This is a genomic window from Myxococcus hansupus (genome assembly GCF_000280925.3).
GTDB classification, from domain to species: Bacteria; Myxococcota; Myxococcia; order Myxococcales; family Myxococcaceae; genus Myxococcus; species Myxococcus hansupus.
Map to the genome: position 1 here is coordinate 1886801 of NZ_CP012109.1, position 53200 is coordinate 1940000.

Here is a 53200-nt window from a genome sequence, read left to right on the forward strand (position 1 = left end):
CGAAGCCGCAGGCGAAGCACGTCCGCTCAGGTTTCTGGGAAGAGGCGACGCCGACAGTCGAGGGCGCAGCCTCCCAACTGGGCGCCGCGCTGGCGGCGGGCAGCGGCATCCCCGGCTCCCAGACGAGCTCACATTGCAACTCGGCAAGAGGCTCCAGGGGGCCGTCGACCACGGCGGCGATGAAGGCTGTAGGGAGGGTGGCTGCCGCGTGGCGCTTCACCGTCATGCGGTCGAGTCCGGGGGAGACCCGGGGCCCGAATCCCACGGAGAAGGTGACGCTCATGCCTCCGGACATCACGGAGTTGAGCAGCGAGTCGCCCAGGTCGATTCCCATGGAGACCTCGCTCGACGCGGCCTTCATGTCGCTTTCCTTGGGAATCTCCAGGGTATCGAAGAGCTTCCACGCGGGCCGTATGCGCCCGGCCTTGGGGTGGAGTTGGGCGTCCACCTCGACGTGAACCTCATCGAACTCGGGTGGCAGCTCCAAGGGAATCCGCCAGCGCACCACGCGGCCTCCCGCGAGCGAGGGAAGGGGAAACTGCCCGAGCATCCGCTGCGCGGAGCCCTCCTTTTGCCTCCCCATCACCAGGACGGACGATGGGGTGGCGGCGGGAGGCTCGAAGGCGCTCTGAAGCCACAGGACGGCGGTGGCCTGCCCCAGGGAATTGCGCGTCACGGGCTCCACATGCAGGTGGAGGGCGCCGAACTCACGGGGCGGGCGCCCGACGTGGTCGAGGACGTCTGCGTAGAAGTCATCCATGCTCACGCATCTTCGTGGAGAAGCGTGGCGGCGCGCCAGTCAGGCGCGCCGTCTGGGCTTACCGGGGCGTGTTGATGACCGTCAGCCGCTGCGGCTCCGGCGTGCCCCAATTGTTCGGCGTGTTCCCCGACATCGCAATCCCGTCGAGCGTCACGTTGCTGTCGAAGAAGTAGAGGGCCCCGCCCTCCGGCGCCCGGTTGTTGCGGAACTCGCCGCCGCGGAACGTCCAGTGATTGCTGGCCGGAAGGTGCGCCGTGTTGACCGCGCCGCCCACGCCTCCAAATTGGGTGCGCGGGCCCGTGCACTCGTTGTCGTGGAAGACGTTTCCGGCGGCGACGCCCCCGCTGGTCGGCGCAATCAGCATGATCGCGCCTCCGAACGCGGGCGCCTTGTTGAAGCGGAACGTGTTGTTGTTCAGGTTGACGTTCGACCGGGAGCCAATCCAGAGCGCGCCGCCAGCGTTCTCGGAGTAGGAGCCCTCATCACCCGCGCCGTTTTCGCCGCCGACCTTGTTGCCGTACTCGAAGATGCAGCGCTCGAGGAAGTCGGCCCCACCATCCGAGGTCGCCGCCAGCCGCATGCCGGCCCAGCCCGTGGTGGGGTTGGCGGCGGTGAAGACGATGGGGCGCTCCGCGGTGCCCTGAGCGGTGATGCGTCCGAGGACGGCGAGCTTGAAGTGCCCCGTGAAAACAAGGCGGACGCCGGGCTCGAGGGTGAGTCGGTTGCCTTCGGGGACCGTCACGTCGCCCGTCACCAGGTAGGGCGAGCCGGAGGCCGGCAGCGTCCGTGTCGTGATGTCCCCGGAGAGATTCGTTCCTCCGGTCGTGGTCACGACGACGGTGGCGTTCGCGGTGGTGCTGCCGTGGTCGTTGGTCGCCGTGAGGGTGTACGTCGTCGTCGCATCCGGCCGGACTTCCGCCGTGGTTCCGCTCACCTCTCCTACACCTTCGTTGATGGAAATGCTCTGCGCACCCGTGACCTCCCAGGCGAGCGCGGCCGACTCGCCCGGCGAAACGACCGCGGGCGTTGCATCGAAGCGCAGGATGTTGGGGCGGTCGGGGACCGGGTCCGGGGAGGTGCAGGCGGTGACGACGAACGCGGAGAGCGCCAGGACGAGGAAACGCGAATGGAGCATGCGCCTCTTCTAGCCCAACAGGGGAGGACCCGGAATCGGGCTGGGGGCGTGGCTCGCTTGCGTGGGGGCCATGCAGGCCACGTGAACGGCTTCACGCCAACCCCGTGATACGAGCGCCAGTTTGCTCAGGTTTCGCGTGGCGCCCGCCAAGGGGGGGGCTTCGGGGAGGCCGCTGTTCCGTGAGGCCGAAGGCCATGGGCGGCAAGGCGGTGTGTGGCGAATCCGTTACGGCGCGAGTGGCTGTGATTGTGGGCGCCGTTCCGGCTGCCATTGCATTCTCAGTTGCGAAGGGAGGCCATTGTCCTGGAAGGCGGCTCAACCGTGGCCCACCTGACAGATTCCACATGCCCTCATGCGGGCGCTGTAACGCGAATCACCACAAGGTCACTTCGTCAGTAGCGAAGTGAGTCACACGGGAGCCGTGGATGGCTTGAATTGCTGGCGGTTATTGCTTGGCGCATTTTCTGCTCATGGGGTTTTGCCGCGACGAGGTTGCAATCCCTTTCGTGCATGTCGTGGTAACCCCGTATCAGGGAGTCCCCACATGTTGAAATCCCATACCCTCCTCCCCCGAGCCATGCCGTGGCTCGGTGTGGCGATGCTGTGTCTTTTCATGGTCACCCAGGCTCACGCGGCGCCGCGTCCCGCGCCGGTGCCCTCCAAGCCCGCCAAGGTGGACCCGTGCGAGTGCGGCCCGCTCGATGTCGTCTTCGCCATTGACGATACCGGCAGCATGGGCGGATCGCTCAATGCCATCAAGTCGTCCTTCCTCAACCTCCTGAGCCAGATTCAAGCCTCTTCCAATAATGACTACCGGCTGGGACTCGTCACCTTCAAGGACGACGTCACGGTGCGCGTGGACCTGGGCTCAGGCAACGACGCGCAGATGAGCGCCGAAATCAACAATCTGGTCGCGAATGGCGGCGCGGGCGCACCAGAAGCTTCCGACGAGGCGCTCAACACCATCATCCACAACCTCCCGGTGCGCCTCTCCCAGAACGGGGCGTTCACGGGCATCTGGCGGACGGGCGCACGCAAGGTCGTCGTGCTCGTCACCGACAACCTGCCCGGCGGCTTCAATGACAACTACTCGGCGGGAAATGTCCTGGCTTCCGCCATGGCGCAGTCCGCTGCCAACAATGGCATTCGGATTCACGCCGTCTACGTGCCCTCCTGGGGTGGAACGGATCCGACCATCGCCGGGGTCATGCAGAACTACGCCACGGTTTCGAATGGCGCCTACCGTGTGACGCAAGCGAACGGAACGGATGCGGGGCTGGCCGTGCAGGATTTCCTGAGCGACTGCCGCGGCTCGTCGGACGTGTACATCCGAGACAATGTCTACGACAACGGCACGGAGCCCAGCAGCTCCGACATCTGGACCAGTCCGGACATCAAGGTCTGCAACAACGCCGCGGGGTGCGCCACGCACACCAATCCCGTCTTTGGCTCGACCAACAACTTCGTCTTCGTCACGCTGCGCAACAATGGGCCGGTGCGCCCCACGGGCCCCATCAACGGCCGGTTGCGTTTGTATTACCTGCCCTCGGGTGGCAGCGCGCTTTGGGGCTCGGGGAGCTGGGTTCCTTTCGCGACCCTCTCGAACATCCATCTGAGCGCGGGCGAGGTTCGCACCGTCGTCGCCCATTGGCCGAACGTCCCGTTCCCGGGGCACTACTGCATCCTCGCGCGCTGGGAATCCGGGGGCGACCCGATGACCTTCCCGGAACTCCTCGGCTCGGACACGGTGGTCAACACGCGGCAGAACAACAACATCGCCTGGCGCAACGTCGACGTGGTGCGGATGCTCACCGGTGGCGTGGGCCACACCACGTATGACTTGCGCCTCCGGGAAGAACACATGCTGACCCTGTTCCTGCGCCCCGACGCCGACAGGCCGTTCCCGGGTGGCGTGGCGGTGGACCTGGGCGCGGAGCTGTTCGAGGCCTGGAAGGCGACTGGCGGCGAGGCCGAGGGGCTCGAGGGCTCGGATGGCTCGACGCTGTTCTTCGGCGGCCACGGTGGCGCGGTGAACTTCCACCTGGGCAAGACCATGACGCACCGGCTGCACCTGACCTTCAAGGCCGGTGGTGAAGAGGGCGTCTTCCCGATGAACGTCTTCGAGGTGTTCGACGGCAAGGAGTCGGTGGGTGGCGTGCGCTACGACATCACCGTCATTCCGCCTCACGCGGAGCCCGTGCCCGTGGCCCCGGCGGTCCGTCACCTGGGGGACAAGGGCGTGGAGCTGAGCTGGCATCACGCCGTTCACCACAGGCACTACACCCTGGTTCGCAGCAAGAACCCGGCGTCGGGTGACTTCGAGCGCTTCGCCGAGGTCATGCCCACGGAGGACGCGAGCGAGACGGCGGCCCTTCGCTTCGTCCTCGGCTCGCGCGACGACGCGGACTACTTCTACGCGGTGGAGAGTCACAGCGAAGGTGGCTCGGTCGTCAGTGAGTGGGTCACGCTGATGCTGCCCTCCAACAAGGAATAGTCCGAAGGGCCCACGCTCCCCGGGCGGGTGGTTTCCTCCGCCTGGGGGCGTGGAGTTGTCGCGTTGGGGGCGGGCTTATGGCGCCCTCAACCGTGGCGTATCCGACCGTCGAGTGCCTGACGTTCCCACCCCGAAGCCCACGCTGGCTTCACGCCTCCTTTGCTGGCGCGGTGCGGGACGCCCTGGTACAGCATGCGGAGCGTTACCTCGCCGCGTCGTTGGCGGGGAGCGCCGCCGAAACCGGTGCTCATCTGGCTCCGGTTTCGCTGCTGGGCATGCCCTGGAACACGCACGTGCGGCCGTGGCTACGTGTGTTGGCTCTTGGGGATGGTGGCAGCCGGATGGACACCGTGAATCAACACCTCGTGCATCGCGCCCCGTGTCTTCTCGTTGTGCTCGCGCTCGTCTCAGGAGGCTCCGCGCGCGCCATGCCCGCGGACGCGCCACTGGCGGAGGAGGAGTGCGTCGATGCCCCTCCCACGGAGCCCCGCCGGCTGCTTCCGGAGCTCGTGCATCCGCCGCGTCGCGCCCTCTGGCGCGCGCATGATGGTGGCGGCCGGAACTACCTGATTCCCATCGTGGAGATGGCGGCCCTCCACGGCATCTTCTGGGGCACCGCGAAGATTCTCGGCAAGCCCTACGCGGACATCACGCTCGAGACGATGCGCCGCAACCTCTACGTCAACGGCTGGGTCTGGGACGAGGACGCGTTCGCGACCAACGCGTTCGGACATCCGTATCAGGGCTCGCTGGCCTACACCGCGGCGCGCACGAGCGGCTTCGGCTTCTGGGGTTCCGTCCCGTTCACGGTGGCGTCGAGCGTGTTGTGGGAGCTGTTCATGGAGAACGAGTCTCCGTCCCGCAATGACCTCATCACGACGTCCATTGGTGGCGTGGTGCTGGGCGAGGTGCTGCATCGCACCGCCTTGGCCATCCTCGATGAGGGCGAGCCCACGATGGCGCGGTCGGTGATCTCGCTCCTGGTCGAGCCCGTGGGCGGCATCAATCGCTTCCTCTTTGGGCGCCGCAAGAACGACTTCTCCCCGGTGCCGGGCAACTTCTTCCAGTTGATGGCCGGCGCGACGAGCAACGTCGACAACTACAACGACATCGACGGCACGCGCTTCGATGTGCCCAACAAGCTGGAAGGGCACATCGGCGTCGAGCTCGTCTACGGAGCGCCGCAGCTCAACGCGGGCGATTATGACCAGCCCTTCGACTACTTCACGCTCTCCGCGCGACTGGGCATCTCGAACGACGTGCTGGCGTTGGGCTTCTTCAGCCGAGGGCTCCTCTACGGCGACCGATTCAAGCTGGGGCCCGTCAAGGGGCTCTGGGGCTTGATGGCGGGTTACGACTTCGCCAATCCGAACACGCTGCGCGTCTCCGCGGTCAGCCTCGGCCTCGGTGGCGTGGCGCAGGTCCCGCTGACCACGCAGCTCACGCTGGACCTCGCGACGAACATCGCCGGCGTGCCTTTCGGACACGGCGGGGGCCTGACCTCGCCGGAGTCCGCCCGTGACTACCACTATGGTCCGGGGGCTCAGACGGTCTTCGAGTTGGGGCTCGTGCGGCGGGGCGTGGGGCGCATTGGCATGTCCGTGCGCAACTACCTCATCTCGGGTGCCTTCCTTGGAGAGGGCGTGGAGGTCATCACCTACGCCACCGCGCGGGCGGAGCTCCTCCTCGTCGGGGTCCATGGTGTTGCGCTGGAAGCCTTCGTGGCCAACCGCGCGAGCGAGTTTGGCGGCGAAACCGACACGATTCGCCAGCGGGCGACGCAAATCCGTCTGTTGTGGACGGTCTCGAAGAATGTGGGCTTCGGAACGCGCTGAGTCCACCCGAGGGAGAACGGGGCAGCCGTCCATGCGAGGAGCCCGCGGGACGTGCGGCGGCCATCCTCGGTGCGCGGGCCCCGGAGGTCGCCGGGCTTGAGGTCGCGATGCCTGCTCGCTCAGCCCCGGAGCCCCTCGGAGAAGGGGCGGCTGAACGCGGCGACTGACGCCGCACATGCCTCCTTCCAGGAGGCGACCTGCTTCGCGGTGAACGTCCGTGTCTGCACCTGAATCGCCCCTCGGCTTCGCAGCGCCAACTCCAGCGCGAGCGCATGGCGGCGGCGCATGGGGGCGCTGGCAATGGCTTCGAGCAGGACCCGAGGCGTGAAGGGCTGCCCCGCGAGGAAGCGCTGCTGTGTGCCCATCCGCTGCCGCGCCTCCTTCCACCACGCCGATATGGCCTCGACGTGGGGCTTCGGAAGGGCGCCTTCGGGCCTGGACGACAGGTCCGCGTCGAGGTCTTCGTCCTCCAGCGGCGGCAGTGGGTCTGCTTCGTCCTCGGGCGGAGCCGCGAACCGCTCCGAGATGCTCAGCCCGGTGATGGCGCTGAATGCCTCACCCGCCAGTGCTGCCACGGGCGTTTTCCGCATCAGCTCCAGACAGGCGTCCGCGGCCGTCACGCGGCCACAAAATCCGAGTGCCCACAACACGTCGGGTTGCAGCTTTTCGTCAGGGAGCAGTTCCAGCAGTCGCTTTGTGTCGTGCGCATCGCCGCTCATCCCAAGCAGCAACAGGGGCAATCGGCCCCCAGGCGTACCGGCCAGGGCCCGACAGGCGCTCCAGGCGCCGTAAGCGCCGCTCATCAGTCCCGCGAGGATGGCCGCGTCGCGCAATGCCGGTTCGCTCGAGTCCAGTGCTCGTTGCAACCGAGCGGGCTCCAACGGCAATCGGGACTGGCTGGCGGCACGAAGGGCGGCGGCGGCGACTCGGGGCTCCGGGTGCGAGAGGAACGGCGTGCACACCGCGCTCGTGGCCAACCCATGCGCACCCACGCTGTCCAGCGCCAGGGCGAACAGCTCGGGAGCGCCATCCTCCTGCGTCAGAAGTGCCGTCAGGCCCGCGGGAAGGACCGCGGTGGGGGACAGCTCGAACGCACGTTGGAGGGCGGCCAGGGCGGGAGGCTCGGCTTGGGGCAGGGCGTCCAGCACCGCCGCGGTTCCGGAAGGCCTCTCGGCGTCGAGCAGGGCCAGGGCGGCCACGACGACGCGTTCGGGCTCCTCGTCCACCAGGGCGGGTACGAGCAGCCGCTTCGCCACCGGCTGACCACCCAGCACCAGCGCATCCACGTGCGCGATGGCCATCTCCTCCAGCTCTACCACCTCGTCGAGCGTGTAATCCGGCGCATCGAGCGATTGGTTCCATCGGCTCCAGCGGAAGCCCCCTTCCGCGAGGTGCTCATCGAGGACGTCCCAGCGTGGAATTCTTTCCGGGTGACCGGCCATGGCGGACGCGTCGAACTCCCTTTCAGAGTTCCTTTTCACAGACGAGGCAGTGGGGTTTCCCTTCGCTTCCGGCCATGGCGACGACGGGCCCTTGGAGGACAGGGAATGGTGGCGTGTTCTTGTCGTTGTGGAGCATCAGGTCCATGGCGCGCGCCACGTTCTTTCCCTCGAACTTCACGTCGAAAGAGAAGTTGACGAACTCGGCCTTGCCCTTGGTCTTGCTGGAGGCCACGCCACCGCCAGCGGTTCCCGCCTCATCGCCAGTGCTCGTTTTGAAGTGGGAATCTTTCACACATACCGGATTGCCCGCCACGGACACCTTCTTGGTGCCTTTGTCGGTGTCCGAGGCCTGGGCGATGTTGGGGTAGGGAATGGGGACTGGCCCTGCGGGGCTGGGCGTCTTGCACACGTCTGGGAATGCCACGGAGACGCCGCCGCTGTCCTTGGTCACCACCGACATCTTGTTCACACCGGTATTGACAGGCATCGCTACCTCCTCCTGGACCCATCTTAGCCCAAATGGCCTCCAGGGCTGTTTCCATGCGCAGGAATTGAAGGGGCCAGCGCATATCCCTTATCATCGGGGGCATGGCCACTTCCAAACACTTGGCATTCCTGGGGAAAGGCATTCCCCACCACACGGCGGGCGCGGCGACGGGTGGCAAGTGCATTGCGAAGCATGTGCCAAGCTATGAGCCGACGCAGAGTTCCTGCACGCATCGCTGGCAGGCCTTTGAGAAGGCGCTGGAGAACAAGGCCACGTACGCGCTGACTGAAGCGCAGCTCAAGGCGCTGGGGAGTGGGAAGTGGTCCTTGCTCTTTCGGGGAGGCGGCAAGGTCGTCAGCAAGTTGGTGGGGGCAGGGGAGAAGGTGGCTCTTTCTCCAGAGAACAAGGGCATGCATCTTCGCGAACTTGCGAAGCCTGGAGAGGGGGACTGGGACATCGGCCATGGCCGCAACTTCAAGTGGGACTGCAACGTCCCCTATTACCACGAGGCTCACCACGTCATCCCGGATGCCACGCTGCGCACCGCGCTGACGAAGGTGTTCGATGGGCCGGTATCCGTGTGGGTGGCGAGCAAGATGCTTGATGCGCCCTATTGCGTTCACCACAAGGACAACATGCTCATCCTTCCCTTGGACGCGCGTGTAGGAGATGTCCTTCAACTCCCCATCCATCGTGAGACGAAGCAGTGCAGTCACACGACGTACGACGAGTTCATCTTGAACAAGCTGGTGACCCTCATGCAAAAAGTGCAGGAGGAGATCCTGGAGGAGCACGACAAGGACGATGACGCGCCGAAGACTCGGGATCTGGCGAGGTCCATCGAAAGGGAGGCCGATGCGCTCTATTCCCAGGTCGTCGCGGCTCGGCGCGAGCACAAGGTTGTCTCCCTTGAGGAGTACGGGCAGAAGATGCTGTCGACTCCGCCGAAGGGCACTTGAGCCCGTTGCGCGAAGAGGTTGAGTGAACATGCGATTCTTTCAGCTTGGAACCCTCGGAGACCTGCGCGACCGGGACCTCGTGAGGCTCGATGGCCCTCCCGAAGGCATGAAGATGCGGAGCTACACCCTGGCCCGCGGCAAGCCCGCTACGCCCCACTTCCCCAAGCCGGCCCGGGTCGTCCTGGCGGAGGAATATCCGGGCATCAAATTGTCGACCTTGCTGGGCAACGCTCACAACCACCTCGTCGTCCGTTCCGACTTGAAGGCGGTCATCGAGGAGAACTGTCAGGACATCCCGGTCGAATACCTGCCATTCGACTTGTATGACCACCGCAAGCGGCTTTACAGCCGGGACTACTTCTTCATCAATCCGCTGGGTTCCCGGGACTGCCTGGACCCGCAGGCGAGCAAGGTGGAGATAGGGCCGGAGGGCAGCGTCATCCACGTGGGCTCCTTCGTGCTGGATCGGAAGAAGGTGGATGCGCTCCCCGCGCTCTTCCGCGTCCTGGAGGCCCCCTCGACCTACGTCGTATCGCAGGCGCTGGCGACCGCGTTGGAGGCGAAGGCCTTCACCAACGTCCAGCTCGACCTTCTCGATTTCTCCACCAGCGCTTGACGCCTGGGAGGCCGTTCGAATGTCCCTGGTGGTGACTGGACTGGGAATGGTGTCGAGTCTGGGCTGGGACGCCGTGTCCTCCTGTGCGGCCATCCGGGCAGGAGTCACCCGCCCGCAGGCTCAACAGGATGTCTACGTGACAGACCAGGACTTGCTGGAGCCCGTGCCGGTGATGGGGCATCCCGTGTCCGGGCTGACCGATGGTTTTGGTCCCCTTGGGAGGTGGCTCCAGTTGGCTCGGGCCTGCGTGGATGACCTGGTGGCGACGACCCGCTTGCCACCGCCGTCCGACACCCAATTCTGGGCCCGAACAGGGCTGGTCTGCGTCCTGCCAAACCTGGATACGGCGCGGTATCTGGAGGTGCGTGACCTGGGGACCTCGAGGATGACGGCTTCATGGCTGGAGCGGCTGGTCCGCTCGCTGGGCCTGCTGTCGCGGCCCTCCAAGGTGCAGTTCGTCCACGCGGGCCATGCGGGCACGGCATTCGCTCTTCAGTTGGGGCAGCAGTGGCTGGAGGCCCGGCAGGTGGATCGAGTGCTGGTTCTCGCGGTGGACTCGTACCTTGACGAGACGAGCTTGGAATGGCTGCTGGCCTACCGGCGCGTCAAGACTCCGGACCGCCCCGTGGGATTGATGCCAGGGGAGGCGGGGGCATGTCTGCTGGTGGAGCCTCTTGCGTCCGCCCGGTATCGTGGCGCCCCGGTCCTTGCCGCCCTGGGTGCGGTGGCCACCGGGCGTGAGATGGGCGCGTTCATGACGGGGCAGCCGCAGCTCGGAGAGTCGCTGTCGCGGGTGGTCATGGAGTCGCTCCCCGATTCACGTTCCTGGGTAAATGAGGGGGGCGACCTCATTTGTGACCTCAACGGCGAGCAGTGGCGTGCGCGGGCGTGGGGGCATGCACAGGTGCGCTTGAGCCCTCAGTTGGGGGAGCGGTTCCGGCTGGTGTTGCCTTGTGTTTCGCTGGGAGACGTTGGCGCGGCCAGCGGGGCTGTGGGTGTTTGCATCGCCGTCCGGGCCTTTTCTCGGCGCTATGCCACGGGAAACCAGTCACTGGTGGTGTCGAGCGCGGAGCACGGGGAGGTGGGCGCCATCCAGGTTCTGTCGACCGTGGAGCGTCGGCCATGAGCAACAAGTTCCTGCCCATCTTTGTCAGCAACGCCCGCTACGCGAACCAGAAGTTGCTGCCCCGGCTACTCCAGGGGAATGGGAGTCCGGCGGATGTGCTCGAGTTTTGCTCCAACCAGCGACGAATGGGCATTGGGGCGCTTTTGCTGGTGGGCGATGTGGAGACGTTCCAGTCGCACCTGTCTCGGAGCGGCAAGGCGTTCCTCGCGCTCGCATTCACCGCTGAGGGCACCTCATCCATCGCGCTCAGCCGCATGGTTCCCTTCTTCGACGCCCTGACCGCGCGTGACATGCATGTGGCCCGGGACGTCGCAACGCGGGCTCCTCGGTCAATGCAGAGTGGCCTCGAATACGAGGAAGATTTCCTCTACTTTCGTTTCCTCATGGACCACTGCATCCTCGGTCGGTCTGATGTCGATGCGCGGGCATGTCTGGAGCGCTTCGAGTCCGTCCTCGAAGGCTCCGAAGAGCCTCGACTGGAGGTGTGTCAGGCCTTGCTGGCACGTGACGGGCCTCGCTTGGAAGACGCGGTTCAGCGTCTGGCGTCCACCCGGCTCCAGCGATACGTCCGGCTGCGTGAGCAAGGGCGCTTGCTTCAGGAGGAGTGGGCCATGGATGCGAAGCTCTGCGTGGAGGGCCTGGCGCTGCTGTTCCTCGCGGAGGAACTGGGCATGGGGATGCCGAGAGGGGAGTCCTCCGGCTTGCCTTCCGTGGCCCGGCTCCAAGCGTCTCTTTCGGAACCCGCAGATGCGTGGAGGTGGGAGGACTGAGCGGATGCCCGGGCCCTTTCGCCATCCCCCAGTGGCGGGGCTGTGAAGTTGCAAATCAAAATCAAATACGTATGCTTCGAGCATGTCGCGGATCCAGTCGGTCGAGGCGCTGGAGGGGGTGGTGGGCTCACGTCCCCTGGGTTCGATGCTGAAGTCGTTGGACGCGTTGGATTCGCATTGCGTCCAGTTGCTGGGATGCGCGTCGTTCGCGGTGCTCGGCTACATCGACGTGGATGGGCAAGCGCGTGCGACGGCCGCGGGCGGCGTCCTGGGCTTCGCGAGCGTCGTGGATGCGACGCACCTCCTGCTGGAGCTGCCCGAGCCCGTTCCGCTCAACCCCACGGTGGGGTGCGGTCTGTTGTTCTTCATCCCCGGCCTGGGAGAGACGCTGCGGGTGAACGGGCGGGCGACCCTTCAGGGCCGCACCCTGACCTTCACGGTGGAGGAGGCCTTCGTGCACTGTGCGAAGGCACTCATCCGCTCCGGTTTGTGGAAGCCGCCTGCGGAACTCGCCCCGGCGGCGGGCGCGACGGGCTCGTGGGCGGGAGACCCCGAGGTGCGAGCTTGGCTCACGCGCACGCCCTTCGTGCTGCTGATGTCGTGGGACGCGCAGGGCAACGCGGATGTCAGTCCCAAGGGCGACCCGGCGGGATTCCTTCGCTTGGACGGGACGCGGGTGGCGGTTCCGGACCGGCCGGGAAACCGCCGCACGGACACGTTCCACAACGTCCTCGAACAACCGCGTGCGGCCCTGCTCGCCCTGATTCCAGGGGAGGCGCGCGTGCTGGAGGTCTCCGGAACCGCCTCCCTGTCCTCTGAACCCGCCTTGCTGACGTCAATGACGGTGGAAGGGAAGGTGCCCAAGCTGGCGCTGCTCCTGGAGGCCCGTTCGGCGCGCATCCTCGCCAGTCCGGCCATCCTGGACGCGGGGCTGTGGGACATGTCGAGGCACGTGCCCAAGGAGCGGCTGCCGAAGATGTCGGACGTGTTCATCGACCATGTCCGGAGAAGCCCTCAGCGGGGCGCCGCCGCGGCGGCCCTGCGGGTGCTCGCGTCCAAGCGAATGATGAGCTGGGCCATCGACGTCGATTACAAGAAGAACCTCTACTGAGCGCGGGACGGAGAGGACCCCTCGCGCGGCAACCGGGCGCCGGGGGACAGCCCCATCCGTCCCAAGGCGCCTGGATGTCCGGTGCAGGGAGGCGCATGTCGCGCGCCGCTCCGGGCGGCCCTTGCGGTGTGCGTGGGGTGAGCTGACGCACGCCCCGCAGTGCGCGGCGGAGCCCCCAGCTCCGTGGCAAGAGGATGGACCTCTCCATCCGCGGGAGCATGTCTCGGAACGGTGGCGTGGATGAATCGGCCCACGCGCCATCGCCCACATGCTCCCACGTGTGCTCATCCCCGCTTCCAGCGACGCAATGCCCGTGTTTTTGGCTCATACGGTCCGAGAATGTTTGAAGCATGTGTCGGGGACGCTCCCCCTGGGAGGCACCGTCTCTTTTGCTGGAATCACGCGACACACAAGTTCGACGAGACTTCCGAGGTGCCCCCGTTGACCTGATGCTGGAAACGGGCGAGGTGTCGTCCCATGAATCACCCCGAGACCGGCATCCCGGCACCGGATGCCCCCGCGGAGAGCGCCAGCCCGGTGGCGCTCGTCACGTCCTCCCCCGTGGCGCCCGTCGAGACGCGGAGGTGGGCGCCACGCCTCGTGGACCTGGCCGTCGGCGCTGGCATCAGCGTGCTCTTCCTGGGCGCCTGGCTGCTCATCAACGGCTACGAGTTCGGGACGCTGGACCATGCCATCCATCTGCCCTACGTCCTGCGGGCACAGGCCCCGGACTTCCTTCCGGGAGATCCGCTGGTCGAGGCCGGCAGCCACCACCCCTCGCTGCTGTGGACGTGGCTCGCGTGGGGGACGCAGTGGCTGCCCATCGAACCGCTGTACTTCGCGCTGCACCTCGCATCGGCGCTGGGGCTCTTCTGGGGCACGGTGTGCCTGGCACGGGCGCTCTACCCGGGGCGGTTGGGTCGGTGGGCGGCCGCGCTCGCCCCGGCGGTCATGGTGGCGCCGAAGCTGACGCTCACGTGGATTCCCACCTTCGACAACCACCTGCTCAACCGGACGCTCGCGCTGGGGCCGGAGCTCCTGGCGCTCGCGCTGGCCGCATCGGGCCGCTTCCGCGCGGCCTTCCTGCTGACCGGTGCGGTGTTCATCCTCCACCCGACGACGGCCAGCCATACCGCGTTGCTCGTCTGGTTCGCCGCGCTCATGGACCGCCGCCACCACCGGGCGCTGTTCACCGGGCCGCTGTTCTTCCTGCTCGGCGCATCGCCGCTGCTCGCACAGATGCTCTTTCGGGGCAGTCATGGCGGGGTACCGTTTCCCGCGCCGGAAGACTGGATGCATCTCAACCGGTTGCAGCTCTTCTTCCACCACTTTCCCTCGACGTGGACGTTCGAGGACAACTGGGAGCGGCTGGCCCCGCTCGTCTTCGTCCTGGGCGCGTGGCAGGCCCGGGTGCTGCCGCGAGCGGCCGCGGGCTTCATCCTGGGCGCGCTCGTGGCGTGTATCGCGGGCTGGGTGGGCCTGGAGTGGCTGCACCATCCCGCCGCGCTACAACTGCACCTGCAGCAAGCCTCCCGGCTGATGAACTTCGTGGCCGCCGTCTGCGGCGCGGCGTGGGTGGCGAAGACCTGGGTCTGGTCGCTGCGCCGTCCGCCGTTCGCGGCGCTGGCGCTGGTCGCCTACGTGCTGGACTACAATCCCGCCATCCTCATCCTGGGCCTTCTCGCGCTGGTGCTCGGGCGTGGTCCAGAGCGGGACGTGGCCAGTCCTCCCCGCTGGGCTCCCGCCGCGGCGGTGTTCGGCATCGTGGCCAGCATGTGGGTCACGGCGCAGTTGCTCGACTGGCATGTTCCCGCGGTGCAGGTTCGCTTCGACGAGTTGCCGGGCAGTCGCGTCATGGCCTGGTCCCGAGAGAATCTGCCGGAGGACGCCGTGGTGGTCACGCCTCCGTACTTCACACATGCCATGGCGGCCTACCGCTACGGTGCCCGGCGTCAGGTGCTGGCCAACTACAAGGATGGCTCCGAGGTCAGCTTCAGCATGTCGTTCCTGCGCCAGTGGCGAGAGCGCATGGAGGCCCTCTGCGACTGCAAGCCGTTCGACACGGCACCGGACGCGTCGTCGCTCCAGGCATGGCTCAGCAGTCAGGATGCGGTTCTCGCGGGCTACCGGAACGCGGATGCCGCCCGCTTCCTCGAGCTGGCCCGTCGCTTTGGCGCCACCCATGCGGTGGTGGAGCGTTCGGAGCAGGAGGAGGAGCATCGGATGCCGCTCCCTCCGGGCGCCACGCCCCCCGCGGTGGCACAGCCAGACCTGCCGTTGCTGTATCAGGACGATGAGTTCTCGGTGTATCGGATTGACGCCGTGCCCTGAGCCGCCCAGGACGATGAACAGGGCGTCACGTCATCAACGCCTGGTATCGTCCTGTTCGGACCGCGTGCTGGAGCGAAGAAATGAACTACCAACAGATGTTCCAATCCGTGAAGCGCCAACTGAGCTCCGCGGGGGCTCGGATTGTCTGGGAAGACTGCGACGCGCCCCTGGCGGAGCGTGAGCGGCGGCGCTTCATGGAGAACGAGGCCCTCCGTCTCCCGGATGCGTGGCTCGAGTTCTTCAACGAACTCAGCGGCCTTGCCTTCATCTGGCGACTCATCGACCCGGCCGGCCAATCCCAGCTCAATGGCTTCTTCACGTTCCAGGACTTCCGCAGGTTCATGGAGAACGACACCACGGACCTGCTGTGGTGTGACTGGTACGAGGAAGACGACATCGCGGAGATGAAGACGCACCACATCCTCGAGCGGTTCGAGGGGCATGACGCCTACGTCACGGTCAAGTTCAAGGAAGACGGGAGCTACGACCTGTTCTTCGTCGATGGGGACCTCATCAATCATGGCGGCTCGAAGAAGTTGCCGCGGATTCCCCTGACGCTGAGGCAGTACGTCGAAGTCGTCACCGGATACTGGGGCGTGTACTCAGTCCGCTATCATCTTCACAAGCAAGACTTCTATGTGAACCCGGAGAAGTACATTCCGGAGCTCGGCGAGTTGAAGGCCCTTTTTCCTGGGTTCGAACCGCCCACGTTCAACCCGTTCGAGACTCAAAATCCTGGAACCTAGCGGTCGGTGTCGCACGAGCCCGAGGCGCACTTGCCGGTGCCCGCCCGGGAGCGGTACGGAACGGCATGGCGAGTCAGAAATCCGCTCCGACCCGAGCCTCCTCCGCGAAGGCGAAGAAGACCTCCTCACGCACGCCTGCTTCCACGGCGAAGAAGCAGGGCGCGGCGCTGCCTGTGTCGCTCGAAAGCGCGTGGCAGGACCTGGAGGCGCGGCTGGTGGGCGCCTGGGGGCCCGACGCCGCGGGGCAGTACGCATCGGAGCTCGAGCCCATGCACATGTCCTTCGAGCATGCGCCCGATCTGACGCCGCTGCTGCCGGAGGCGTACCTGCGATTCGTCGAGGCGGTGGGGTACCGCTGGGTGTCGACGGGGAAGAAGGGACTGGCGTTTCTTCCCCCACGCTGGCGCCTCCAGGCCTCACAAGGCATGGGCGAGCCAGGCCGCCAATGGACGACGGTCCGCGAGGAGCGTGAAGCGGGCGTGCACACCTACCGCTTCGTGATGTTCGCGTCGGAGGACCTCAACGACACCAATGGATACTGCTTCGGCAAGAGCGCGAGCGACGACGCCCTGGTCGTCTGGTCCGTGGAGGACAGCTTGCCCACGCTCGAATTGGGGACCTTCGCGTCGTGGCTCACCAAGAAGCTGGCGGCGCTGAACAAGGTCGCTCCCCCGAAGCCGGGAAGCAAGCGCGCCGCTTCTCCGGGGGATCCGCTGAACTTGATGATGGAGTCACTCGGTGAGGCCGCCGCGAAGTTTCGCGACCAGGGGGCCTCGGCCATCCTGGGCACCTTTCCCCGGGACACGAAGGACATCTTCCTGCTGGGCCGGACGCTCGGCGTGGTTCCAGAGATGATGGGCGAGTTCTCCGAGCTGGAGCACCTGACGCTGAAGCACGCGCGGCTGACGCAGGTGTCGGGTGCGCTGGTTCGGCTGACGAAGCTGAAGCGGCTCGACCTCTCCTGGAACCCGGGGCTGGAGACGCTCCCCCCAGAGCTCGGGCACATGGACGCCTTGGAGTCGCTCCTCTTGGACAACACGGGCGTCCACACCCTTCCCGAGACATGGGGGCGGCTTGTTCGCTTGAAGTATCTGGGCCTGAAGGCCACGCCCATGACGACGCTGCCGTCATGGCTGTACGGGCTGCGCGGCCTCAAGCACCTGGATCTCCACCAGACTTCCATCCCGAAGGAGGAGGTCGAGGCCTTGAGGGCGGCGCTCCCCGACTGCAACGTGGGTTTCCGTCCCTGAAGTCACGCAGGCGTGCGCCAGCCTCTCGGTTCGCGGGGCGGCTCCCTGTCCGCCATCTCCAGGAGGGCAGCGCCTTCGAGCAATGACACGGCTCATGACTGGCGATTATTCCTCCCCGCCATTCATGGCGGGAAGGGGCAGGGGACATGGCGGGTCGGAGACGCACGCGGGGGGCCGGGGGCTGGGGATGGCTGTGGGGCGCGCTGATGCTGTCCTGGACGGTGGCGGCGCAGCAGCCTCCGCCTCCCTTCAATGAAGCCTTCGGGCCGGCGCTGAACCTGAGCGAGACGCCCACCTTCAATTTCGAGTTCCAGGTGGCGGTCTCTGGGAGCAACGTCTACGTCGTCTGGAGTGACACGCCCTCCGCGGACCTCACCCACGTCTACCTGCGTCGGAGTTCCGACCAGGGAAAGACGTTCGACCCGCCCCAACTCCTGAGCAGCGGTGTCCGCCCCGCCTACCTGCCCGCCGTGGCCGCTGCGGGCAAGAAGGTCTACGTCGCCTGGCGAGAGCAGGGCATCCAGTTTCGCGCGAGCCACGACCACGGCAGGACGTTCGCGCCGCCCCAATTGCTGGCTGCGGACGGAATCTCCCCGCGGGTCGCCGCGGAGAACAGCGACGTGTATGTGACGTGGGCCGTTCCGCTGGGGATACGGGCCGTCCACCAACACCTCCGAGCGAGCCACGACAGGGGGCTGAGTTTCGGCCCCGCACTGTCCATGGATGATGGTCATGGCATTGGCGTGACGGAGATGACCGCGTTGAACAACCGCGTCTACCTGGTGGGAGACGATGTGGGCGTGGACGACCGGCCCGACGTCTACGTCCGGACCCGTTCCCTGGAAGAGGCCGCATTCACGCCTCGGTTCAATCTCAGCGCCGACGAAGGGCCGGGCCAGCCCTCCGTGCTCGCCCGCATCGCGGTGAAGGACCAGCGGGTCCACGTCGTCTGGGAAGAATGTGACGACCTCTTTCCGAGCACCTGCTCCATCCTCTACCGTCGCAGCACGGACCGGGGTTCCTCCTTCGGGCCCGTCCAACGCCTGAGTGCGGGCAAGGGGCTCGCGCTCGCCCCCGACCTGGAAGTATCGGGCGCGCATGTCTTCGTGGCCTGGCAGGACAATGCCGCTGGCAACTTCGACATCGTCCTGCGCGTCAGCGATGACCACGGGGGCGCGTTCTCCAAGCCGCGAAACCTGAGCAACACGCCAGGGTACTCCGGAGCCGTCAGCCTCTCCGCGGCGGATTCGATTGTGCGCGTCGTCTGGGAGGACGCCGCGGGCGGCTCGCTCGATGTCTTCTACCGGGCCAGCGGGGACCTGGGCTCCACCTTCAGTCCCGTCAAGAACCTGAGCAGCAGCCCCACTCGCTCCGCCGCGCCAAGAGTGCTCGCGTCCCGTGGTGGCTCGCATGGGTACGTGGGCTGGTTGGAGGAGCTGTCCTTCGAGAACACCGACGTCTTCTTCAGACGTGTCGAAGTGAAGTAGGCACCGCGCGGTCTTCCGCGTTCAACGAGCGTCGTCACGGAACGCGCGCGCGTCGCCATGGAACGCGGCCGGCTGGGCCCGCGAGGACGCTCTCTCCGTGGGGGTGAGTGGTACGCCAGGTGCAATGGCTTCGAGCCGTGCTGACCATTCGCGACACCCAGTTCCAGTCACTGTCACTGGACCTCCAGCTCCGAAATCCACGCCCCTACCTCGACCATCTGCGACAGCGTCATCCGGAGTGGGTGGCGGAGCACGACGACGCCGAGGCGCTCGAGTTGGTCCGTGGCGCCGTGCGGAGCGCCCACGGCTACGCGCTCTCGTCCACGCGCGACGTCTGCCGGTTCCTCGACCTGGTCGTCATCTTTGGCGCTGACTGGAGTGGGGAGGCGCATGCCTGGCTCCACGAGGCGCTCGTCGGGTCCACATCAGAAACCGCTCCTCGCCGGTTGGGGCGGCTGCTTCAGCAGGCGATGCACCGGCTCGAAGCGGCGGCTGCGTGACGGAGGCGCCATGAATCTCGACAGCGCCATCCCCGTCTCCCCCGCGTTGAAGGCGCTCGCGAAGTCCGCGGAGGACGACGGGCGCGGGGACGAGCCCGCTGTCACGCCGTGCCCCTTCGCTCCGAAGGAGAAGGCGCCGCTGCGCTTCCTGCTCTGGCACCTCCACCAGCTCGGGGGCGGCTTTCATCGTCCCGTCGTGCGTCCGGACGTCGCCATCGAGGCCTATGCCACGCTCGTGCACCGGTTGAAGCTCGACATCTGCATCCTCCCGGGGCTGACGCGAACGGTGGGGGCGCGCGCGACCGTCGTGAAGACCGACCTCGCGGGGCGTGTGCAGCTCGTCATGGAGGACGCGGTGGAGGACACCGGGGCGCGAGAGGTGCTGCGCATCCTCCAGCAGTTGAAGGACTTGGACCCCAGCGGGGGCTGGCAGGCGCGGTTCCTGACGTCCGACGTGGATGGGAAGTACGTCTACCTCTCCGACAGCACCACGTGCGTCTTGTTCCGCGGTGCGGAAGGCCTCACCCTCTCCAAGCTCGACGTCGTCGACTCCCGCCGGGTTCCTTCACTGGGACTGACCGGGAAGCTCCTGTGCGCGACGTTCCAGTCGAAAGCACACGCCGCGGAGCCTGTTCATGTCATGGCCCCGCTCGGCGCCATCCATGAGGGTGACCTCACGGAGGAGGGCGGGACGGCGCCTCCAACCCCTGCTCCCAAGGCGACCCGCTCCGCGCCTGAGTCATCGCTGGTGGCCCTCTCCGCGCCAACGGACCTGTTGTCGGACCGGGCTGCCTTCAACCAGTTCCGTTCGGAGATGGAGGCCCTCTACCAGCTTCCTCCCCAGGAGGGGTCGGTGCTGCGGGACGACCCTTGGAAGTCGATTCCAGAGGCGCAGGCAGGGCTGCTGGCGAACTTCTCCGCCGTGGCGCTCGACAACGTGCTCCTGCAGAACGAGCACATGCACTGGGACGCGATGGAGCTTCCCAAGCACCCTGAGAATCTGAAGGAAGTGGCGGGGGCGCTCGCGGACACGCTGCTGCCCTGCTTCGCCGCGGTGGACGCGCCTCCTCGCGTCGAGGAGCTCCGGGTCGTGGACCTCGTGCGTGCCGCGCTCTCCGCGCAGCGGTTGAGCGTGCTCGACGCCGAGGGCGAAGCGCGCGGTGACAACCCGCTTCCTTCCGAGGACTCGCTGCTCGTGGGCCCGCGAGAGCGTTTCCAATCCGAGACGGAGCGACCGCCGCGCGAGGCAACGCCCGTCAACGAACTGGCGGAGTGCCGCTATTTCAGCGCCGCGCTCTCCACGCACTGGCCTGTCGTCGCGCAACTGCGCTGGCCCTGACCCTCCTTGAGGCTTCGAGAACCATGGCTCCGTACAAGGCAAACAAGCAGAAGTGGTACACGGAGAAATTCAATTTTCCCTGGCTCGAAGACGGCGGAGACGAGAAGGCCAGCCTCGTGAAGGAAGAGGTGGGGGAGGTGGAAGGGAAGACAGTCCACCTCACTGTCTTCAAAACCACCTGGGCCTACCGCTTCCAGCATCATCATGGCGTGGAGACCATCTTCGACCGCATCTTCGGCAGCGGTACCGGCGGCGTCCACGTCACGTTGGAGCTGGGGGATGACGGCGAGGCGAGCGAGGAGGGCATCCACTGCTACGTCGGCGGTCCGAACCAGGGACGCACCGAAGCGGAAATCTTGGCGTTGCAGGTGTTGCTGGACGCGGAGGTGACGCTGTTGAAGGCAGCCATCCAGACCGCCCTGACCGAATACGACGAGTTCCAATGGGAGCGCTGTGACAAACCGGACGACGCCTTCGGTTTCCTGGCCTGCGACACCCGCCAGGATGGCTTCGAGTTGCTCGCGCGCATCGTGTCCGCGCGCCACGGCATGAAGGTGGTGTACCCGTCCCAGTCGGACCTGGCCCTGCTCTGGTCAACGCCTTCGTTGCACCCCCTGCAAGCGCTGCAGAATTGCCACCAGCGTCTGATTCGCGACGCCGTGCGAGGTCTGACGGCGGATGCGGCCTCGGCGAAGGAGGCCGAGGAGATGGGGAAGTACTTCTACTTCTCCCCGGGCATCCCGAAGGCCATGGGGTTGGCGAAGGATGCGCCTCCGGACACGCCCGCGGTGCTCGAGCAACTCGAGAGCACCTTGGCGAAGCTGGAGCGCGAACTGCCCACGCTCCCCAAGGATGTCAGCCCCCCTCACCTGGTGAAGGTCAACGACGCGCTCTGGCTCTTGCGCAAGGCCTTCGACTTGAGCGTGTCACCAGCGGATACAGCCAGTCCCACGGACCTCAAGATTCGGGCAAAGCGGTATCCGCCACTCGCGGACGTGGAGCGGCAACTCAAGGGTTTCACGAAGCAAATGGATGCGGCGGCCAAGGAGGACAAGCCCCAGGAGACACTGGAGGCGGTTCGAGCCCGGCTCTCACGCGCGCAGAAGAACCTCGTCCGCGCACATGCGGGCATGTGCAGCATCCAGAACTTCCACACCATCGAACCGTTCTACCTCTTCCGCCTCCTGGTGAAGTTCCAGGTGCAGTCGGAGAAGCCCATCGCGGCCGCGGACCGCACGAAGATCAGCAGCTCCCTGACAGGGGGCCTGCACAACAGCCCGCATATGTCCTGGCTCTTCACGTGGCTCCGAGACCGGCTGGTGGTCCTGAACGCCGCGCTGGGCAAGGCTTGTTCGAAGAAGGGGCCTGTGTCGGAGAAGTGGCCCGAGGGAGAGCCCGCGGCGGTCTTCTATCTCAAGGGGGGGCGGGCGGCGAAGTACCTCCAGGGGCGCGCCACGGAAGGGGAGAATGACTGGGACACGAACATCGTCATCAATCCCAACCTCAAAGCAGGCGACTGGTACCGGACGTTCCTCGAAGTGCACAACGCGGTGCTCACCTTCCTGGAGGAGTCCAAGCGGCTGTTCGCTGTCCGCGTCCATCAAAGAGATGCCTACGAAGGGATGACCAAGGCCCTGGCGGCGCTGGACAAGGCGGAGAAGGACCAGCGTGCCAAGGCCCACGAGACGGCCGAGGCAACGGTTGAAAGCCACGAAGGGCGGATAACACCGCTGGGCCTCGGTGACGACGTCCTGATTTCCGATGAAGACCAGCGCCTCTATGAAGAGGCCATGAATCAGCTCAAGGCGCTGGCCCTTTCGGACCGCATGCGCAACGAAGAGACGGGCTCCCTGCTGGAGGAACTGGAGAAGGAGAACTGCAAGGCGGAGCTCATCGACATTGGAATTCCCCGCCGGGACACCGTGGAGGCCTTCGAGCAGTGGTTCAACGTCTGCTCGCGCGTCATCGTCCGGGAGCAAATCCCCATCCCCGGGCATCTCTATTATCTGGCGGAGTTCGTGACGATGATTCGCGAGGCCTTCATGGATGCGAGCATCTCCATCCGGAAGATCCCCATCCGGGTGGAGCGGCTGGTGGAGATCCTCATCATGTTGTCCGCGGACCTCGACGAACTGGTGGCCGAGGAGAAGGCGCACGTCCCGCTGATGTTGGCCTCCTCGGTCTCCGAGGTCGGGAAACTCCCCCTGCACTTGCGCCGCCTGCTCACGGTCCTCCTCAAGCAGCTCGCGGATGCCTATGAGTTGGCGGAGGACCCCGACCTGGCCAGGTGCTTCGACACGACGTTCAAGACCGCGCTCCCCCTTCGTGCGGCCAAGGCGACGTATCCCGACGCCTTGAAGAAATCGATCGCCGCGCATGCGCCGTACACCGGTGATGCGAAGAACAAGGAGGTGGCGGACGCGATTGGTTTCGTCCAGTGGATGGCGGAGACCTATGGCGCGCACCTCAAGAATGCGCGAGCCCAGTTCATCGAGAAGCAGCGCAACTGGTTCGTCCACTTCATCAAGGCCATCTACACGGGCTCCATCTTCGCGCTGGGCGAAAACCTCCAGGTGCAGTTCGGCGTGACGGGCGCGTTCGCGGCGCAGTTGCATGCGAAGTACGGGCGGTTCGACCGGATGGCGGAGCTGGAGCCCGTGAAGCGGGTGGACATCAAGCTCTACTGCACGCCAGGGCCAAAGCCGGGCGCCAAGGTCGATGCGGGCACCGTGCTGGAGCTCATCGAGCCCATCATTGCCACGTACCTCGAGAACACCATGACGAAGGCTCCCCATTACCATCTCATCCGAGGGGCGCCGGGAACGCTCTACTTCCAATGGCCGGAGGCGGTGAAGTTCGCGGATGGGGTGGAGTACAAGCCCATCGTGATGAAGCTCTCCGTGGAAGCCTGCGAAGAGAGCTGGCCCCAGTTGGCCTTCATCGATGGGCTGCCGGTCCTCGGACTGAGGGACCTCATCTGGGAATACAAGCGCCGTGCGGGGCACGTGGAGGAGACGTTTACCCAGCGCTCCCTGAAGACGGCCATCGACGCGCTGATGGACATCCTGACGCGCTTCGAAACGCCCAGCTCGGAAGAGGCGTGGAGCCCCGCGCAGAAAGCCCCGGTGGTCGAGCAGCAAGCCTCCCCCCAGGAGGAGGGCGTCTTGGCCCCTGTCGTCGAGGACGTTCCGTGGACGCGCGTGAAGGTGCCAGGGTTGGACTTCGTTCCGCAGAAGAAGTCCAACTGGTGCTGGGCGGCCACCAGCCTGATGATGCGGAAGTTCTACCTGAAGGACAAAAGCACGCTCGAGGACCTCGTGCGGGAGGTCTATTCCGGGCTGGAGGACGAGCAGAGCTCGCTACGCCTCGACCGGCTCAAGCCCAAGGGGAAGGTCGAGGGACGCATCCTTTCGTGGGAGGACATCAAGGCGCAGCTCGACGCGAAGAAGCCCTTCATCGTTGCCAAGGCCGGGCACTACTGGGTCTGTCATGGCTACGAGGAGCGCCTCGCGGAGAAGCATCTCCTCTACTGGGACCCCCTGCCCACGGACACCGGCAGGCAGGCTCACATGAACTACGCCCAGTACCAGGCGCACATGTTGGCCGGTGGCGCCACGGCCCATGATTTCGAGGTAGCGCCCTTGAAGGTGCTCATCCCCTGCGAAATCGACCCGAAGAGCTACAAGCAGGACAGCCAGAAGTTGTACCTGCGTCCGGTGGTCAACCGGCTCCATGTGGCGAACTCGGAGTTTCGCGTCCGCCACGCCAAGAACTCGAAGGGCGAACTGGGCGCTATCATCAAAACCGTCTCGTTCATGGGCCTGCCCGCTGAGTTCGAATGGGACATGACCGTGGACCCGGCACACTGGGGCGATAACGTGAAGCGGATGTCCGTCATGCTGGAGGTCGAGGCGACACTCAACCAGCTCCAGCGCCCTGAACTCCCGGGGAAGACGCAGATTGCCGTCGGCATCGAGAAGCCGGTGTAGCAAGGCGCCTCGTCTGTCACTCAGTGCGGAAGTGGCTTCGAGCCGGCCGGCCGGATGTTCTGGTTCACGCGGAAGACATTGTCGGGGTCGTAGCGCTCCTTCACCTCGGCCAGCCGTGCGTAATTGTCCCGGTAGGTCGCCTGCACGCGTTCCTGGCCTTCATCCATCATGAAGTTCACGTAGGCGCCGCCCGCGGAATACGCGTGCAAGGCGGCCCAGTAGTCCTTCGTCCACGCCGTGATGGCCGGGGCCTTGTCCGGTGATGGGTCCACGCCGACGATGACCTCGGCCCACCGCGCGTCCCGGAAGCTGAAGGCCGTGTCGCCCGGCGCCACCCGGTGTGCCGCCCCGTTGATGGGGTAGAGGTGCATGGTGGAGTGCATCGTGGGCAGCCGGTGGGCGAACGCCACGTGCCGGGAAATGGCTTCGTTTCCGAGCTCTCGCACGAAGTCCGCGCGCCAGTACCATTGGAGGCCCGGCGGGTAGAGCGCGTCGAACATGCTCTGCAAGGCGGGGAAGGGCATGGCCTGCACGCCGTCGAGCGCGGGGGCCATGGCTCGCACGGGCTCGAACATGGAATCCGCGAGCTCAGGCGCCCCCGTGTAGCACCAGACCACCGCGCACATCTTCTTCAGATGGAGGTGTTCGGGGAAGGGCGGCCCGGGCGGGACGACCATGAAGGCGAAGAATCCGGTGAGGGTTTCCGGGGCGGAGAGGATGAACTCGCGGTACCACCGCATCACCTCCTCCGCGCGTTCGAGGGGCCAGAGGGTGGGGCCTCCCAGGACATTGCTCACCGGATGGGCGCGGAAGAGGAATGACGTGACGACGCCGAAGTTGCCGCCGCCGCCGCGCACCGCCCAGAACAGGTCCGGATGCTGTTCGGGGCTCGCGGTGATGAAGCGCCCGTCCGCCAGGACCATGTCCACGGCGAGCAGGCTGTCGACGGTGAGACCGTAGCGGCGTGTCAGGTGCCCCAGGCCACCTCCCAAGGTGAGCCCACCCACGCCCGTGGTGGAGATGATTCCCGAGGGGACGGCGAGCCCGAAGGCATGCGTGGCGTGGTCCACGTCGCCCCAGACGCTGCCGCCATCGACGCGGACCGTGAGGGATTCCGGGTCGACGCGGACGCCGCGCATGCGCGACAGGTCGGCGACGAGCCCTCCTTCACAGGTTCCCAGCCCTCCGCCGTTGTGCCCGCCTCCCCGGATGGCGAGCGTGAGTCCCCGCTCGCGAGCGAACGCCACCGCGGCGATGACGTCCGCCACATCCGCGCAGCGGGCGATGAGCGCCGGGTGCTTGTGAATCATGGCGTTGTAGACGCGGGCGCTTTCCTCGTAGTCGGCATCTCCGGGGCGCACGAGTCCTCCACGCAAGCGTGCACGGAACTGTTCGACGCTGTCCGGGGGCAGCCCGGGCGGGAGTCCTCCCCCCGCCTGGGAAGGCTCACGTTGGGATTCCAGGGGCATGGCGTTCTCCTTCTCGGGACCGCGCGTTCTGCGAAGGGCCCCTACAGCCAAGCTAGGGATGGGCGCGGGTGCGACGCACCGGATGCGGCAGGTGGGCGAGAAGAGGCGTTCATGCACGCGTTGGCGGAGGGGCGTGGACGGTGCGCTCGCCGGGCCCGTTGCCGTCCCGGGTGAGGAGGGCCGCGCGCACCTGGGGCGCTTCGTGCTGTGGACCGTGTCACCGGTTCGAGGGCGCGTGACGTCCTGGCCGGGAGCGGACCTCCAGGGGCGGCGTCACGCTTTCATCACGCCTGTCTCACTAGGCTGCCTCGAGCCATCCAGGGAAGCGCCTCCAACAGGGAGCGCGTTTCGAGCTCGATGAGGAGTCGTGTGTGTCATGAGAGCCGGGCTTCTGCTGCTGTGTCTTGGGGTGTGCGTGGCGGCGTGTACGCCACAGGTCGAGCCCTCGGTTGTCGTGGCCCCCGAGGCCGTACCGGAAGGTCGAGTCGTGACGGAGTGGCGGCCCAAGAGCATTCCGTGGGACGGAGTCCCGCGCGCCGTGGGCGAATCCTGTGTCGAAGGTGGGCACACCTCCTGTGAAAGCGGGCGATGCGTGCACGCTCCGGGCGCGGAGTTGGGCCAGGGCTACTTTTGTACGCGTGCCTGTATCGAGACAGCGGAATGCCCGGCCGGCTGGCCCTGCGTGATGTTGGATGCCCATACACGTGAGGGATTGTGCCAGCCCGTGCTGGCCTCCGGCGCGTCGCGGGACGGACGCAAGGGCTGAGGTTCGAAGCGACTCCAGTGGGAAGCAATCCGAAGTCCGAACGTGGGAATCATCATGAAAACACAATGGACCCGCCGGGGCGTAGGCGCCCTGTCGGCGTGTGGGCTGTTGGTGGTGGGGGCAGGGGTCGCCTGGGCATCGAATACACTCAGTGACGCGGAGGTTCAGCAGCGCGTGGACCAGGTGCCGCTCAGTCCGGCGCCACCGGTGGGGGGCCCCGGTGCCGCGGGTGTCTCCCAGGAGGCCGCGGTGCCAGTGGGGTCGTTGCGCCCGGCCTATCTGGAGACAGACTTCCAATTGCCTTCGGCGATTGGAGACTTCTCCTTCTCGAGGACCTTCACCGCGTCGACCGAAGCGAACACCCTGGGGGTTGCCGAGAAGCGGCTGAGCTGGCCCTTCGGTCGGGTGATGAACGCGAACGGGACGAACACCGCCTTTCGCTGGACGCACAGCCTGTACAGCTACGTCTTGCTGGGAGAGGACCGGAAGCGGGACGGCTCGGGGCTGGATGTCGAAATCACCACCTTCTGCAAGGTCGTGATGCCTTCCGGAGCCAGCCTGCGTTTCAGCCCCTGCGAGAGAAGCCTGCCGGGCGACTACGAGACGTCCATCAGCGAGCAGGGGACCCGGCTGCGGTGGGACGGGGATGGGTTCACCCTCATCGGTCCGGAGGGACGTTTCCGCTACACCCAGTCTGTCTTCGTGGGGGGGCAGACGCAGCCGGTGCTGCCGTACACGCTCTGGAGCAACGCCTACTACCTGACGGAGGTGGAGCCGACGACGTATGGCACCAGCACGGTCGCGGGCAACGCGGGGCGGCGGCTCATCGCGTCCCTCCAGTACCACACGGCTACGCCCACGGGCTGTACGTCACCGTCGACGACGTTCGTGAATCCGGCGCACTTGGTGCGCTACGCCACCCTGACGAATGGCTCCCGGCTGGCGTTCTCCTATTCCAGCCTGCCCACGCAGGACACGACACTGACCTCGACACACGAGTGCGTGCTGGCCAGCGTGGACCTGGAGGAGGGGACGTCCGGTACCGGGTTGGGGACGCGCAACGTGGTGACGTACGACTACGCCATGCACGACAGCAGCGAGCAGGTGGTCTCCAGCCCCGCTGGCATGCTGGGCGGTGCGCGTTACGACGTGGGCGTGACGCCCAGCGTGCCGGCCGGTGCCGAGTCACCGGTCGCCAAGAGGATGACCTATCGCTGGGTGGACCATGGGGCTTCTCTCGGAACCGTGCGGTGGAAGGTGCTCCGGGATGACGTGCTCGTCTCCAGCAAGTTGCTGCACCGGGAGCTGGCGCATGTCCTCGAGGACGAGAACCTCTGGACGAAGCAGACCGTCTCCGCGGAGGTGTCCGGCACGGGGCCCTGGTGTGGTCCGGGCGTGCTGCGCGGCAACTGCGCGGCGTCGCAGAAGCAGGACTTCACGGAGGAGGTCAGCGCGGGGGATGGCTACCTGCTCCCCAAGACGGCGCTGTCGCGCGCGTTCATCGCGACCCGGTCGCGGACGCACGGGGCGGTCACCACTGGGGCGGAGGTGAAGTGCGGCAAGGATGGCGTCTACAACGACCCCTACTGCAAGGGGGTGGGCAGGAGCCTCGCGTCGCAGCACTCACGCAGTTGGAGCGTGGATGAGGTCGCGGTCGGAAGCGCGGACCCTCGCTGGGTGGGGATGGCGAAGTCCCGGAGGGATGCGCGAAACAACCATGCGGTGTTCACGAACGCGCTGGCGGCCCAGGGTGACGCTCCGCGCTCCGCGCTGCCGTGGCAAGCGCTGTCCGCCTACCTGCCGCCCATGGAGATGCGGACGGCGGCGTTTGGGGCGCTGGACGCGAATGGCACGGGCGCGCTGCTGACGAAGTCGTACACGTACGAGTACGGCCGTGCGGGCACCCATGCCGGGTACGAGCAGCAGGTGAAGACGGAGCAGTCGGTGTCCGCCATGGCCAGCCGGGTGGGGGGAGGCGCCCATGCGACGTGGACCTACCAATACGAGCCGACGACGAACCGGCTGATGGCCAAGGTTCGCAGCGGCTACACCTGGGACTTCACCACGAGCTTCGGGGCGCCGGTCCTCAAGCACCTGGCGACCTTCTACCGGACCCATCGCAGGTGTTCCGGGGAGACCGCGGCGAACGCGGACGCTCAGGCCCGTGCGGTGGAAGTCGAAGGGCCGTGCTGGGTCGGCAGCCCGGGCGCGACCGAGTGCCCCGGCGCCGCACCCATCACGCATTACTTCTACGGGGGCGCCAACGCAGCGAACGGCCAGCAGCAACACGTGGTCCTCAAGCGCGTCTTCACGCAGCCCGTCGCGCCGGGGCAATGTGGAACGGCGCCGGCGCTGAACACCTCGTATGACGGCTATGACGACCGGGGACGGTTGCTGCGGACGACGGACGCGGCGAACGTGCAGACGCACTACGCCTATGGCGCGGGGAGGCTGGTCCGCAAGACGGTGAAGGCGGGGGCGCTGGCGGACCTCATCACCGACTTCGGCTACGACAACGGCGCGCACGGCGATTACGTCCGGCACCCGGACGGCCGCTACGAGGTGCGTTGCTACCGCTCGGGCACGGGCAGCGCGGGTTGCACGGGGGGAACGCTGACGGACACGTTGCAGTGGAAGGCGACGGCCGCGACGCCCACGGGCACCAATTACAGCGAGCGGGTGAACTACACGTACCGTTCGGGCCGGCTCATCATGGAGGAGACGTTCGCGGCGGGAGGCGTGCTGCGTGCTCGCCGGACCTACGACGCGGACCCGCTGGGACGGGCCACGTACCAGGGCTTTGGCGAGCAATGGGGCGAAGGTGCGAGCTGGAACTCCACATACGCGTCGACGAAGCTCTTCGACGCGGAGAACAACCCGATTCGGGAGGGGCTCCCGTATCTGGCCAGCAATGGCCGTCCGTCCGCCTTCTGCGGGGGCTTCGACACGGCGAACGGCGCGCTGAACGCGCTGCCGCCCGAGTGCCGGGCCTTCGAGTACGACCGGCTCAACCGGCTGGTGTCGATGCTGGAGGCAGCGGGCCCCGCGGGAGGTCCGGCCGCGACGGCGACGCATGTCGCCTACGACGGGGTGGGCAACGTCCGGAGCATCAAGCTGGGGTGCGCGGCGGGCACCACGCTGGACACGTGCGGCAATCAGCCGGCACTGGAGTACCTGCATGACGACTTCGGCAACCTGCTGGAGGTGAAGGCCCCTTGGGGGGCCGCCGCCACGCCAGGACAGACGCCTTCGGCGGGCCCCAGCGTGGTCCAGTATGCCTATGACGTCCTGGGCAATCCCCTGGTGAAGCAGACGTCCCGCATGGCCCAGAACGCGAGCTGGACGGCGTACCACTACGACGCGCTGGGACGGCTCCAGTGGGCCGATGCGCGCCGGAGCTCTCAGGCGGAGCGTCTCTATCAGTATTGGTATGAAGGACAGGTGCCGGCCCCTCCGGCGGGGTGTCCCGCCGCGCGCCCCGGACAGCAGCACGTGATGGTGGACTCGTTCGGGGCCACGTGGTTCGCATACGACGCCCTGGGGCGCGTGGTCGCGAAGTATCGCGTCCGGGGTGCGCAGACCCAGCCCCCCTCGCAGGCCTGCAATACCTCGCCCTTCTTCTCCGGGAAGGACAGTCCCAACCACTTCTTCACCTACGACGCCGTCGGCCGGCTGACGGGCGAAATCCATCCGTACGGCCGCGGAATCGAGTACCGCTACCACGCGACCAGTTCGGGCATGTCCCACCGGATCAGCGCCATCTACGTGGCGCACCTGTTTCCCGACGGCGGGACAGGCCATGATCCGCTCATCACCCAGGTGGAGTGGGAGCCCTACGGTGGCGTGAAGGCCTACCGCATCCACTCACGCGGCGAGGCGGGTGTGCCGGTCGCCGCGCACGTCCGCTATCACCGGGGCGGCGGGAACACGGGCATCACGGACTGCTCCTCGGCTTCGTTCGCGCAGGCGGTGGATGCCGCGGGCGTTCCCTTCGGACGGTTGTCGGGCCTGAGCGTGAGCCGGACCGTCACGGGGGATGTCTTCAAGCGGGCCTACCGCTATCAGGCGGAGCAGTTGGTGGGAGAGTCCACCTGTCTCCTCCAGACGTCCAGCGCCCAGCATCCCACCACCCAGGTCTATGAGGGCCCCTCCGGAGAGCCGGGGTACGACGCGCGGCTCCAAGCGCGGCGTGTGCTGAATCGCCACATGGAGGGCGGCGGGGCTGTCACCGACCGGGCGCTCACCTATGCGTATGACGCCCGCGGCAACCGGACGGCTGAGAGCCACAACGGCTTCACGGTGCAGTCGGAATACACCAGCGCGTTCCCCCGGGTGGACCAGCTCGTCACGCGCCGACACGCAGCGCCCGCGTGCCCCGCGGGTCAGGTCACCTGCCTGCCCTACGGCGTCACGACGCGCTACCTGCATGACATGGCGGGCCGCATGAGCGACGCGTCATGGTTCCTCACCCCGTCGGCCACGCAGCCGTACTACGCGATGACGCTCAACGCGACGTTGGCCTCTCCCATGGACCTGGGCGCGGTGTACCGCCAGGTCTTGAGCACCCAGGCGGGGGGACCCGGCGTCAACTACGAGTACTTCTACGACGCCTCGGGCCGGCGCCGCCTGAAGCGCAGTTGGGATGGCCGGGAGGACGAGTACTTCTATTCGGGCTCGCGGCTGCTGGTGGACGTGGGGCACGTGGCTTCCAACCCGGCCACGACAGACTACGTGCTCGACGAGTACGTGTGGCTCGACGGGCTCCCGGTCGCGCTCATCAAGTCGCGCTTCACGCACTCGCCGTTCTTGCGAGTCGCGGACAACACGTCGGATTGCGCTCGCTTCGGCGTGGAGACGGACGTCCCCTGTGGGACGTACTACCCCGTGACGGACGGGACGGGGAAGCCGGTCCTCTTGCTGGACTCGAAGGGACGCATCGCCGGAACAGGGGACTACGAGCCGTTTGGCCACGTGAACCGCGTCGTGCACCACGCCGCGGCACGGGATGCGTATTCCATGGCCACGCTTCGAGCGCCGGTGAGCCCTGGATTGAAGACCCAGGTCCGAGGGCGCTTCGAGTGGGTCGAAGCCCACCACCAGGGCCGTGTGTACCTGGGGGATGCCGATGGCGAGAAGCTGCCGGGCCTTCATTCCTGGGATGGAACGGTGTACGGCGGCCCCCTGGGCAAGGTGGCCTCGGCCGGATGGGTTGACGCCCCCGCGAATGGGACCTTCCACGTCTACATCGGCGTGGACACGCAGGAGCAGACCGCCGTGGAGGCGCACCTGAGTGGGTTCGAGTACCGGCGCCACGAGCCAGCCACGAAGCCCGTGTGGCTGCCGCTGCGGCTCTCCGGCCAGTACTTCGATGCCGAAACCGACCTGTTCGAGAATTGGAATCGATACTACGACGCCTCGACAGGCAGGTATCTCGCGCCCGACCCGATTCTCGTCAAGCCAGCGAAGGTCCTCGAGGATGCCTCCGGCGGCAGGAACACGACGGCCTACGTCTTCGCGAGCAACAACCCGATGGCCTACTCCGACCCGACGGGGCTGCGCGTCGTCGGGTTCGATGATCTGGATGGTGATCTGCAGCAGGCCATCATGGCGCTGCGTGAAACCGCCGCGGGGCTCGCTGCCTGGCAACGGCTGGAGGAGTCGAAGACGGTGTTCCAGTTGAAGCAGTCCGACCTGCCTGGGGGCGTGGCGGGGAAGGTCACGCCCGTGATGCCGACGCCGGCTGCCAGCCATGGCGACGAGGCGCCCGAGGACACCGTCGTGGTCCAGTTCGACCTCCGGAAGTTCCCGCACAGCAACGCCTTCCTGCGGGCGCTGGACGGACGGCACACCTCCATGGCGAAGAACATCTCACCCGTCTACGTCGTCGCGCACGAGCTGGCCGGTCATGCGCAGGACTATCTCGGGCCCTCCAGCCAGTGGAAGGTTCCCAAGCCCGGCGCCGAGGATGCGGCCTCCGAGCTCAGAGCGGAGTGTGACGCGTCGCGAGTCACAGGGCATCCGCTGACGCCCGCCGCGCAGTGCCCCTAGGTTGAACAGGACAGGGGCGGTGCGGGTTGGCACCGCCCCTGGGCCTTCATTGCCTTCCTGGGCCGCGGACCGGGCGCACGCGAACGGCGTGCGCCCGGCCTGGAAGGCCTTCAGCGAGTGCCTACTCCACGCGCAGGCACTTCGCCGGGCCGAACGTGGCCGCGTAGTACGGCGTGTAGAGGTCGGGCCCGAGCGTGAAGTTGCAGGTGTTCACCTCGTCCGGCGACAGACCCGGGTTCTCCTGCAGGTAACGCGCGACATAGTCCCGCACGCCATCCGCGGACGTCCACAGCACGCGGCCTTCCCGGAACATGCTGTACCCGCCACCGCCACCCGCGCGGTAGTTGTTGATGGCGATGATGAACACCTGGTCGTCGGTGACGTCATTGCCCTTGAAGCGCAGGTGCGTGGTCCGCGAGCCCGCGGGCTGCGTGAGGTCGTACCCGTACTCGATGTGCGAATACAGGTCCCAGTTGTAGTCCGCGACCGCGGGCGCGGTGGCCTTGGCCTCCGCGGGCGTCGCCGGCAGGTTGTCCGGGTTGATGGTGGTGAAGTAGTTGGCGTTCATCTCCACCGCGCGCCGCAGGATGGAGCCGTTGATCTCCATCACATACAGCGTGTTGTCGTAGATGTAGATGCTGTACGCATCACGCAGGGTGACGTCCCCAGCGGGCAGTGAGACATCGTTGGTGAAGATGGCGCCCAGGGACAGGTCCACTTCGAAGCCCGCCTCGAGCGCGGCCTGCTCCTGCACGATGTTGATGAGGTCGCCCAGCGGGCCGTCCACGTAACGCCCGGCGAAGCCGCCCGGGAACACGCCGGTGGTGGTGCCAATCTTCTGATTCACATAGGCGACCGTGGTGTCGTGGTAGGCCTGGGTGCTCTGGGTGACGGCGGCATCCTCCTCCACCGTGTCGTCCACGACGTGGAGTCGGGCGTCATGGGTGTTCACGCCCCAGCGCTCGCCATCCCAGGTGACCTGGAGCTGGACGTCGGCCAGGTGGCTGCCCCAGCGGTTGGGCTGCGTGAGGAGGACCTCTCCGCCGTCCACGTTCCGCAGCAGCATCTTCGGAATGGGCTGATGCGTGTGGCCGGTGAGGAGCACGTCCACGCCGGGCACCTGCTGGGCAATCTGGACGGCCTGGTTCTCCCCGGGGAGGTTGCCCCGGTCCGCCCACTTCGAATCATCCGCGTAGTCCACCAGCCACGACTCGGGGTTGCTCGCGCTGCCCGTGGGCTGCCGGTCGGGGCCGCTGTGGATGGCCACCACCACGACGTCCGCGCCGGCCTCCTTCATCCGCGGCACGTAGTCCAACGCGGTCTGCAGCGGGTCATCGAAGCGCAGGCCGACGATGTTCTCCGGGCGCTCCCACGTCGTCACGCCGGGGGTCACCAGGCCGAGGATGCCGACCTTCACGTCGCACACCGTCTGGATGACGTAGGGGGTGAAGGCCTCGGAGCCGTCCGCGCTGTTGCGGACGTTGGCGCCGAGGAGGGGGAAGTTCACCTCGCTCTTGAACTTGTTGAGGACGTCCAGGCCGAAGTTGAACTCATGGTTGCCCAGCGCCATGGCGGTGTAGCCCAGCTCGTTCATGGCCGTGGCCATGGGGTGCTTGGGCGTGTTGTCCACGAGGGCATAGTAGGTGCCCAGCGGCGTGCCTTGGATGGTGTCGCCGGTGTCGAAGAGCAACGTGCAGTCCGGATTCTTCGCTCGCTCCTGCTTGACGAGCGTGGCCACCTTGGCGATGCCGCGCCTCGCGTCGGGCCTCCCGGAGAAGTAGTCCCACGGGAAGATGTTCGTGTGCAGGTCGCTCGTCTGGAGCAGGGTCAGGGTGCGGGGTGTGGTGTCGCGCGGCGGGGGCTCGTTGCCGGGCCCAGGCTCTTCGCTGGAGTCGCAGGCCGTGAGCAGCGAGCACGCGCCCACGAGGCAAAGGGAAGTCATGCGCAGCGAGCGCGCCCAGACAGGAAAACGCATCAGGAAACCTCTACGGAGTGGAATGCCGGGAAGAATCTCCCAGTCGCGAGACACCCTAACTCACGGGTCTGTCATCGCCGTTACGCGATTGTTGCAAAGCCCCGCGGTGGCGCCCCGTGCCTCGGCGCCCTGATGACGATTCAGAGACTCTCGTACTTCGGGAGTTCAATGTCTTGGAAAGACAGGCTCATGCGCTTGGAATCTCATGTGGTAAGAGTCAGCGGGGCGCACTTTTCGTCTCGGTGTTGTTCACTGAGGGCGCGCCCCGTTGATTCACCTTCATCCGCGCGCGTGACTTCGGCCGCTACTCCGTGATCTCTCGAATGACACGGCAGGGATTCCCGGCCGCGAACATTCCGTCAGGTACGTCCCTCGTTACGACGCTGCCTGCACCAATGACGGCGCGCGAACCGATTCGAACGCCCGGGAGGATGATGGCGCCTCCGCCCACCCAGACGTCGGAGCCAATCGTCACGGGTTTCCCGAACTCCTCTTTCCGTCGCAGCTCCGCGTTGAGCGGGTGCATGGGCGTGTAGATCTGCACGCCCGGACCGAAGAGCGTGAAGTCGCCAATGCTCACCCGGCAGACGTCCAGCACGATGCAGTTGAAGTTGAAGAACACGCGCTCCCCCAGCTCGATGTTCGAGCCGTAGTCGCAGAAGAAGGGAGGTTGCATCCACACTGACTCGCCGCCCGCGCCGAACAGTGCTTGAAGGATGCGCCGTCGTTCCTCCTGCTCGCCCTCTCGGGTGGCGTTGAGCGACTGGCAGAGGTCCCTCGCTCGGGCACGGGCCGCGACGAGCTCCACATCGAAATGGTCGTAGAGTTCTCCATCCAGCATCTTCTGACGCTCATTCTTCACGGGGACTCCTTGCGGTGGCGGCGCGCGCCATGGGGAAGGCCTTGAGGCAGCGCATGTTCGATGCAGGTGGGAATGACTGCACCCAATGGCCCTCGGCTGGCAGTGCGATGATGGCTCGCCTCGTCGTCCGCGGGGACGCGGCGTCTCCCTCGCGTCCACTTCCCGACGCAGGACGTCCGCATCGACTGCTGCTGGGGGGCTTCCTCGACGGAGGTGGAGGGTGAGGTGTCCCAGCGCGTGGTGACCTTCAGCCACACGGCCGTGACCGTGTCCTACGACTCCGCCAATGACCTGTTCACTGTCCGGGACACGGCGAATGCTGCTGTCGCTCGTCCATCCAGGGCACGTTGATACGCGAGGTTATGGTTTCGGTATGAAGGAGGGCAAGCCGCCGGATGTCTCGCTGACGGTGCCTTTTTCTTTCGTCAGGTGAAACAGGCGCCCATAGGGAACAGAGAGTTCATGGGCTGAATCGTCGGACAGGTCCAACGTCTGGCCATTGCTGAAAGACATGACCGTACAATGCGTGCCGCTGCCGGACGCCCTGGGTTCGCGAGAAAGCGTCTCCCTCGGCGGCGCAGCGGATGGATTCACAAGAAAATCCTTCAGCGAGAGTGCCCCGTTGACTTTCGCCTTGGCGAATACCTCCGCTGCCAACAGACGAAATTCCTCATTCACGTGGGTCAGCACCCACTCCGTGGTCCGCTCGTAACGCGGGCCCAATGATGCGTTTGAGTACGTGATGCGAAGAGACGTAATCTCAAGCGCTTCCGTCGCGTTGTTTTCGTTCACGGCGGCAACGCTATTTGAAGCCAGCGCGTGGGACAAGCGCGCATGCCCTCTCTGTCCCGCGCACTGGGGCCGTTCGTCCGTTTTCGTGATGGCCGAAGGGCCCCCGTCATGAGCGAGTTCAATCGACCTCAGGGGAGGGCGGAGCTCGGCTCACATTCCTTCGCCGGAAGAAGGTTGAGGCACCCACCAGGTGACCTTCACTGCGCATCGGACGGTGCGTGGGGCGAAGGAATTTCAGGGACTCCGTTTCATGAGAAGCAGAGGCGAGGCCTACATGGCGCACCCGCCTCTGGCTTGGCACATGTCCGAGCGAGCCATCCTCACTCGGATTGTATGCCCGTTGAAATGTCCCCCGTCCTGGAAGTTCCCGTGTCTTCGATTCGTGCCTTTGCGGCTGGTGCATTCCTGTTGTCAATCGCGGTCCCTGGGGCGGCGTTCGCTCGCGCCTCGCCGGGCCTCCTTGGCAGTCCTTTCAACCCGTCGGACGCGAGCTGCTTCACCAGCTACTACGGCTCCATCATGAACCTCTGCTCCACCACGAAGACCTGGTGCATGCCCGCGGTGGTCGACGCCGCCGGTCCGTACACGGTCAACGTCGTGGCGTATGCACCGTCCGTCTCCTCCTCCGTGGGGTGCCATGCCACGGGTGTCAATGACGCGATTTCCACGGTGTGGAGTTCCGGCATGCGCTACGTGTCGTCCTTCGGCTCGGGCGCGCGGTACATCGCCCTGTCGGGCGCGTTCGTACCGGGCAACGGGCAGCTCTACGTGTGCTGCGACGTCGGGGCGGGGGCGGGCGTCAACGGACTGCTCTGGTAGGGCCTTTCACAGGGAGCGGCCTTCTGGCCGTTCCCGTCGTTTCCGAAGGGAGTGCGTCCATGCGCGTCGAGAAAGTCATCATCGCTGCGGTTCTTGTCGGGAGCGTGGGGACTCAGTGGCTCAACGCCCGAGAACAGCGTGAAGCCCTGTCGCTGCTTCAGGGGGAGGTGGACCGCGTTTCCACGTCGGTGGAGCGACTGCAGCGGGCGTCATCCGCGCGTGGGCTCGAACATGAAGGGCGGCCCGCGACGCGGTGGGCTCCGGCCGCCGTGCAGGCGCATCTGCCTGCCGTGACGGCACCGCCGTCTGTGCAGGAGGTGCCCCCCGTGCCGAATCTCCCGGTCGTTGCTCCATTCAACGCCGATGCCGCGCGGGATCAGGTGGCGCGTGCCTTCGAGCGGGAGCCCTCCGACAGCGGCTGGGCCTCCGAAGCCTTGAGGGAGCTTCGTGAGAACCTGTCGTCCCACATGCCCAGGACAGCGTCGGTGCGGGCCTTGGACTGCCGCGCGACGCTCTGCCGTCTGGAGGTCGACTTCCCAATGGAGGCCGACTTTCAGGAGGCCATGGGCCGCCCAGGAGCCATGGCGCGCCTGTGGCAGGGCCCAAGTGTCGCCCGCTTCGAGCGGGACAGCGCGCGGGGCTCGGTGACGGTCATCGGGTACCTCGTCCGTCCCGGATACCCGATGCCGGTGGAAGGGCCGGCCACCGCCACGCCCTGAGCTGGGCACTCGACCGCGCCACCCTGGACGGGCCAGGGCACGCACGGAGGACGAGGCGTGGAGGCGCGTGCCTCGCGCCTCCTGGCCATACGACGCCGGCAAACGGTCAGCGGACTTCGAACTCGTAGATCCGCGTCGCCGGGTCCCCGTTCTGGGTCGGCGTCGTGACGTTGAGGCGGACGTAACGCGCCGACGTGGCGGTGATGGCGTGCGTCGAGCTGCTACCGGTGTTGTCGTTCACCGTGACGGGGGTGCTCCAGGTGGAGCCGTTGCTCGAGGTCTGGATCGTGAACGCCCGGCTGTTCCAAGCCGTCGACTCACCTCCGGCACCTGCGTGCCTGAGGGTGAAGCTGCTGATCGTCTGGGCCGAACCCAGGTCGACCTGCATCCACGCTGGCGAGGCCAGTGAGCAGAACTTGTCGGTGGTCCCACCCGAGACGCTACCGTTGACCGCCTTGGCCGCCGATTCGCTGCTGTTGCATGCCGTGGAACTGGTGGTGGGCCGGTTCAACGCCAGATTGGCGTAGCCCGCGCCAACGGAGACCGTCTGGGTCTTCGTATGGCTTGCGCCGCCGTTGTCGGTGACGGTCAGCGTGACGGTGTAGTTGCCCGCGCTCGCGTAGGTGCGCGAAGGGTGGGTCGCGGTGGAGGTGGTGCCGTCTCCGAAGTTCCAACTGCGCGAGGTGATGGTTCCGTCCGCGTCGGTGGATGCATCGCTGAAGGTGGCGGTGAGGCCGCTGACGGTGACGCCGAAGTCCGCCACGGGGGGCGTGTTGCCGCTGACCGCGGTGTTGATCGCCGCCGCGTATTGCGCGGTGGTTCCCTGGGCGCTGCATCGCTGGATGTCGTCGTACAGCCACATGAAGCCGCCGCTGATGCCGGCGCTCGTCTTCCAGTTGCGCATCCGGGTCTGGACCGTGGCCGGGCTGTCGCCCGCCGCGCAGTTGGTGCCGTTCTTGGACCACAGGCCCGGAGCGACCGGCATGCCCATCGCGGTGTTCCAGGTCGCGGGGTTGTTGCCGGCGCCGCCCGCGTAGACCTGCAGGTAGATTCGATCGACCGCGCTGCCGAGGTTGTTCTTGAGGTTCCGCCAGAACGTCTGCTGGGTATAGGGCGCGAAGGAGATCTTGTAGCCCATCCCGATCAACATCTGGCTGAAGGTCGTGGTCGGGACCAGGTCGTAGGCGCTTTCGTCGTCGAAGTTCACCGCGTCGGCGCCGGTGGCGGTCTTCAGCGCTTGGAGGTTCCGGTACAGGATGCTGTTGCTGCCAGTGCCGCAAACGAGGGTGGTGCCGCATCCGGGAGCGGTGCCGTTGACCAGTCGGATCATGCGTTCGAAGTCAGGGACTCCCCAGGCGCCAATCGATACCTCGACGCGATTGACGGAGGTCGGCGCGGTCTTCAGCGTGGCCAGGCGGGTCGGCCACGCGGGGTCCCCCATGTAGGCGCCGTTCTTGACCACGGGAATGTCGTTGTAGATGAGGTCGCCATTCTCCTCGATGTGGAAGCTCCACAAGATGATCGTGGTGAATCCAGAGTTGCGCAGGTCGTTCATCACCGCGGTACCACCGGAGTAGAACGGACCGCCGCCGTAGATGGCGGAGTACGCACGAGCGTCAGGCGCTGCGACAGCCAGGGCGAGCGCGGTGAGTGTTGGCAACAGGCGGTGAAGGACAAGCGGTGAAGCCAGATTGGATTTCGACATGGCACGATCCTTTGCATTGCACGATGCGGTGGACGGCGATGCGCGGCTGTGTGTGAGATTCGTTGCAGCCGCTCACACCTCGCCGCTCTCATGTCGCCACGGATGGCGACGGGCAGACATTGGGAGCGGCAATCCCGTCGTGTCAATCTTTGGAGGGATTTAAGTCAGACAGGAAGGTTTGGACGCTGGCGTCAGGCGTGTGCGTGGAGCCGCTTGCTGTCAGCGCATCGGCTCGCCTGCAGGAAGTGACGGAGCCGATTCGCCAGCCATTGCCGGGAGGCGTCCGTCGTTGGCGGACAATGATGGCAGTCCTTGATGTGCTCTTTGCAGGCAAGCGTTGGAAAGAGCACTTGCGCGCGAGCGAGCAGCTACTGTCCCGGAAAGCTGACGGCGCCGCCGAGGAAGGTCGCTCGGTCGTCATCAGTGGTCGTGAGCAGGTGCAGGACGAACGCCTTCCATCGCCGCTCCGAGGGCGACATCCGATAGAGCATCATCGGGATGGCCACCTTCATGAGCTCATCCCAGCGAGCGCCGGTGGGCACCGGCAGGCGGCTGCGGAAATGGTCGTGCCACCGGGAAAGTACGGCCTTCGCCAGCCCACTCTTGAACGCCGATTTCATCCCGGCGGCATTCCACGTTCCGTCCGCGAATCGGTGGGCCTGCCGCCGTGCCGTCTACCTCGCGCCCTGCTGACCCTCCGCGCTCACGGGCGCCGCGGTGTTGGCACGCCGTGGGGCCTGCGCCGCTGGTCCACGGTGCGCTGGTAGCTGTCGTACTGCAGCGGGAAGTTCCTCCCCCACATCGCGGGGTCGGTGATGGTGTCGTCCAGTTCCACCACCCGGTTGCTTGGGCGGATGCGGATCGGGTCCGGGAAGGTCCCGGTGGTGAAGTAGAAGGAATGCCAGAAGCCGTTGCTCGCCTTCGTGAGGTACTTGGGCACGAACGCGGCGGGAGTGTGGCAGTCGTTGCAAGTGGCCACCGCGTGGTGGCTGCTCTTGCGCCAACCGTCATACTGCTCCGTCATGATGTGGCAGTTGGCGCAGGCGGCTGGGTCGTCTTGCAGGTAGGCCGCGCCCTTCGCGTACGCGAAGGTGTAGCCACCGATGCCAATGACCGCGCCCAGGGCGAGGCCCAGGACGACTGCCAGAAAGGTGCGGGAGGCCGAGGACACGCGGAACACCGTAGCAATGCTTTTGCCATCGGCCAGCGCACGAACACTCGCGTGGATGAAGCTCCAAGCAGTGGAGAGACGCGCTGATTTTGCGCCAACTCCGGCGCCGCGCAGGATTTGCGCGGAGGACGCTGGAGGGGACAGGATGCCGTGCGTTCCGTGAAGCGAGGCGAACTCCGCGCGGAACCCGTGAAGGTCCCGTCGCGTGCCGCGAGGCCGGCACGCCCTCCGCGTTGGGTGCCCGCGGAGGGCGGCTCAGTGGCCTGGGGTGGCTGCTGAATCAGAAGCGGGCGAGGAAGGCGTCGAAGCCGCCAGCGCTGGTGTTGCCGGGGAGGCTTCCGAAGGTATGTCCGGCGACGAAGGCATTGCCGGAGGCGTCCACGGCCACGCCGCGAGCGATGTCCTGGAAGGGGGTGCCCAGGGTGCGGGTACCCAGCCGATTGCCGAGCGCGTCGTAGCGGGTAAGGAACGCATCGAGCGAGCCGGCGTAGGCGTTGCCGTGGAGCGCGCCGCCGGTGTAGCCGACCACCTGCACGACGCTGTCCTCGGAGACGGCGATACCGAAGGCATAGTCGGTCTGCGCGCCCCCGAACATGCGGCTCCACTGGCGGTTGCCGGCGCTGTCGTAGCGGGCGAGCAGCACGTCGATGGTGCCGTTGTTGGTGTTGCCGTCGAGGCTGCCGAAGGTGTCTCCGGCGAGGTAGACGCTGCCGTCGGGACCTACGGCGACACCCTTGGCATCATCGAGGTCGCCCGCGTCAATCTGCCGGACCCACTGCTGGGTTCCGAGGATGTTGAGCTTGAGCAGGAAGATGTCGGTGCCCACCGGCGTGGTGGTTCCGTCCAGGCTGCCGAAGGTGTTGCCGACGACGTAGACCTCCTGGGTGGGCGTGACAGCGATGCCGCGCGCCACGTCACTCACGGCCGTGCCGTACTGCTGGAGCCAGTACGGGTTGCCCGCGGTGTCATAGAGGGCGACGACGATGTCGTAGTTGTTGGGGTTTCCACCATGGGCGAAGCTGCCACCGGTGTAGCCCGCGAAGAAGAGCTTGTCGCCACCGCTGACGGCGAGGCCGGTGGCGAAGTCGTCCATCTGCGTGCCGTTCTGGCGCAGCCACAGGCGGTTGCCGGCGGCGTCGAACTTGGCGATGAAGAAGTCGATGCCGCCCGCGTTGGTGTAGAAGTCGAGACTGCCGAAGGTGGTGCCGGCCACATAGACATTGCCGTCCTCGTCGGTGGCGACGGCGGTGGCGCGATCCATCTGCGGTGTGCCGAACTGGCGAACCCACTGGAGGTTGCCGGCGTTGTCGTACCGGGCGACGAAGGCGTCATGGCCCCCGGCCTGTGGGTCGGCGCCGAGCTGGCTGGACGTATGACCGACCACGTAGACACTCGTGCCGGAGACGGCCACGGCGCTGGCCTGCTCGTCAAGATCGGAGCCGAGCTGCTGCACCCAGGCGGGCGGCGGAACCTGGGCCTGGGCGACGGACGGGGCGCCCGCGGCGCAGACGACGCCAGCGAACGCGAACATGCTCAAGAAGGGGTGTTTCATCACGAACTCCATTTCTCAGTGGGGGAACTGAGCCATGGCGCCGGGAGGACGCCTGTCGTCCGCTCCGCGGGAAATCTGTCGCCACGGCACCCTTGCAAGACCACGAGATTCAGGCGCGCGGAAGATGGGTAAGGAAAGACACATAATGAGCAATGTCTGACCCGGGGCCGAGTTATCGCGGACCCTGATGCCAATGATGCGCTGTGACATTTTCGTGAGACCCAGTCCCGGCCTGACCTCCGTCCTGGGTGTGTCTTATTGAGCGAGAAACAGCGTCGCTCCGTGAGAACAGCGGTGGAGCCGCCCTGGTTCGTGCGGTGCGGAAGTGAAAGCGGTCCGCGATATCAACGCCATGCCGCTGTTTCTCGCGGAGATGGCGCCGCAGCTCCAAGCCCTTCTCGCTGAATCGGAGAAGGCTTTATTGGAAGCGCTCTTCGCGCGCGCGAACCGATCTGAAGGCGCGTTGCTGGAGGCGCTGGCATGGCTGTGGGCGCGGACGCTCCGCGCGCCTGCCTCCGTGACACGGGTGGATGCGCTCGACGTGGCGGAGGGCGAGGTTCGCCTGTCCCCGGGCGGACTCCAGGTGGCGAATGACGTGTTGAACCGCGGCATTCTCGTCGTTGCGGGGGATGTGGACGTGGGAGGCAAGTTTGGGGACGGAGACGTAGGCAACGCGGCGGCCGTCGCCGGGGCGCTCCGTTGCCGGCTCGCCAATGTCCAGGGCGTGCTCCGCGTGGGGGGGCGTGCTCGATGCGACCCAGCTCGTCTTCGCGAACAACGATCCGGAGCCTCTCATGGCGAGGGACGGTCTTCGGGCGCCGTCGACGCTCCTTCTTCTCGGGCGCTCGCTCGACGTGAAGTCCGTGGATGGACTCGTGATGGAGGATGAAGTCACGCCGTCACAACTCTTGAAACGGGCCGTACAACCGGAAGGACACGTCGAAAAAGGCCTCGGGGCTGTATCCCAGCCAGTACATCACGCCGCCGGGATAGATGTCGTGGCATTGAGCGAAGCCACTCTCGCCGCCGCCGAGCCAGACCAGATTGAACGTATAGGGGCGTCCTGGTTGCAGCGTGACACCCTGGTGGGTGAAGGAGAAGCCTTGGAAGGCGGGGCCCGCGCCGTCCACCTGGGGGGCCAGCGTGAGCGTCGTCAGCGACGTCGCCAGTCGCGGCCCGTCCGTTCCCTCTCCCTCATGCACGTCCAGTGCGTACATGCTCATGAAATGAGGGTCGGGCGCGATCCAGACGTCGAGGCGCTCGAGGTCCGTCACCGCGTCCACACGGAAGCTTTGCGCAATGGCGTCGCTGATGGCGACGACTTCGCACCCCCCTGGGTCGACCGCGAGGGTGGGCCAGGGCGCGGGCGTCGGTGCGAGCGTGGCGTCAAAAACCAGGACCTCCGCGAGGCTCAGGTAGTTGGCTCCGTCGAGCTGCACTCGGACATACCGCGCCGCGCGGTTGACGGCGAAAGTCGTCTGATCCAGCGCGACACCCGTGAAGGGATGGTCATCCCAGGTCCAGCCGTCCTGGGAGACGAGCACTCGGAAGTCCTGAAGCCGATCCGCGCAGCAGTCGGTGCGGTTGTAGACGACCACGGTGGAAACATAGTGGGAGCGCAGCAGGTCGACTTCCCACCAGGCGTTCAACTCGGACTCGGTGTGCGTCACGGATCGGTTGTTGAAGATTCCGTCGGCGTTTCCATCCACTGCGAAGGACGCGAAAGCACCATGCGCGGTGCTCGACTGGGCGGCCGGTTTTTGGAGCGCGACATTGGCGCCCGCTGGAAACACCTGGACTTCAGCGAGGCTCAGGGATTCGGCGCCGTCGAGTTGCACCCGGACGTATCGAGCCATGTGGTTGATGGCGAACCGGGATTGCGCCGAAGCAGGGCCGCTGAATGGATAGTCATACCAATTCATTCCATCCTGGGAGACGCGCACCCGGAAGTTCTGGAGCCGCTCCGCGCAGCAGTCGGTGCGGTTGTGGATGACCACGGTGGAGATGGCGTAGTCGCCTTGCAAATCCACCTGCCACCATGCCTGTGGCTCGTGCGCGGTGTGCGTGACCGAGCCGTTGTGGAAGTTCCCATCGGTGTTGCCATCGACCGCGCGCCACGCGTCCGCGCCATGCGTCGTGCTCGATTGAGCTGTCGGCTTTCCATGCGCGAGGTTGGGGCCGTCGTCCAAGGGAAGGACCGAATCGCGCACGGGTGCGTGGGGCGTTTCGGGTTCTCTGATGACGTGTGAATCGCATGCGGAGAACAGGACGACGCTTGCGAAACACAGGAGCAGGTTCTGGGTGAAGAACGAAGACGAAGTCATGAGTCTGTCTGAGGGGCGATGACCGAATACGCCTCCGGCCAAGACGCGGCGTGAACGATAGGGGAACGAAGCCGCCTTGTCACGGGGGCCACTGGCGGATGCAGGGCCCGTCCCGACTGTTTCCATGCGCTCAACGTTGAGCTGGGAAGGCCCCGGCTTCCCATTCAGGGACTTCTCTGGGTTGAATGGAGGGTATGACTCCTGTCATTGGCGTTTGGCCCCGGGGCTCCGCGCGCCGGGGCGTGACGGCTCCTGCGCGTCAGCAGCGGGGCCGGGGGCTTCGTGGCGTCCTGGGCCCAGTGGCCATCGCCGCGTATGTGCTGCTCGCGCCGGGGGCGACCTGGGCGGGGGCGCCGGACCCTGGCGAGGCGGGCGAGGAGTCGGAGGTGATGAGGTCGGTCTCATCCGGGGACGCGGCGGGGCTCAGGGCCTTGCTCGCACGCTGCAAGCCGCGCAACCTTCCTGGGACGTTGCCGTCCACGCGCAACCTCTCTCCATTGATGCTCGCGAGCGAGCTGGGGCGCGAGGACCTCGTGGGCATTCTACTGGAGGCAGGCGCGGACCCCGCGCTGCGGGTCCCTCGTCATCTCGATGCCTGGCCTCCGCGTGATTGGACCGCTTTCTGTTTCGCACAGGCCCACGGGCACGCGGCCATCGCGCAGCGGCTCTTGCGGACCGGGGCCTCCGACGCTCCTTCATGCATGGAGGAGGCCGACTTCGCCGCCGCCGTACACCTGAAGCACTTCGAGCGGGCCTTGAGGCTGGCGAAGACGATGGAGAACCGGGTTCCGCCCAGCCTGCTCGAACGGTTGGTGCGCTACGCTCGCGAGCAGAAGTCACCCCAGTTGATGCGCGCGCTGAGGATCGTGGGGTATCGGCGGCAGCTCATTTCGCGAGCGTCCACCGAGAAGCCCGAAGGTGAGGACAAGCACCTGCTCACGCGTCTCATCGAGGAAGGGAAGCACGAAGAGGTTCGGCTCGCGATTGAGTCGGGCGCGGACCCGGATACCTTCGCGCCCTATAAGGACCCACCGCTCGTCGCCGCGGCGAAGAGGATGGATGTGGTCCTCCTCCGGCTTCTCCTCGAGGAAGGCGCGAAGGTCGACATCACGAACGAGTATGGTTCGCCAGCGCTGGACCATGTCGTGGCCCATTCGCGAGACAAGGGCCCCGCCGCGCTCGAGGCCGCGCGCATGTTGCTGGATGCAGGGGCCAAGAAGAGCCTGGCTGCCGGTGGGGCGCCGCCAAGGGGCTTCCGCATCCTCGACGCGGCGCTGTCTTCCTGCAGAATGGACATCCTCGACGTGTTGTTCGACCGCGGCGGCAGGGAAGCACTCGTCGCGGGCCCGGCGAACAGGCTCTATGAAACCGTCGTGAGACCGGACACCCCTTGTCCCGAGGAAATGTCCTGGGCGCTGCTCGAAAAGCTGTATGCCGGTGGCGCGAGGATTGGTGGAGATGTCCCGGTGCCCAGGAGGATCATCCTGGTCATCCGAGGAGGGGATGGCATGGATGCATTCCGCCGCCATGCATACTCCGCGCTGTGGTCCTACGCCGCGAAGCGGCCTCCGGAGTGGGAGCGCGTCCTGCGACAGGCGGGCCTCCCGCTCGAGTCCGAAGAGAAGGGACGCTGACCGTGCGGAACCCCGAGGCAGGCCCTCCCGGAGTCGGTGAATGAACAAGAAACAGCTCGTCGTCGTGCTCACGCTGCTCGTGGGAAGCGCCATCAGCATGGTGGTGCTCTGGGGCGGGGCCCGGACCGCGCTGATGGAGTGGCTGCCTTTGTCGTCGCGCCCGGATGTGTGGTGTGAGGGGTTGCCCCTGGAGCGCTGCAAGGAGTTCCCCCAGCACTGCCGAGAGGCGGCCTACTGTGACGGCACCCGCTTCTGTTCGGAGTGGGGCGGCGAAGAGGCGTGTGCCGAAGAAGGCGCCATCTCGGGGCCCGCGGCTTGTTGCCCAGGCTTGCTCCCTCGCTGTGGCGTCGTGTCAAAGGATGGGACGTGTGACTCGCAGCTCGGTACGCCGGCCCGGCCCGTTTGTCGCCGCTGTGGAGACGGCGTCTGTGACGCGCAAGAGACGCGCTGCGATTGTCCCGAAGACTGCGACCTCTCCCGGAGAGCAGGCGGCCCCCCTCCTGGAACCGCTGTTCCTCCGGGGCGACGCTGAGCCAACCGGGCTCGGGCGCCGACCTCGACAGACGCCTTTCCGACGCATCCCCAGACGGCCCCACGTCTGGCCAAGGTCCTTGCCACTTCTGACGGAAGCGTATTGGGGGATGTCGGGAGGTGAATTCGGAGCTGGAATGAGATCTTCAGGAGCCGTCTCGATGTTGCTTGCGCTGTGCGCCTGCAGTGCTGGCGTCCTGGGGTGCTATGGGGGGTACTTCGCGATCGTGCTGCCCTGGGTCCGACAAGGGGATGCAGTCCCGCCATGGATGTGGGCCGCAACCGTAGGGCTCCTCCCATTGGGCGTCTTGGTGGGTGGCGTGTTGGTGCCAAGGCCACGTCTCTCCTGGGCTCTCGGGGCGTTCACGGCTGCCCTGCGAATGTCCGTGACGTTCGTCCTCGCGCATCTTCGGGCACCTGGATTTCTCAACGCCGATCACATGCGCGATGTGTCAGTCCCTGAGTTGCTCTGTTGGCTGCTCGTGGAGTCGTTGGTCTGGGCCGCGGTCGCCTTCCTTTCATTCAAGGTGGGCGCGGTGTTCCAACGCCGTTGGGGCAGGCGGGTGGATCACCTGGGGTGACGCAGCCCTCGACGACGAAGCCTCGGCGCGCGGGCTCCTGCTGTAGCGGCTGTAAGGCATGTGTTGGCCAGCGCGCTCGACCATGTCGCGAGGGGCGAACCCGCAGGGCACAAGTCCCTCGCTCTTCACTCCCGAGAATCGAGAGGCTGCCCTTGAAAAACAAGGCGGGCCCTCGCCTTCGTATCCAGGGAGGATGTCACGTGCTGTTCGTCGCGACGTCGACTGGCGAGACGGCTGTCCAATGGCATGCGTGTTTCGAAATCGGCGCGCGTGCGTTGGAGGTTCAGCCGGAGCCTTGTGCCTAACCTGGGCCTGGCGGCACTTCGTCGCGATGCTCTTCGTGCCACGCCGCCATCCCCCTGTTCATGTGAAACGGAGCAAGAAGATGAATGGCAGCCGATGGGCTCCCGTGGGCCGATGGATGCGTGTGGCCTTGGCGGTTGGCGTCTTGGGTGCGTGTGGGCCTCAAGTGGATGAGGACTCCCTCGTGGCCGAGGATGCGTCAAAGGAGGTCGAGTCGTACTCGAGCACAGAGCGGGCGTTGCCGCTGGACCCGTACGCCGATGCGGTTGTCCAGAGCGGTGTCATCGCCGTCATCAGTCCTGGCAACGCGGTGGGCCCGCCGGATGGGAATGTCGCCAGCTTCTTGAGCCTTCTGGGTGGCTCCCTGCTGCTGGACATGGGCGAGGGAGAAGAGGGCACGGGACCCCTGCGCATCTATTACCGAGGCGTGTCGCTCTCGGTGTTGGCTCAGGTGGACTTCCTGCGGGCGGACATGAGCCTCATCAGCACGGGGCAGGTGAGCCTCCTGAACCTGGGCATCGGTACGCATTCCGCGCTGGTGCCTTTCAACAGCGCGACGCCCTACCGGTATGTTCGGCTGCGCGGTGGGCTGGCCTCGCTGTACAGCGTGGATGCCGTGGAGGACATCGGCTTCGGAGGTGCTGGCTTCTGTGGCAATGGCCGGGTGGATGCAGGGGAGCAGTGCGACGATGGCAATACCACCTCGGGGGATGGGTGCGGCGCGAGTTGCCTGGTGGAGCCGGGGTACACCTGTTCTGGCACGCAGCCCAGCGTCTGCACCGACACCAATGAATGCACGAATGGCACCGCCCAGTGCTCTTTGAACGCGACCTGCACGAACACTCCGGGGAGCTACACCTGCACGTGCAACCCGGGCTACTCGGGGACCGGCTGGATCTGCAACGACATCGACGAGTGCGCGAATGGCACCGCCGTGTGCCAGCCGGGAGAGCTGTGCGTGAACACTCCCGGTAGCTACAACTGTGTCGCCGGCGCCTGCCAGCCGCCCTCGGTGCAGTGTGGCTCCCAGTGCGTGAATGTGACGTCGGACGCATCCAACTGTGGCGCCTGCGGCAACGTCTGCGGCGAGGGGGAGATCTGCTCGGCGAGCGCGTGTATGCCGGACGAAATCACCATGCAAATCGCCACGTCATGGGCTCGCCCGGGCGACGGGGACCTCGTCGTCCGGACGCCCTCGGGTAAGCTCATCCACAACGGCAATCGAGGCCCGAGCGTCGCGACGGACTTCGGGTCGATGGACCGGATTGCGTCCTCCGGTTGGGGGCCCGAGCGGGTCCTCTGGTACGCCAGCGCGCCCCCTCCGTCGGGCCAATACGACGTCTGCTTCAATGCCGTGGCCTACCTTCCGCCGCCCTCCATGCTGTATCCCGTCTCCTACACCATCACCGTGAAGCGGATTGGCCAGCCAGACCTGGTCGTCTGGCGCTTCGCCTTCAGCGCGTCCTCGGGGAGCGATTGCTCGCCGGACCACCCGTCGTACGTCACGTCCTTCACGTATGAAGGGCGCCCGTAGTTGCCGTGATGCGTTGAGCTGACCGGGCTCCTCGCGGCACTGCCTGTCGCCGCGAGGGGCCCGGTGCCTTCAGCTCCGGACACCTCGAGCAACTTTCGGACGATGGGATAGCGCGACACCGCGCCCCTGCGCACTCAGGCCGCCGGCTTGCGCAGGTACGCGAGCATGTGCGCGACGTAGTCGGCCTTGCCGAGCGGTACGCCGTTGTGCCGCAGAATGCTGTAGGCCGTGGTCAGGTGAAAGTAGAACTGGGGTATCACCCAGTTCAGCGCATACTCGCTGCCGGTCATGTCGAAGGCCATGCCGTTGGCCAGTTCGATGGCCAGTGGGCGTTGCGCGGCCTCCTCCATCTGTGCCCGGTCCGTACTCGCCAGCAGGTGCAGTGTTTGCTCAATCAGCGCGTGCGCCTGCTCCATGTCGGTCGGCGTGTCTGCCTTGGACAGTGGCTGCCGGCCCAGCCTCAGGACCGCTTCCTGCGCCTGGGTGCAGGTGAAATACACCTGACTGGCCAGGTTGTGCATGTCAGGTGCCAGCCGCGACTGAAGCAGGTTCTTCGGGTCGAAGCCCACCTCCTGGGCACGTGCTTCTCCCTTCTTCAGAAAGCCTTGCAGGGAGCGCAGCATCTGCGTGAAGCAGGGAACGGTCATTTCGTAGAGCGACATGGGGTGCCTCCTGGAATGGCGGAACCCTAACGCAAGCGGGAGAGGAGAAGGGGAGGGGACCCCAGGTGTTGCCCAGGAAGGCTCCGCGGGTGTGAATGCCCTTCTTGGGAGCGGTGGCGCGGGCCCCGAGGTATGGCTCGGTGCATCAATCACACATGTGCCGTGAACAATTACAGCAGCACATCAAAGGATTGTCTCTGTCGCGCGGGCTGGCAAGGCTGTGCCCCATGACACACAAACGGCTGAAGAGGATTGGCATGGTGGGCGGGGGCGCCATGGGGTGCGGGATTGCGCTCGAGCTGGCCATCGCAGGGAGGCAGGTGGTGCTCTACAACACGCGCGCGGACAGCAGCGAGCGGGCGCGCGCGAAGCTGGAGCGAGACGCGGCGCTGCTGGTGGAGACGGGACTGCTCGCCCCGGACCAGGCACCCTCCGCGCTGGGTCGCATCCGTCGTACCATCGTGCTCGCCGAGGCCGTCGTGGGGCAGAACCTGGTCATCGAGTCCATCCCGGAGGACCTCGCACTCAAGCAACAGCTCTTCCGTGAACTGGACCGGCTCGCGGCCCCCGAGACCCTGCTCGCCACCAATACCACCGCGTTGAGCGTGACGGCCATCGCCCGGGACTGTACGAGGCCTGAGCGGGTCCTCTCTGCCCACTACTACCTTCCCGCGCACCTCATTCCACTGGTGGACGTCATTCCTGGGGAAAAGACGTCTCCCGCCGCGGTGGAGACGGTGCGGCGCTTCTTCGAGGACCTGGGCAAGTCGCCGGTGGTGTTCTCCCGGGACGTGCCAGGCTCGGTGGGCCCGCGCCTGCAGCAGGCCCTCATTGGCGAAGCCATTCGGCTGGTGCACGAGGGCGTGGCCACGCCGGAGATGGTGGACCGCGTCCTCACCCAAGGCGTCGGACGGCGCCTGGGGGCGTCGGGGGTCTTCGACCGGCTGGACCTGGTGGGACTGGACTTCATGACGGCCCTGCTCCGTGGCACGGGCCGCCCTGTGCCGCCCGTGCTCGCGGATAAAGTGGAGCGGGGCGAGTTGGGGCAGAAGACGGGCCAGGGCTTCTACGCGTGGACGCCCGAATCCACCGCCGCCTACGAGGAGCGCATGGCCCGCCACCTGGCCACCCAACTTCGTGAGGACCGGGCTGCTGGCCGCCTCCACGCTCCCAAGACGGAGCTCGACGAATGAGGACGGAGGCTGTCCTGCTGGATTCGGCGGTCCTGTCGGACTTCCTGGTGGATGCCATCCGCGAATACACCACGTGCACCCCGGAGCTGCCGCCTCGTAGCTGGGCCGTGCTGCTGGGGCGTGTCGTCGGCGATGCCATGCGCGTGGAGCGTGTGCGCTTCGCGACGAACATCCGCGAGACGGATGTGCGTGTGCTCCAGGAGTTCGACAGCACCATCGTTCCTCGCTTCGGCGCCTGTTACGCCAACGGGCGCCGTGGCTTCTGGTGCGAACCCAGGGAGCTGCTGCGCATCACCACCGAGGCCGAGGCCCAGGGCCTGGAAGTGCTTGGCTCCATCCACCTGCATCCGGACTGGCACCGCATCGGCCCGCTTCACGAGCGCGGCCTGCGCGTCAGCCAGGAGCCCACGCCCATGGACCGCCACCTCTTCCACGGCAGCGGCTGGCCGCTCAACATGATTCTCTATCTGGAGCGGCGCGAGGGCCGACTCTATCATTCGGTTGGAGCGTGGGCCCCGCCCGATGACCCTGAGGCGGTCACGGGTTGCCGGGCGCTGGCCATCCACCTGGAAACGCCGGAGGGGTGACCCGGTGCGGCCTTGGTGCCTGCAGTGGCAAGCGTCACAAGCTGATGCTCGCTCCCTTTTGGCGCGGCATCCTGCCTTTGCCCGCCATCGTTCCCCAGATGTTCCAAGGAACGGCCTCCGGGGTGTTGATGCGCGCTGGAGCGAACGGGGGCGATAGCCCCTGGACGGCTCCGTGCCCCGTGACGAACGGGGGGCGGGTCGCCCAACTAATTCACCCGCTTTGACGCGGTGACCTGCAATGGCGATGAGGGCCTCCGAGAATGAGCCCGAGCGCGACGAGGAGAAGCGGCGCGCCAGTCGATGACGGCGCGGCTGGACTGGAGGCGCATCCGGAGGACTCCATGCGCGGAACGGAAGGCGTGGGGCGCGGGCCGACAGTCACCTGACCGCCTTCATTCTGAGTGCCGGAGTCCGAGGGATCCTCTCCACCCACGCCCCCATCCTCCTCGGGTGCATCCCCGACGGTGAACCACGACACCGCGCTGCCGCTGGCGCCGCCTGCATTGTAGGCCCAGACCTCCCAACGGTAACTTCCTGGAGACAGTTCCTCGTCCTCCGTCAGCGTGATTTCTGTCGCCTCCGTGTTCAACTCCTGAACGGTGCTGCCATCACGGAGAATTCTCAGCGCGTAACGGACAGGCCACTGATACGGGTCGAGGGATGCCTCCCAATGAAACGTGACGCGTCCATACAGAAGGCGAGCCCCTGCTCCAGGCCGAATGGGAACGGGCCTCGTAATGAAGTCGGAGTCGGGGAGGCCTGATGTCTTCGGGCCGTCCACCCGGTGGGCTCGTGCGTCGATGCGAAGCTCAGGAACTCCGACAGGCGTCGCGACGGCGGGGGATGTGGCCAACATCAGGGGGATGAGCGCGCCGAAAGAGCGGCGCAATGGCGTGGCGGTCGAAGTCGGCAATGCTCCTCCATCACATGCGGCAATGTCTGTGAACCATGATGGACTTGTAACTGAGGGACAAGTGGTTCGCGGAGGGGCGTGCGTTGTGCATGGAGGGTGAAGTCGTAGATGTCATCCCGTGTCCGCATTCATCGATGGCGACGTTCAGCCCGCGCTGGATGCTCCACGAGTCCGTCGCGCCTGGTCGCTGCGGATGGCACGAAGCCGGTCCCTGCCGCAGGCGCAAGTTCAAGCCTCCAGCCAGGGTCGTCGAAAGGCCGCTGGCAAAGGACACTGCAGCCGAGCCGCGGCCGCCGCTTCTGAGCAGCAAGGGCGTCTCGAATGCGTCGGGCCCCCGGTCGTTCACCCGGACGCCCGACCGCGCTTCTTCCTAGGTGACCGGAGCAGCGTGATGCCCCCGGCCTTCGCCGCTCTGGAGACGCCCTGCCCATCCACTTCTCCATGCTTCTCGGAGCGTTGCGCGGGGATTCCGAGAGCGGATTCCATCGGCCCCTCGCGACGGGACTCCGCGGGGCGGGGCATGTGCCCGAACTCGCTGTGGATACATGCGGCGGGTCTTGGCGTACGCGAAGGCGGCTGGCGACTGTGGTGCACCTGGGTTTGCTCTCGGCAGGTGCGAGGCTTGCCCCGGTACGAACGCCACCAAGGGGCAGTTGTGACGCCAGCGCGCCAGCAGGCTCAGG

At 66.3% G+C, this 53200-nt stretch carries 36 protein-coding genes (1 of these 36 only partly in view); 22 read left to right on the forward strand and 14 right to left on the reverse strand.

Annotated elements, in window-relative coordinates:
• Positions 1 to 760 carry the 5' portion of a hypothetical protein gene (locus A176_RS07815; protein WP_021781060.1) on the reverse strand. 65 nt of this gene lie to the left of the window's left edge, so only the first 760 of its 825 coding nucleotides appear in the window; the start codon lies at positions 758 to 760; its stop codon lies off the left edge, out of view.
• A gap of 58 nt (positions 761 to 818) precedes the next feature.
• The gene (locus tag A176_RS07820; RefSeq protein ID WP_002634587.1) at positions 819 to 1895 is read right to left on the reverse strand and encodes a hypothetical protein; all 1077 of its coding nucleotides are present in this window, start codon (positions 1893 to 1895) and stop codon (positions 819 to 821) included.
• Between the two features lie 544 nt (positions 1896 to 2439).
• Here A176_RS07820 and A176_RS07825 point away from each other — a divergent pair.
• Both A176_RS07825 and A176_RS07830 read left to right on the forward strand, forming a co-directional pair.
• Positions 2440 to 4389: a vWA domain-containing protein gene (locus A176_RS07825; RefSeq protein ID WP_002634586.1), complete on the forward strand. Its 1950-nt coding sequence runs from the start codon at positions 2440 to 2442 to the stop codon at positions 4387 to 4389.
• A 428-nt stretch (positions 4390 to 4817) separates the two neighbouring features.
• Positions 4818 to 6224 carry a DUF3943 domain-containing protein gene (locus A176_RS07830; protein WP_226994234.1) on the forward strand — a complete coding sequence of 469 codons (1407 nt, stop codon included), beginning with the start codon at positions 4818 to 4820 and terminating at the stop codon, positions 6222 to 6224.
• A gap of 119 nt (positions 6225 to 6343) precedes the next feature.
• Here the strand turns inward: A176_RS07830 and A176_RS07835 are convergent, their stop codons facing one another.
• Positions 6344 to 7666: a TIGR02270 family protein gene (locus A176_RS07835; protein WP_002634584.1), complete on the reverse strand. Its 1323-nt coding sequence runs from the start codon at positions 7664 to 7666 to the stop codon at positions 6344 to 6346.
• A 22-nt stretch (positions 7667 to 7688) separates the two neighbouring features.
• Positions 7689 to 8153, reverse strand: coding sequence for a DUF4150 domain-containing protein (locus A176_RS07840; protein WP_002634583.1), 465 nt, complete (start codon positions 8151 to 8153; stop codon positions 7689 to 7691).
• 101 nt (positions 8154 to 8254) lie between these two features.
• On the opposite strand from A176_RS07840, the gene A176_RS07845 reads away from it, so the two are divergent.
• The 12 genes from A176_RS07845 to A176_RS07900 all read left to right on the forward strand — a co-directional run bounded on the left by A176_RS07845 (position 8255) and on the right by A176_RS07900 (position 24377).
• Positions 8255 to 9112, forward strand: a complete 858-nt coding sequence (locus tag A176_RS07845; RefSeq protein ID WP_044889519.1) for an AHH domain-containing protein — start codon at positions 8255 to 8257, stop codon at positions 9110 to 9112.
• 28 nt (positions 9113 to 9140) lie between these two features.
• Positions 9141 to 9728: an imm11 family protein gene (locus A176_RS07850; protein WP_044889518.1), complete on the forward strand. Its 588-nt coding sequence runs from the start codon at positions 9141 to 9143 to the stop codon at positions 9726 to 9728.
• Between the two features lie 19 nt (positions 9729 to 9747).
• Positions 9748 to 10854, forward strand: a complete 1107-nt coding sequence (locus tag A176_RS07855; protein WP_002634580.1) for a hypothetical protein — start codon at positions 9748 to 9750, stop codon at positions 10852 to 10854.
• Positions 10851 to 11624, forward strand: a complete 774-nt coding sequence (locus tag A176_RS07860) for an Imm49 family immunity protein (RefSeq protein ID WP_002634579.1) — start codon at positions 10851 to 10853, stop codon at positions 11622 to 11624. Before A176_RS07855 ends, A176_RS07860 begins: the two co-directional genes overlap by 4 nt.
• An 82-nt stretch (positions 11625 to 11706) precedes the next feature.
• Positions 11707 to 12735: a pyridoxamine 5'-phosphate oxidase family protein gene (locus A176_RS07865; RefSeq protein ID WP_044889517.1), complete on the forward strand. Its 1029-nt coding sequence runs from the start codon at positions 11707 to 11709 to the stop codon at positions 12733 to 12735.
• A gap of 477 nt (positions 12736 to 13212) precedes the next feature.
• Positions 13213 to 15066, forward strand: a complete 1854-nt coding sequence (locus tag A176_RS39045; RefSeq protein WP_002634577.1) for a DUF6798 domain-containing protein — start codon at positions 13213 to 13215, stop codon at positions 15064 to 15066.
• A gap of 80 nt (positions 15067 to 15146) precedes the next feature.
• Positions 15147 to 15812 carry a hypothetical protein gene (locus A176_RS07875; RefSeq protein WP_002634576.1) on the forward strand — a complete coding sequence of 222 codons (666 nt, stop codon included), beginning with the start codon at positions 15147 to 15149 and terminating at the stop codon, positions 15810 to 15812.
• A gap of 65 nt (positions 15813 to 15877) precedes the next feature.
• A complete protein-coding gene (locus tag A176_RS39735; RefSeq protein WP_002634575.1) occupies positions 15878 to 17062 on the forward strand; it encodes a leucine-rich repeat domain-containing protein in 1185 nt (394 codons plus the stop codon).
• A gap of 146 nt (positions 17063 to 17208) precedes the next feature.
• Positions 17209 to 18549, forward strand: coding sequence for a hypothetical protein (locus A176_RS07885; protein ID WP_044889516.1), 1341 nt, complete (start codon positions 17209 to 17211; stop codon positions 18547 to 18549).
• A 137-nt stretch (positions 18550 to 18686) separates the two neighbouring features.
• Positions 18687 to 19049, forward strand: a complete 363-nt coding sequence (locus A176_RS07890; protein WP_044889515.1) for a hypothetical protein — start codon at positions 18687 to 18689, stop codon at positions 19047 to 19049.
• A gap of 10 nt (positions 19050 to 19059) precedes the next feature.
• The gene (locus tag A176_RS07895) at positions 19060 to 20388 is read left to right on the forward strand and encodes a hypothetical protein (RefSeq protein WP_002634570.1); all 1329 of its coding nucleotides are present in this window, start codon (positions 19060 to 19062) and stop codon (positions 20386 to 20388) included.
• 23 nt (positions 20389 to 20411) lie between these two features.
• Entirely contained in the window at positions 20412 to 24377 is a 3966-nt protein-coding gene (locus tag A176_RS07900; RefSeq protein WP_002634568.1) for a cysteine peptidase family C39 domain-containing protein, read from the forward strand.
• Between the two features lie 20 nt (positions 24378 to 24397).
• Here A176_RS07900 and A176_RS07905 read toward each other — a convergent pair whose 3' ends face one another.
• Positions 24398 to 25738, reverse strand: a complete 1341-nt coding sequence (locus A176_RS07905) for an FAD-binding oxidoreductase (RefSeq protein WP_226994235.1) — start codon at positions 25736 to 25738, stop codon at positions 24398 to 24400.
• A gap of 928 nt (positions 25739 to 26666) precedes the next feature.
• Between A176_RS07905 and A176_RS07910 the strand changes: the two genes are divergently transcribed.
• Positions 26667 to 32660, forward strand: coding sequence for an RHS repeat-associated core domain-containing protein (locus tag A176_RS07910; protein WP_021781059.1), 5994 nt, complete (start codon positions 26667 to 26669; stop codon positions 32658 to 32660).
• Positions 32661 to 32781: 121 nt separating this feature from the next.
• Here A176_RS07910 and A176_RS07915 read toward each other — a convergent pair whose 3' ends face one another.
• From A176_RS07915 to A176_RS38590, 3 genes are all read right to left on the reverse strand, one after another.
• Complete coding sequence (locus tag A176_RS07915) at positions 32782 to 34635, reverse strand: bifunctional metallophosphatase/5'-nucleotidase (RefSeq protein ID WP_044889514.1); 1854 nt, start codon at positions 34633 to 34635, stop codon at positions 32782 to 32784.
• Positions 34636 to 34939: 304 nt separating this feature from the next.
• A complete protein-coding gene (locus A176_RS07920) occupies positions 34940 to 35497 on the reverse strand; it encodes a sugar O-acetyltransferase (RefSeq protein ID WP_002634563.1) in 558 nt (185 codons plus the stop codon).
• Between the two features lie 360 nt (positions 35498 to 35857).
• Positions 35858 to 36325, reverse strand: coding sequence for a hypothetical protein (locus A176_RS38590; protein ID WP_144429511.1), 468 nt, complete (start codon positions 36323 to 36325; stop codon positions 35858 to 35860).
• Positions 36326 to 36697: 372 nt separating this feature from the next.
• On the opposite strand from A176_RS38590, the gene A176_RS07925 reads away from it, so the two are divergent.
• Entirely contained in the window at positions 36698 to 37108 is a 411-nt protein-coding gene (locus A176_RS07925; RefSeq protein WP_044889513.1) for a hypothetical protein, read from the forward strand.
• A 59-nt stretch (positions 37109 to 37167) separates the two neighbouring features.
• Complete coding sequence (locus A176_RS39050; RefSeq protein ID WP_044889512.1) at positions 37168 to 37827, forward strand: hypothetical protein; 660 nt, start codon at positions 37168 to 37170, stop codon at positions 37825 to 37827.
• 106 nt (positions 37828 to 37933) lie between these two features.
• Here the strand turns inward: A176_RS39050 and A176_RS07935 are convergent, their stop codons facing one another.
• The 5 genes from A176_RS07935 to A176_RS07960 form a co-directional block, all read right to left on the reverse strand.
• On the reverse strand, positions 37934 to 39532 hold the full coding sequence (locus A176_RS07935) for a PKD domain-containing protein (protein WP_002634558.1): 1599 nt from the start codon (positions 39530 to 39532) through the stop codon (positions 37934 to 37936).
• Between the two features lie 368 nt (positions 39533 to 39900).
• Complete coding sequence (locus tag A176_RS39740) at positions 39901 to 40152, reverse strand: hypothetical protein (protein WP_002634557.1); 252 nt, start codon at positions 40150 to 40152, stop codon at positions 39901 to 39903.
• A gap of 83 nt (positions 40153 to 40235) precedes the next feature.
• Positions 40236 to 40712 (reverse strand): cytochrome c nitrite reductase small subunit, encoded by a 477-nt coding sequence (locus tag A176_RS07945; protein ID WP_002634556.1) that lies wholly within the window; start codon positions 40710 to 40712, stop codon positions 40236 to 40238.
• Between the two features lie 271 nt (positions 40713 to 40983).
• Positions 40984 to 42255, reverse strand: coding sequence for an SBBP repeat-containing protein (locus tag A176_RS07950; RefSeq protein ID WP_226994236.1), 1272 nt, complete (start codon positions 42253 to 42255; stop codon positions 40984 to 40986).
• An 899-nt stretch (positions 42256 to 43154) separates the two neighbouring features.
• On the reverse strand, positions 43155 to 44465 hold the full coding sequence (locus A176_RS07960) for a galactose-binding domain-containing protein (RefSeq protein ID WP_158513084.1): 1311 nt from the start codon (positions 44463 to 44465) through the stop codon (positions 43155 to 43157).
• 308 nt (positions 44466 to 44773) lie between these two features.
• Here A176_RS07960 and A176_RS07965 point away from each other — a divergent pair, with 308 nt between their 5' ends.
• The 3 genes from A176_RS07965 (at position 44774) to A176_RS07975 (ending at position 49162) form a co-directional block, all read left to right on the forward strand.
• On the forward strand, positions 44774 to 46213 hold the full coding sequence (locus tag A176_RS07965) for an ankyrin repeat domain-containing protein (RefSeq protein ID WP_044889510.1): 1440 nt from the start codon (positions 44774 to 44776) through the stop codon (positions 46211 to 46213).
• Between the two features lie 40 nt (positions 46214 to 46253).
• Complete coding sequence (locus A176_RS38605) at positions 46254 to 46745, forward strand: hypothetical protein (RefSeq protein ID WP_144429513.1); 492 nt, start codon at positions 46254 to 46256, stop codon at positions 46743 to 46745.
• 1049 nt (positions 46746 to 47794) lie between these two features.
• Entirely contained in the window at positions 47795 to 49162 is a 1368-nt protein-coding gene (locus A176_RS07975; RefSeq protein WP_226994237.1) for an EGF domain-containing protein, read from the forward strand.
• A gap of 134 nt (positions 49163 to 49296) precedes the next feature.
• Here A176_RS07975 and A176_RS07980 read toward each other — a convergent pair whose 3' ends face one another.
• Positions 49297 to 49824, reverse strand: a complete 528-nt coding sequence (locus A176_RS07980) for a DUF1993 domain-containing protein (RefSeq protein ID WP_002634549.1) — start codon at positions 49822 to 49824, stop codon at positions 49297 to 49299.
• A 227-nt stretch (positions 49825 to 50051) separates the two neighbouring features.
• Between A176_RS07980 and A176_RS07985 the strand changes: the two genes are divergently transcribed.
• Together A176_RS07985 and A176_RS07990 are read left to right on the forward strand one after the other, a co-directional pair.
• Positions 50052 to 51017 carry a 3-hydroxyacyl-CoA dehydrogenase family protein gene (locus A176_RS07985; RefSeq protein WP_044889508.1) on the forward strand — a complete coding sequence of 322 codons (966 nt, stop codon included), beginning with the start codon at positions 50052 to 50054 and terminating at the stop codon, positions 51015 to 51017.
• Positions 51014 to 51604 (forward strand): MPN domain-containing protein, encoded by a 591-nt coding sequence (locus tag A176_RS07990; RefSeq protein ID WP_002634547.1) that lies wholly within the window; start codon positions 51014 to 51016, stop codon positions 51602 to 51604. The genes A176_RS07985 and A176_RS07990 overlap by 4 nt, the downstream gene beginning before the upstream one ends.
• Positions 51605 to 53200 lie beyond the last annotated feature (1596 nt).

Coding starts and splice junctions, on each gene's coding strand:
- A176_RS07820 (WP_002634587.1), bottom strand. CDS start 1,895: ATGCTCCATTCGCGTTTCCTCGTCCTGGCGCTCTCCGCGTTCGTCGTC.
- A176_RS07825 (WP_002634586.1), top strand. CDS start 2,440: ATGTTGAAATCCCATACCCTCCTCCCCCGAGCCATGCCGTGGCTCGGT.
- A176_RS07830 (WP_226994234.1), top strand. CDS start 4,818: ATGCCCGCGGACGCGCCACTGGCGGAGGAGGAGTGCGTCGATGCCCCT.
- A176_RS07835 (WP_002634584.1), bottom strand. CDS start 7,666: ATGGCCGGTCACCCGGAAAGAATTCCACGCTGGGACGTCCTCGATGAG.
- A176_RS07840 (WP_002634583.1), bottom strand. CDS start 8,153: ATGCCTGTCAATACCGGTGTGAACAAGATGTCGGTGGTGACCAAGGAC.
- A176_RS07845 (WP_044889519.1), top strand. CDS start 8,255: ATGGCCACTTCCAAACACTTGGCATTCCTGGGGAAAGGCATTCCCCAC.
- A176_RS07850 (WP_044889518.1), top strand. CDS start 9,141: ATGCGATTCTTTCAGCTTGGAACCCTCGGAGACCTGCGCGACCGGGAC.
- A176_RS07855 (WP_002634580.1), top strand. CDS start 9,748: ATGTCCCTGGTGGTGACTGGACTGGGAATGGTGTCGAGTCTGGGCTGG.
- A176_RS07860 (WP_002634579.1), top strand. CDS start 10,851: ATGAGCAACAAGTTCCTGCCCATCTTTGTCAGCAACGCCCGCTACGCG.
- A176_RS07865 (WP_044889517.1), top strand. CDS start 11,707: ATGTCGCGGATCCAGTCGGTCGAGGCGCTGGAGGGGGTGGTGGGCTCA.
- A176_RS39045 (WP_002634577.1), top strand. CDS start 13,213: ATGAATCACCCCGAGACCGGCATCCCGGCACCGGATGCCCCCGCGGAG.
- A176_RS07875 (WP_002634576.1), top strand. CDS start 15,147: ATGAACTACCAACAGATGTTCCAATCCGTGAAGCGCCAACTGAGCTCC.
- A176_RS39735 (WP_002634575.1), top strand. CDS start 15,878: ATGGCGAGTCAGAAATCCGCTCCGACCCGAGCCTCCTCCGCGAAGGCG.
- A176_RS07885 (WP_044889516.1), top strand. CDS start 17,209: ATGGCGGGTCGGAGACGCACGCGGGGGGCCGGGGGCTGGGGATGGCTG.
- A176_RS07895 (WP_002634570.1), top strand. CDS start 19,060: ATGAATCTCGACAGCGCCATCCCCGTCTCCCCCGCGTTGAAGGCGCTC.
- A176_RS07900 (WP_002634568.1), top strand. CDS start 20,412: ATGGCTCCGTACAAGGCAAACAAGCAGAAGTGGTACACGGAGAAATTC.
- A176_RS07910 (WP_021781059.1), top strand. CDS start 26,667: ATGAAAACACAATGGACCCGCCGGGGCGTAGGCGCCCTGTCGGCGTGT.
- A176_RS07915 (WP_044889514.1), bottom strand. CDS start 34,635: ATGCGTTTTCCTGTCTGGGCGCGCTCGCTGCGCATGACTTCCCTTTGC.
- A176_RS39050 (WP_044889512.1), top strand. CDS start 37,168: ATGCGCGTCGAGAAAGTCATCATCGCTGCGGTTCTTGTCGGGAGCGTG.
- A176_RS07935 (WP_002634558.1), bottom strand. CDS start 39,532: ATGTCGAAATCCAATCTGGCTTCACCGCTTGTCCTTCACCGCCTGTTG.
- A176_RS39740 (WP_002634557.1), bottom strand. CDS start 40,152: ATGAAATCGGCGTTCAAGAGTGGGCTGGCGAAGGCCGTACTTTCCCGG.
- A176_RS07950 (WP_226994236.1), bottom strand. CDS start 42,255: ATGAAACACCCCTTCTTGAGCATGTTCGCGTTCGCTGGCGTCGTCTGC.
- A176_RS07965 (WP_044889510.1), top strand. CDS start 44,774: ATGACTCCTGTCATTGGCGTTTGGCCCCGGGGCTCCGCGCGCCGGGGC.
- A176_RS38605 (WP_144429513.1), top strand. CDS start 46,254: ATGAACAAGAAACAGCTCGTCGTCGTGCTCACGCTGCTCGTGGGAAGC.
- A176_RS07980 (WP_002634549.1), bottom strand. CDS start 49,824: ATGTCGCTCTACGAAATGACCGTTCCCTGCTTCACGCAGATGCTGCGC.
- A176_RS07985 (WP_044889508.1), top strand. CDS start 50,052: ATGACACACAAACGGCTGAAGAGGATTGGCATGGTGGGCGGGGGCGCC.
- A176_RS07990 (WP_002634547.1), top strand. CDS start 51,014: ATGAGGACGGAGGCTGTCCTGCTGGATTCGGCGGTCCTGTCGGACTTC.